The organism is Paraburkholderia ginsengiterrae (assembly GCF_001645125.1).
Taxonomy (GTDB): Bacteria; Pseudomonadota; Gammaproteobacteria; order Burkholderiales; family Burkholderiaceae; genus Paraburkholderia; species Paraburkholderia ginsengiterrae.
Map to the genome: position 1 here is coordinate 1 of NZ_LXKA01000393.1, position 56,582 is coordinate 56,582.

At 63.5% G+C, this 56,582-nt stretch carries 53 protein-coding genes, 1 tRNA gene and 1 pseudogene (1 of these 55 running past the window's edge); 33 read left to right on the forward strand and 22 right to left on the reverse strand.

Annotated elements, in window-relative coordinates; translation table 11 throughout:
- Positions 1–964: DNA translocase FtsK (locus tag A6V37_RS37600; protein ID WP_279616181.1), on the forward strand; the 964-nt coding region annotated here is incomplete at its 5' end.
- Between the two features lie 117 nt (positions 965–1,081).
- On the opposite strand, the gene A6V37_RS37605 is transcribed toward A6V37_RS37600, so the two are convergent.
- Positions 1,082–2,293, reverse strand: coding sequence for a lactonase family protein (locus A6V37_RS37605; protein ID WP_064272209.1), 1,212 nt, complete (start codon positions 2,291–2,293; stop codon positions 1,082–1,084).
- A gap of 273 nt (positions 2,294–2,566) precedes the next feature.
- Here A6V37_RS37605 and A6V37_RS39800 point away from each other — a divergent pair, with 273 nt between their 5' ends.
- Positions 2,567–2,719 (forward strand): DUF3096 domain-containing protein, encoded by a 153-nt coding sequence (locus A6V37_RS39800; RefSeq protein WP_075643627.1) that lies wholly within the window; start codon positions 2,567–2,569, stop codon positions 2,717–2,719.
- A 101-nt stretch (positions 2,720–2,820) separates the two neighbouring features.
- Here the strand turns inward: A6V37_RS39800 and A6V37_RS37610 are convergent, their stop codons facing one another.
- Positions 2,821–3,066 carry a hypothetical protein gene (locus A6V37_RS37610; RefSeq protein WP_064272211.1) on the reverse strand — a complete coding sequence of 82 codons (246 nt, stop codon included), beginning with the start codon at positions 3,064–3,066 and terminating at the stop codon, positions 2,821–2,823.
- Between the two features lie 231 nt (positions 3,067–3,297).
- Here A6V37_RS37610 and A6V37_RS37615 point away from each other — a divergent pair, with 231 nt between their 5' ends.
- Both A6V37_RS37615 and A6V37_RS37620 read left to right on the forward strand, forming a co-directional pair.
- Entirely contained in the window at positions 3,298–5,124 is a 1,827-nt protein-coding gene (locus tag A6V37_RS37615; RefSeq protein ID WP_064286910.1) for a glycoside hydrolase family 15 protein, read from the forward strand.
- A gap of 235 nt (positions 5,125–5,359) precedes the next feature.
- Complete coding sequence (locus tag A6V37_RS37620; protein ID WP_064272214.1) at positions 5,360–6,637, forward strand: polyhydroxyalkanoate depolymerase; 1,278 nt, start codon at positions 5,360–5,362, stop codon at positions 6,635–6,637.
- Between the two features lie 67 nt (positions 6,638–6,704).
- On the opposite strand, the gene A6V37_RS37625 is transcribed toward A6V37_RS37620, so the two are convergent.
- Entirely contained in the window at positions 6,705–7,337 is a 633-nt protein-coding gene (locus tag A6V37_RS37625; RefSeq protein ID WP_064272359.1) for a TetR/AcrR family transcriptional regulator, read from the reverse strand.
- A gap of 235 nt (positions 7,338–7,572) precedes the next feature.
- Here A6V37_RS37625 and rsxB point away from each other — a divergent pair.
- The 3 genes and pseudogenes from rsxB (at position 7,573) to A6V37_RS37640 (ending at position 9,659) form a co-directional block, all read left to right on the forward strand.
- Positions 7,573–8,406, forward strand: a pseudogene (rsxB, locus tag A6V37_RS37630) (electron transport complex subunit RsxB).
- A gap of 19 nt (positions 8,407–8,425) precedes the next feature.
- Positions 8,426–9,070, forward strand: a complete 645-nt coding sequence (gene nth, locus A6V37_RS37635) for an endonuclease III (protein WP_064272215.1) — start codon at positions 8,426–8,428, stop codon at positions 9,068–9,070.
- Between the two features lie 154 nt (positions 9,071–9,224).
- A complete protein-coding gene (locus A6V37_RS37640; protein WP_035551992.1) occupies positions 9,225–9,659 on the forward strand; it encodes a DUF1841 family protein in 435 nt (144 codons plus the stop codon).
- A gap of 133 nt (positions 9,660–9,792) precedes the next feature.
- Here the strand turns inward: A6V37_RS37640 and A6V37_RS37645 are convergent, their stop codons facing one another.
- Both A6V37_RS37645 and A6V37_RS37650 read right to left on the reverse strand, forming a co-directional pair.
- Positions 9,793–10,176 (reverse strand): c-type cytochrome, encoded by a 384-nt coding sequence (locus A6V37_RS37645; protein ID WP_064286911.1) that lies wholly within the window; start codon positions 10,174–10,176, stop codon positions 9,793–9,795.
- Between the two features lie 58 nt (positions 10,177–10,234).
- Positions 10,235–10,603, reverse strand: a complete 369-nt coding sequence (locus A6V37_RS37650; RefSeq protein ID WP_064272217.1) for a c-type cytochrome — start codon at positions 10,601–10,603, stop codon at positions 10,235–10,237.
- Between the two features lie 358 nt (positions 10,604–10,961).
- Between A6V37_RS37650 and A6V37_RS37655 the strand changes: the two genes are divergently transcribed.
- The 5 genes from A6V37_RS37655 (at position 10,962) to A6V37_RS37675 (ending at position 16,301) form a co-directional block, all read left to right on the forward strand.
- Positions 10,962–11,804 carry an AAA family ATPase gene (locus A6V37_RS37655; protein WP_064272218.1) on the forward strand — a complete coding sequence of 281 codons (843 nt, stop codon included), beginning with the start codon at positions 10,962–10,964 and terminating at the stop codon, positions 11,802–11,804.
- A 48-nt stretch (positions 11,805–11,852) separates the two neighbouring features.
- A complete protein-coding gene (locus A6V37_RS37660; protein ID WP_064272219.1) occupies positions 11,853–13,028 on the forward strand; it encodes a vWA domain-containing protein in 1,176 nt (391 codons plus the stop codon).
- A 40-nt stretch (positions 13,029–13,068) separates the two neighbouring features.
- Positions 13,069–14,298, forward strand: coding sequence for a benzoate/H(+) symporter BenE family transporter (locus A6V37_RS37665; RefSeq protein WP_064286912.1), 1,230 nt, complete (start codon positions 13,069–13,071; stop codon positions 14,296–14,298).
- Positions 14,299–14,575: 277 nt separating this feature from the next.
- Positions 14,576–15,529: a transaldolase gene (gene tal / locus A6V37_RS37670; RefSeq protein ID WP_064272221.1), complete on the forward strand. Its 954-nt coding sequence runs from the start codon at positions 14,576–14,578 to the stop codon at positions 15,527–15,529.
- A gap of 355 nt (positions 15,530–15,884) precedes the next feature.
- Complete coding sequence (locus tag A6V37_RS37675; RefSeq protein ID WP_064272222.1) at positions 15,885–16,301, forward strand: VOC family protein; 417 nt, start codon at positions 15,885–15,887, stop codon at positions 16,299–16,301.
- A 27-nt stretch (positions 16,302–16,328) separates the two neighbouring features.
- Here the strand turns inward: A6V37_RS37675 and A6V37_RS37680 are convergent, their stop codons facing one another.
- From A6V37_RS37680 to A6V37_RS37705, 6 genes are all read right to left on the reverse strand, one after another.
- Positions 16,329–17,453: an FUSC family protein gene (locus A6V37_RS37680; protein WP_207547702.1), complete on the reverse strand. Its 1,125-nt coding sequence runs from the start codon at positions 17,451–17,453 to the stop codon at positions 16,329–16,331.
- 145 nt (positions 17,454–17,598) lie between these two features.
- Positions 17,599–19,149 carry a monocarboxylate uptake permease MctP gene (gene mctP, locus A6V37_RS37685; RefSeq protein ID WP_064286913.1) on the reverse strand — a complete coding sequence of 517 codons (1,551 nt, stop codon included), beginning with the start codon at positions 19,147–19,149 and terminating at the stop codon, positions 17,599–17,601.
- Positions 19,149–19,388, reverse strand: a complete 240-nt coding sequence (locus A6V37_RS37690; RefSeq protein ID WP_064272225.1) for a DUF3311 domain-containing protein — start codon at positions 19,386–19,388, stop codon at positions 19,149–19,151. Before A6V37_RS37690 ends, mctP begins: the two co-directional genes overlap by 1 nt.
- 267 nt (positions 19,389–19,655) lie before the next feature.
- Complete coding sequence (locus A6V37_RS37695; protein WP_064272227.1) at positions 19,656–20,579, reverse strand: class I SAM-dependent methyltransferase; 924 nt, start codon at positions 20,577–20,579, stop codon at positions 19,656–19,658.
- Entirely contained in the window at positions 20,576–21,052 is a 477-nt protein-coding gene (locus tag A6V37_RS37700; RefSeq protein ID WP_064272229.1) for a DNA-deoxyinosine glycosylase, read from the reverse strand. Before A6V37_RS37700 ends, A6V37_RS37695 begins: the two co-directional genes overlap by 4 nt.
- Complete coding sequence (locus A6V37_RS37705) at positions 21,052–21,735, reverse strand: chorismate--pyruvate lyase family protein (protein WP_064286914.1); 684 nt, start codon at positions 21,733–21,735, stop codon at positions 21,052–21,054. The genes A6V37_RS37700 and A6V37_RS37705 overlap by 1 nt, the downstream gene beginning before the upstream one ends.
- A 238-nt stretch (positions 21,736–21,973) precedes the next feature.
- Between A6V37_RS37705 and A6V37_RS37710 the strand changes: the two genes are divergently transcribed.
- Complete coding sequence (locus A6V37_RS37710) at positions 21,974–22,480, forward strand: OmpA family protein (RefSeq protein ID WP_064272231.1); 507 nt, start codon at positions 21,974–21,976, stop codon at positions 22,478–22,480.
- A gap of 45 nt (positions 22,481–22,525) precedes the next feature.
- On the opposite strand, the gene A6V37_RS37715 is transcribed toward A6V37_RS37710, so the two are convergent.
- From A6V37_RS37715 to A6V37_RS37725, 3 genes are all read right to left on the reverse strand, one after another.
- Positions 22,526–24,331: a tetratricopeptide repeat protein gene (locus A6V37_RS37715; RefSeq protein WP_064272232.1), complete on the reverse strand. Its 1,806-nt coding sequence runs from the start codon at positions 24,329–24,331 to the stop codon at positions 22,526–22,528.
- A 276-nt stretch (positions 24,332–24,607) separates the two neighbouring features.
- Positions 24,608–26,506, reverse strand: a complete 1,899-nt coding sequence (gene htpG, locus A6V37_RS37720; RefSeq protein WP_064286915.1) for a molecular chaperone HtpG — start codon at positions 26,504–26,506, stop codon at positions 24,608–24,610.
- Between the two features lie 151 nt (positions 26,507–26,657).
- Positions 26,658–28,112: an aminotransferase-like domain-containing protein gene (locus A6V37_RS37725; protein ID WP_064286916.1), complete on the reverse strand. Its 1,455-nt coding sequence runs from the start codon at positions 28,110–28,112 to the stop codon at positions 26,658–26,660.
- A gap of 262 nt (positions 28,113–28,374) precedes the next feature.
- Here A6V37_RS37725 and A6V37_RS37730 point away from each other — a divergent pair, with 262 nt between their 5' ends.
- The 7 genes from A6V37_RS37730 to A6V37_RS37755 all read left to right on the forward strand — a co-directional run bounded on the left by A6V37_RS37730 (position 28,375) and on the right by A6V37_RS37755 (position 36,209).
- Positions 28,375–29,073, forward strand: coding sequence for a VOC family protein (locus A6V37_RS37730; protein ID WP_064272237.1), 699 nt, complete (start codon positions 28,375–28,377; stop codon positions 29,071–29,073).
- Between the two features lie 72 nt (positions 29,074–29,145).
- The gene (locus tag A6V37_RS37735) at positions 29,146–30,342 is read left to right on the forward strand and encodes an aminotransferase-like domain-containing protein (RefSeq protein ID WP_064272238.1); all 1,197 of its coding nucleotides are present in this window, start codon (positions 29,146–29,148) and stop codon (positions 30,340–30,342) included.
- A 67-nt stretch (positions 30,343–30,409) separates the two neighbouring features.
- Positions 30,410–30,874, forward strand: a complete 465-nt coding sequence (locus A6V37_RS37740; RefSeq protein ID WP_064272240.1) for a RidA family protein — start codon at positions 30,410–30,412, stop codon at positions 30,872–30,874.
- A gap of 218 nt (positions 30,875–31,092) precedes the next feature.
- Positions 31,093–31,998: a PhzF family phenazine biosynthesis protein gene (locus A6V37_RS37745; protein WP_064272242.1), complete on the forward strand. Its 906-nt coding sequence runs from the start codon at positions 31,093–31,095 to the stop codon at positions 31,996–31,998.
- 114 nt (positions 31,999–32,112) lie between these two features.
- Complete coding sequence (locus A6V37_RS41160; RefSeq protein ID WP_131799953.1) at positions 32,113–32,481, forward strand: hypothetical protein; 369 nt, start codon at positions 32,113–32,115, stop codon at positions 32,479–32,481.
- Complete coding sequence (locus tag A6V37_RS37750; RefSeq protein WP_064286917.1) at positions 32,478–34,832, forward strand: bifunctional diguanylate cyclase/phosphodiesterase; 2,355 nt, start codon at positions 32,478–32,480, stop codon at positions 34,830–34,832. Before A6V37_RS41160 ends, A6V37_RS37750 begins: the two co-directional genes overlap by 4 nt.
- Before the next feature lie 168 nt (positions 34,833–35,000).
- Positions 35,001–36,209, forward strand: a complete 1,209-nt coding sequence (locus A6V37_RS37755; protein WP_064272245.1) for a chromate transporter — start codon at positions 35,001–35,003, stop codon at positions 36,207–36,209.
- 94 nt (positions 36,210–36,303) lie between these two features.
- On the opposite strand, the gene A6V37_RS37760 is transcribed toward A6V37_RS37755, so the two are convergent.
- The 5 genes from A6V37_RS37760 to A6V37_RS37780 all read right to left on the reverse strand — a co-directional run bounded on the left by A6V37_RS37760 (position 36,304) and on the right by A6V37_RS37780 (position 44,360).
- Complete coding sequence (locus A6V37_RS37760) at positions 36,304–36,762, reverse strand: CopD family protein (protein WP_064272247.1); 459 nt, start codon at positions 36,760–36,762, stop codon at positions 36,304–36,306.
- Between the two features lie 245 nt (positions 36,763–37,007).
- Entirely contained in the window at positions 37,008–39,332 is a 2,325-nt protein-coding gene (gene parC / locus A6V37_RS37765) for a DNA topoisomerase IV subunit A (protein ID WP_064286918.1), read from the reverse strand.
- A 92-nt stretch (positions 39,333–39,424) separates the two neighbouring features.
- A complete protein-coding gene (locus A6V37_RS37770) occupies positions 39,425–41,410 on the reverse strand; it encodes a DNA topoisomerase IV subunit B (protein WP_064272250.1) in 1,986 nt (661 codons plus the stop codon).
- 416 nt (positions 41,411–41,826) lie between these two features.
- On the reverse strand, positions 41,827–43,764 hold the full coding sequence (locus A6V37_RS37775; protein ID WP_064272251.1) for an ATP-binding cassette domain-containing protein: 1,938 nt from the start codon (positions 43,762–43,764) through the stop codon (positions 41,827–41,829).
- Positions 43,765–43,958: 194 nt separating this feature from the next.
- The gene (locus A6V37_RS37780; RefSeq protein ID WP_064272253.1) at positions 43,959–44,360 is read right to left on the reverse strand and encodes a DUF4399 domain-containing protein; all 402 of its coding nucleotides are present in this window, start codon (positions 44,358–44,360) and stop codon (positions 43,959–43,961) included.
- A 331-nt stretch (positions 44,361–44,691) separates the two neighbouring features.
- Between A6V37_RS37780 and A6V37_RS37785 the strand changes: the two genes are divergently transcribed.
- The 8 genes from A6V37_RS37785 (at position 44,692) to A6V37_RS37815 (ending at position 50,545) form a co-directional block, all read left to right on the forward strand.
- Positions 44,692–44,883, forward strand: a complete 192-nt coding sequence (locus A6V37_RS37785; protein ID WP_064272361.1) for a rubredoxin — start codon at positions 44,692–44,694, stop codon at positions 44,881–44,883.
- A 107-nt stretch (positions 44,884–44,990) separates the two neighbouring features.
- Positions 44,991–45,065, forward strand: a tRNA-Arg gene (locus A6V37_RS37790).
- Positions 45,066–45,269: 204 nt separating this feature from the next.
- Entirely contained in the window at positions 45,270–45,533 is a 264-nt protein-coding gene (locus A6V37_RS37795) for a hypothetical protein (protein WP_064272255.1), read from the forward strand.
- Positions 45,534–45,881: 348 nt separating this feature from the next.
- Positions 45,882–46,295 (forward strand): hypothetical protein, encoded by a 414-nt coding sequence (locus A6V37_RS41165; protein ID WP_157447939.1) that lies wholly within the window; start codon positions 45,882–45,884, stop codon positions 46,293–46,295.
- 375 nt (positions 46,296–46,670) lie between these two features.
- Positions 46,671–47,771: a porin gene (locus A6V37_RS37800; RefSeq protein ID WP_064272256.1), complete on the forward strand. Its 1,101-nt coding sequence runs from the start codon at positions 46,671–46,673 to the stop codon at positions 47,769–47,771.
- Between the two features lie 160 nt (positions 47,772–47,931).
- Entirely contained in the window at positions 47,932–48,774 is an 843-nt protein-coding gene (locus A6V37_RS37805; RefSeq protein WP_064272258.1) for a hypothetical protein, read from the forward strand.
- Positions 48,775–48,898: 124 nt separating this feature from the next.
- On the forward strand, positions 48,899–49,507 hold the full coding sequence (locus tag A6V37_RS37810) for a cysteine hydrolase family protein (protein WP_064272259.1): 609 nt from the start codon (positions 48,899–48,901) through the stop codon (positions 49,505–49,507).
- 144 nt (positions 49,508–49,651) lie between these two features.
- Complete coding sequence (locus A6V37_RS37815; protein WP_064272261.1) at positions 49,652–50,545, forward strand: LysR family transcriptional regulator; 894 nt, start codon at positions 49,652–49,654, stop codon at positions 50,543–50,545.
- Positions 50,546–50,606: 61 nt separating this feature from the next.
- Here the strand turns inward: A6V37_RS37815 and A6V37_RS37820 are convergent, their stop codons facing one another.
- From A6V37_RS37820 to A6V37_RS37830, 3 genes are all read right to left on the reverse strand, one after another.
- Positions 50,607–51,311: a glutathione S-transferase N-terminal domain-containing protein gene (locus A6V37_RS37820; RefSeq protein WP_064272263.1), complete on the reverse strand. Its 705-nt coding sequence runs from the start codon at positions 51,309–51,311 to the stop codon at positions 50,607–50,609.
- Between the two features lie 153 nt (positions 51,312–51,464).
- Positions 51,465–51,686: a hypothetical protein gene (locus A6V37_RS37825; protein WP_064272264.1), complete on the reverse strand. Its 222-nt coding sequence runs from the start codon at positions 51,684–51,686 to the stop codon at positions 51,465–51,467.
- 226 nt (positions 51,687–51,912) lie between these two features.
- Entirely contained in the window at positions 51,913–52,116 is a 204-nt protein-coding gene (locus A6V37_RS37830) for a CsbD family protein (protein ID WP_064272266.1), read from the reverse strand.
- Between the two features lie 172 nt (positions 52,117–52,288).
- Here A6V37_RS37830 and A6V37_RS37835 point away from each other — a divergent pair, with 172 nt between their 5' ends.
- The 5 genes from A6V37_RS37835 to A6V37_RS37855 form a co-directional block, all read left to right on the forward strand.
- Entirely contained in the window at positions 52,289–52,615 is a 327-nt protein-coding gene (locus A6V37_RS37835) for a hypothetical protein (protein ID WP_064272267.1), read from the forward strand.
- A gap of 277 nt (positions 52,616–52,892) precedes the next feature.
- Positions 52,893–54,173: a DNA (cytosine-5-)-methyltransferase gene (dcm, locus tag A6V37_RS37840; RefSeq protein ID WP_064272270.1), complete on the forward strand. Its 1,281-nt coding sequence runs from the start codon at positions 52,893–52,895 to the stop codon at positions 54,171–54,173.
- 55 nt (positions 54,174–54,228) lie between these two features.
- Positions 54,229–54,675, forward strand: coding sequence for a very short patch repair endonuclease (locus tag A6V37_RS37845; protein WP_064272271.1), 447 nt, complete (start codon positions 54,229–54,231; stop codon positions 54,673–54,675).
- A 172-nt stretch (positions 54,676–54,847) separates the two neighbouring features.
- Positions 54,848–55,351 (forward strand): YbhB/YbcL family Raf kinase inhibitor-like protein, encoded by a 504-nt coding sequence (locus A6V37_RS37850; RefSeq protein WP_064272273.1) that lies wholly within the window; start codon positions 54,848–54,850, stop codon positions 55,349–55,351.
- Between the two features lie 138 nt (positions 55,352–55,489).
- Positions 55,490–56,582, forward strand: the 5' portion of a protein-coding gene (locus A6V37_RS37855) for an MFS transporter (RefSeq protein ID WP_075643628.1). Its footprint extends 356 nt past the window's final position; the window shows 1,093 of its 1,449 coding nt (coding positions 1–1,093); its start codon is at positions 55,490–55,492; the stop codon falls past the right edge of the window.

A 56,582-nucleotide genomic window follows, 5' to 3' on the forward strand; every position in this document is an offset into this window, starting at 1 on the left:
CTACAAGGCGACCCCCGAAGAAGTGCGCCCCATCATGATCGACCCGAAGATGCTGGAACTGTCGGTCTACGAAGGCATTCCGCATCTGCTCGCGCCGGTCGTAACCGCCATGAAGCTGGCCGCCAACGCGCTGAACTGGGGCGTCGGCGAAATGGAAAAGCGCTACCGCCTGATGTCCGCGGTCGGGGTGCGCAATCTGGCCGGCTTCAACCAGAAGATCCGCGACACCGAAGCCAAGGGCAAGAAGCTCGGCAACCCGTTCTCGCTGACGCCGGAAGCGCCCGAGCCGCTCGCGCCGCTGCCGCTGATCGTGGTGGTGATCGACGAGCTGGCCGACCTGATGATGGTGGCCGGCAAGAAGATCGAAGAGCTGATCGCGCGGCTCGCACAGAAAGCGCGCGCCGCCGGCATCCATCTGATTCTGGCGACGCAGCGCCCCTCCGTGGACGTGATCACCGGCCTCATCAAGGCGAACATTCCGACGCGCGTGGCCTTCCAGGTGTCGTCGAAAATCGATTCGCGCACGATTCTCGATCAGATGGGCGCCGAGTCGCTGCTCGGCCAGGGCGACATGCTGTTCCTGCCGCCCGGCACGGGCTACCCGCAGCGCGTGCATGGCGCCTTCGTCGCCGACGAGGAAGTGCACCGGATCGTCGAGTATCTGAAACAGTTCGGCGAACCGCAATACGAGGAAGGCATTCTCGACGGCCCGGCCACCGATGGCGGCGCGGCGCAGGACCTGTTCGGCGAAGCGCCGGATGCGGAAGCCGATCCGCTTTACGACGAAGCCGTGGCCTTCGTGGTGCGCACGCGGCGCGCGTCGATCTCGTCGGTGCAACGGCAGTTGCGCATCGGCTATAACCGCGCGGCGCGTCTCGTCGAACAGATGGAAACCGCGGGCCTGGTGTCTCCCATGGGCATTAACGGCAGCCGTGAAGTGCTCGCGCCAGGGCCGGCTGAGTAAGCGGGCGCGGTGGCCGCGATCAAGGTCGATTCAACCGCAAAACAAAACGGGCCGCTCGATAAAGAGCGGCCCGTTTTCCATTGAGCGCGCGCCCGATGAGCCTATGGCGCTATGGCCTTATGGCGACGGTGAAACCAGCTTGAAGTCCACTGGCGAGCCGAGCTCGAAATGCTTCGGATTCGCTTCGAGCAGGCCGCTCTCCTGATCGCGCTTGAACACATAGACGGTATCGCTGTTCTGATTGCCGACGATCAGCCAGTTGCCGGTCGGATCGATCGCGAACTCACGCGGCGACTTGCCCAGGCTCGATTGATGCCCGATCTTCTTCAGATGCCCGTTGGCGGGATCGACCGAAAAAATCACAATGTCGTTCGCATCGCCGCGATTGGTGGCGTACAGGAAGCGCCCATCCGGCGACAGATGGAGGGCCGCCGCGCCCACCGAGCCCTTGAAGCCCGGCTCGGTCAGCGAGAGGGTCTGCACCTGCGTGAGCCTGCCGTCGTCATAGTTGAAGGTGCTGACCGTGGCGGCCAGTTCGCTCGTCAGGTAGGCGTGCTTGCCATCGGCGCCGAACACCAGATGGCGCGGCCCGCTGCCCGCCTTTTCCTGGGTATAGCGCCAGTCGGTCGGGCCGAACAGGCCGCGGCTGCCGTCCGGCGTGTAGCGGTACGCGTATAGCTTGTCGGCGCCGAGATCCTGCGCGAACAGATAGTGGCCGTCCGGCGAGAACACGGTGGAGTGAACGTGCGAGTTGTCCTGCCGTCCTTTCACCGGACCGCCGCCTTCATGATGCACCGTGAGCACCGACGTGCCCACCTGGCCGTCGGCCTGCAGCGGGAACACCGCGAAACTGCCACCCGGGTCGGCCGCCACCGAATAGTTCGCGGTCAGCAGATACTTGCCGTCCGGCGAAATTTTCAGGTAGCACGGATCGTTGCCGTCCGCGGAAACCTTGTTGAGGAAAGTCAGCTGGCCGCTCGCGGCGTCGAAGCGAAACGCGCTGATGCCGCCGCGCTGCGTGGCCGGGCCGTTGTCGCCGGGCAGTTCGTTGACCGCGTAGACGAAGCGGCGGTCGCGGCTGACCACGAGGTAGGACGGATTGACCGTCTGCGCAACCGATACGCGCGTCGCCTCACCGGTCTTCGTGTCGAAGCGGTAGACATACAGGCCTTCGCTTCTGGCGCCCGTATAAGTGCCAATCAGCATGTCATAAACTCCGTCGGCGGGGACCGGGCCGGAATCTTGCGCAAACGCATGCGAAGCAACAATCGAGACCATGAGCACGAAACCTTTTATGATCGAGCGGGCAGCGCGGTGACGACAAGGCATACGACCTCCTGGACACAGATTATCTGACTGAACTGGTTGTCACGGTGTCTCTGGTCTGCCGCGCATTGAGTCAAGCGTTTTTTCTTATCGGGGCAAGTATAAGAGCGTTGTGCCGGCGTTGTGTTGGCCTTGCGCCGGTGTTGTGCCGGTGTCGTGCCGATTGACGCAGCCAGTGCGGCTGGCGGCGGTTGGCTTGTGCAGCGCTGAATGGTTGGCCATTGTCCCGCTTCGCGGGACGTTTTTTTCAATCGCGTCCCCCTCTACGGAGTCTTCATGAACATCACACTCAGCCTGGGCCCGCTGGTTTCGCTGATCGCCGGCATTCTGATTCTTATCATGCCGCGCCTGTTGAGCTACATCGTCGCGCTCTATCTGATCATCATCGGGATCATCGGGATTATGGGCGTGGGGTCGTCACACTTCTGAAGCGTCTGGGCAGCAACCGGCCTGCGCGGTCCCGCCTGAAGCGGACCACGCACCGACCACACGTGAAGCAGGAATGAAGCGGGCGAAGCGCGCGCCGGCGCTCAGCCGTTCGAAAGCTGCTCGAGACGCCAGCGCCCCTGCAGCGACAACGCGCCGACCGCATAATGGCCGTCATCTTCCCGGTGATGCCGGAAGCAGGCCCGTTCGATCAGAAAGGTCGCGGCGGCCAGCATGCCGTTGCGGCTCAGGCCCAGCCGGCCATAATCTAGCGGCAACATCGAATCGTCGGCGAGCTCACTGGCTGCCGAGAGTATTGTGATGCAATCGGTTTTCGACGGGTTCAGCATAGCTTGAGTCCTCGGAAACGGCGTTTGCACACGCCATGGGCGCGGCTGGTTGACAATCCTGAAGGTGCCGCACAGCGGCAGGAAATCCGATTGTAGGCAGTGATTTAACCATTTACCAACCCGAAATTAACCACAATGCGGGATGAACCACATCGCATTGGGCGAGTCAGCTAAGAACAACGACCCCGCGCGTGGCGGCCGCCGCTGCGCGCCATACGGATCCAATCCTCCATGCCCGCACTCATCGAAGACTATGCGCTCATCGGCGACGGCCACACGGCCGCGCTCATCTCCCGCGAAGGTTCCGTCGACTGGCTCTGCTGGCCGCGCTTCGATTCCGGCGCCTGCTTCGCAGCCCTGCTCGGCACGCCCGCGAACGGCCGCTGGCTGATCTCGCCGGTCTCGGACACCGCGCCGGTCATCACCCGCCGTTACCGCGGCGAAACGCTGATCCTCGAAACCGATTTCGAGACCGCCGAGGGCGCCGTCACGCTGATCGACTTCATGCCGCCGGGCAACGGCTGGTCGGAGATGGTGCGGCTCGTGGTCGGCAAACGCGGCACGGTGCGCATGAAAATGGAGCTGGTGCTGCGCTTCGACTACGGTTTTTCGATTCCGTGGGTCGACCGCCTGGAACACGACAGCGGCATCAAGGCGATCGTCGGCCCGGACACCGCGGTGCTGCGCACCCCCGTCGAGTTGCGCGGCGAAGACATGAAGACGGTGGCCGACTTCACCGTCCGCGAGGGCGAGCGGGTGCCGTTTTCACTGGCCTATGCGGCCTCGCATCTGCGCATTCCGCCGGCACGCGATCCGCACACGTCGCTCGCGCGCACTGAGAACCACTGGCTGGAATGGTCGGCGCGCAGCACCGTGCAGGGACGCTGGGCCGAGCCGATCCGCCGCTCCCTGATCACGCTGAAGGCGCTCGCCTACGAGCCGACAGGCGGGATCGTCGCCGCGCCCACCACCTCCTTGCCGGAGCAGCTCGGCGGCACCCGCAATTGGGACTACCGCTACTGCTGGCTGCGCGACGCCACGATCACCCTGTTCGCGATGATGCGCGGCGGCTACTACGACGAAGCACGCGCGTGGCGCACCTGGCTCGGCCGCGTCATGGCCGGCGCGCCGGATCAGTTGCAGATCATGTATGGCCTCGCGGGCGAGCGGCGCTTGCCCGAGTTCGAAGTCGACTGGCTGCCGGGCTACCAGGACGCGAGGCCGGTGCGGATCGGTAACAACGCGGTCGGCCAGCGCCAGCTCGACGTCTACGGCGAAGTGATGAATGCGCTGCATCTCGCGCGCGTCGTCGGTCTGCAGGCGGACGACACCGCGTGGAACGTGCAGCGCGCGCTGCTTCGCCACCTCGATACGATCTGGCAGGAACCCGACGAAGGCATCTGGGAAACGCGCGGCGGCCGCCAGCACTTCACCTTCTCGAAGGTCATGGCGTGGGTCGCCTTCGACCGCGCCATCAAGTCGGCGGAACAGTTCCAGCTCGACGGCCCGCTCGACGAATGGCGCGCCACCCGCGCGGCCATTCACGCGGAGGTCTGCGAGAAGGCGTGGAATCCGGCGCTCAACGCGTTCTCGCAAAGCTACGGCAGCGACCAGCTCGACGCGAGCGTGCTGCTGATGCCGCTGGTCGCGTTCCTGCCGCCGCAGGATCCGCGCGTCAAAGGCACGGTGGCCGCGATCGAGAAAGACCTGATGCACGACGGCTTCGTGATGCGCTACCGCACCACCGAATACGACGACGGCCTGCCGCCCGGCGAAGGCACGTTTCTCGCGTGCTCGTTCTGGATGGTGGACAATCTCGCGTTGCAGGGGCGCATCGAGGAAGCCATCGGCATGTACGAACGGCTGCTCGCGCTATGCAACGATGTCGGTTTGCTTTCGGAAGAATACGATCCGGTTACACAGCGTCTGGTCGGCAACTTCCCGCAGGCGTTTTCGCATGTTGCGCTGGTGCACACGGGCCTGAACCTGATGAAACATGAGCAGGCCATGGCGCAGGCAGCCGGCCAACCGCCACATAACGGCATCAGGCAATCCTGACTTGAGGCTGCGGCAACCCCCGATAGCGGCGCGGCAACATCGCCGGTAGCATGATTTAATGACAGTTTTCGTGCGAGTCGTACGTAAAATTGCTGCATTGCACAAGTACGCTTTGTTCGATATGATCGTTCAGTCCATTGGCCGAAAATCAATGTACCCACAACCAATACGGCCTGCCGCAACGCTCCTCGCGTGATTGCGAAGCGCCATGCAAACCGCTTAACCCGGAGCACCCATGCTCTATCAATTTCACGAATTCCAGCGGGCGATGTTGAGCCCGCTTACCGCCTGGGCCCAGGCCGCCTCCAAATCGTTCGCGAATCCCGCCAGCCCTTTGGCTTACGTGCCGGGCGCCACGCGTCTATCAGCCGGCTACGAACTCCTGTACCGGCTTGGCAAAGATTACGAAAAGCCTGAGTTCAACCTGCATCAGATCGTCAAAGACGGGCATAACATCCCGATCATTGAACAGACCATTATCGAAAAGCCGTTTTGCCGCCTGATGCGCTTCAAGCGCTTCGCGGACGACAGCGACGCTGTTACCCAATTGAAAGACGAGCCGATCGTGCTGGTCTGCGCACCGTTGTCAGGACACCACGCCACGCTGTTGCGCGACACCGTGCGCACGTTGCTGCAAGACCACAAGGTGTATCTGACCGACTGGATCGACGCTCGCATGGTGCCGCTCGAAGCCGGCCAGTTTCATCTCGACGACTACGTCGCCTACATCCAGGAATTCATCCGCCATATCGGCGCGAAGAACCTGCACGTGATCTCGGTGTGCCAGCCCACCGTTCCGGTGCTCGCCGCCATTTCGTTGCTGGCGAGCCGCGGCGAAGACACGCCGCGCACCATGACGATGATGGGTGGCCCGATCGACGCGCGCAAGAGCCCGACCTCGGTCAACTCGCTTGCCACGCAGCACTCGTACGAGTGGTTCGAAAACAACGTGATTTTCACGGTGCCGCCGAATTATCCGGGCGTGGGCCGTAAGGTTTACCCGGGCTTTTTGCAGCACACCGGTTTCGTGGCAATGAATCCGGAGCGTCACGCGGCGTCGCACTGGGACTACTACCAGAGCCTGCTGCGCGGCGACGAAGACGACGCGGAAGCGCACCGCCGCTTCTACGACGAGTACAACGCCGTGCTCGACATGGACGCGGACTATTACCTCGACACGATCCGCGTGGTGTTCCAGGAATTCAGCCTGGCGGAAGGCACGTGGGACGTCGCCGGCGAACGGGTGAAGCCGCAGGACATCAGGAAGACGGCGCTCTTCACGATCGAAGGCGAGCTGGACGACATTTCCGGCGACGGCCAGACCTACGCCGCGCACGACCTGTGCACGGGCATTCCGGAGAGCGACAAGCGTCATTTCACCGCGGAAAAATGCGGCCACTACGGCATTTTCTCGGGACGCCGGTGGCGCACCATCATCTACCCGCAGCTGCGCGACTTCATCCTCGAGCACAACAAGGCGCCGAAGGTCGCGAAAGAAAAAGTCGAAGCCTGAGCACCCTGAGCACGATTGAAAAAACGGCCTCCTCGGAGGCCGTTTTTTGTTCAGGGCACTTACCGCTTCACTTGCGCAACAGGTACGCGAGCAGCAACTCGGTGTTCATCTGGATCACTTCACTGCGCTCGCCCGCGCTGCTGAAGTCGCGGCCAAGCGTGGCTTCGAGCGTAAAGCGGTTCGACACGATGTAGTAACCCATGCCGGAGAGCGTGACGTAGAAGCGCAGCGGATCGACATTGGTGCGAAACAGGCCCGCGCGTTGCCCTCGTTCGAGAATGCTGCCGAGCGTGGCGACGATGGGCGAGATCATTTCGCGGATGCGCGTCGATTTCGACATATAGCGTGCTTCATGCAGATTCTCGTTGTTCACGAGACGCAGCAGCTCAGGATGGTCGCGGTAGTAATCCCAAACAAAATGCGCGAGGCGCGTAATGGCCTCGACCGGTGCAATGCCATTGAGTTCGAGCGTGCGTTCCGCCTCGTTGAGCGCGCTGAATGCATGCTCGAGAACAGCGGTGAAAAGCTGCTCCTTGCTACCGAAGTAGTAGTAGAGCATGCGTTCATTCGTTTCCGCGCGACGGGCAATCTGATCGACGCGCGCGCCGAACAGCCCTCCATTTGCAAACTCTTCGGCCGCCGCGAGCAGAATGCGGCGCCGTGTGCCTTCAGGATCTCTTTTGATTTTCGGCTGATTCATGGTGGCATCGTCTTCGTGAGCCGCGTTATCCGGATCGCGCCGCCGGCCTCTCCTCGGGCCTTGCACCGACAGCACTGAACGGGCGCGCCATGGTTGGGGGACACCCTCCTGCGGTCTTTCGAAAAAGCGCTTCGATTATGGCACATGGATTGCGGATGGCAATTGGGGAAATCGGCGATAATGTGCTATTTAGTTCAAGCTGTTCGGCCGCAAGCCAAGCCCCAACGTCGTGACCGTGACAGAGACCAACACACTCGCAGACCGCATCGAAGATCTGCTTCCCCAGACGCAATGCACCAAGTGCGGTTACCCCGCATGCCGTCCCTATGCCGAAGCCGTGGCAAGCGGCGAGGCCAACTACAATCAATGCCCGCCGGGCGGCGCCGAAGGTGTTGCGCGTCTGGCCGCCCTGCTCGGCAAGCCGGTGATTCCGCTCAATTCCGCCAACGGCGTCGAACGGCCGCGCCCCGTGGCGGTTATCGACGAACAAGTTTGCATCGGCTGCACGTTGTGCATGCAGGCCTGTCCGGTCGATGCAATAGTTGGCGCACCGAAACAGATGCACACGGTGATCGCCGAACTCTGCACTGGCTGCGATCTGTGCGTGCCGCCCTGCCCGGTCGACTGCATTGCCATGCCGCCGGTCACCGGCGAGGCAACGGGTTGGGACGCATGGAGCCAAGCCCAGGCCGACGCCGCGCGCGCCCGGCATGACCGCCACTAAGCTCTTCTCACGCGCGACCGTTCGGCCGCCGACGCCCGTGCTGCAGCGCGGCGAGCCGGCATTCGTGCCGTCGACCAGCCAGCCGATGCAACGCCGGCCGGCGCCACACCGCCCACCACCGCCCCCGTTGCCGACGACGCCGAAGCGAAGAAACGCGCGATCATCCAGGCCGCGCTCGAACGTGCTCGCAAGAAGAAGGAAGAAATGGCGGCCAAGGGCGAGGGCCCGCTGAACACCGAGCGTGTCAGCGCCGACGTGCAGGCGCAAATCGACGCCGCCGAAGCACGCCGCCGCCGCCTCGGAGTCGCCCAAGACGATCCCGCCACGCCGTCCGACAAGCGCTAACCGCACCTTCACGCCCCGCATGAACGCGAACAAACGCCGCGCCATCTACGAGACGCTTCAGAGTCTCAACCCGCATCCGACCACCGAACTGGAGTACACCACTCCGTTCGAACTGCTGATTGCCGTGCTGCTGTCGGCCCAGGCCACCGACGTCTCCGTCAACAAGGCCATGCGCAAGATGTTCCCGGTTGCGAACACTCCGCAGCAGGTGTTCGATCTCGGTGAAGAAGGCGTGGCCGGCTACATCAAGACCATTGGCCTGTATCGCAACAAGGCGAAGAACGTTATCGCGACTTGCCGCATTCTGCTCGACCAGTACGGCGGCGAGGTGCCGGAAGACCGGGAAGCGCTCGAGAGCCTGCCGGGTGTCGGCCGGAAAACGGCGAACGTGATTCTGAACACCGCGTTCGGTCATCCGACCATCGCGGTGGATACGCACATCTTTCGGGTTGCGAATCGAACCGGTCTCGCCCCCGGCAAGGATGTTCGCGCGGTCGAATCGGCGCTGGAGAAATTCACGCCCGCCGAGTTCAAACAGGACGCGCACCACTGGCTGATCCTGCACGGGCGTTATGTGTGCAAGGCGCGCCGACCCGAATGCTGGCACTGCGTGATCGAGCCGCTGTGCGAGTTCCGTCCGAAAACGCCGCCGCCGGATTTATGAGCGTGGCGGGTCTGGACGGCGATGGCGGGCGTGCCGCCAGCGGCCCGCTCCGCCCCAGCGTAAAATGATGCCCTCTGTCCCGCCGCTTCCCGCGGCCGGCGGCGCACCCCAAGGCGCGCCAGCACACGCCCTACTCAACGCAACCGGTCTCACGATGTTCAATCCCAGCCGCGACGAAGTCCGCCTCTTTTTCACCGACACCTGGCGCAAGCAGCGTCAAGGCGAGATCCTGACGCCCCTTGAGGCAATCGCCGCCGACTGGATCGTCGAGCACCCCGAATACCACGCCGACCTGACCGACGGCGACGCCGCCCAGGCCCAGGACTATTCGCCCGAACGCGGCCAGACCAACCCGTTCCTGCATCTGTCGATGCATCTGGCGATCACCGAACAGCTGTCGATCGACCAGCCGCCCGGCATTCGCGCCGCACACGAGCGGCTCGCCGCCCGCCTCGGCTCGACTCACGAGGCTCAGCACGCCATCATGGACTGTCTCGGCGAAACCATCTGGGAAGCGCAGCGCACCGGAACGCCGCCGGATACGGACGCGTATCTGCAGCGCATCGAGCGGCGCGCCACGCGCGACTGACGGCAAGGCGGCCGGGACACACGCCCCCGAACGCCCCAAAAGCACAACACCCCGCCGAAGCGGGGTGTTATTCAATCTGAAAGCGCAATCTGCAAGCGCAATCTGAAAGCGGCGTGCAAAGCACGCGATTCGCTTACTTCTTCTGCACCAGATCGCCGTTCAGCGATTCGACGTAGGCTGCGATGTCTTTCATGTCGCTTTGCGACAGGCTTTGCACCTGCGCCTGCATGATCGCGTTGTTGCGGCCGAGGTGCGGGTTACCGTTGCCCATCTGATACTGGCGCAGCGCCCAGTACACGTAATCGGAGTGCTGACCGGCGAGCTTCGGATATTCCGGGCTGACCGGCTTGTTCAGATTGACGCCGTGGCAAGCCGCGCAGTTGTGGCTATCCGCCAGCACCTTGCCGTTGCCGGCGTCGGCGGCGTGCGCGACGATCGCTGCGACCAGACCGATCACTGCCGCCGACGCGCATGCAGCCTTGAACACCGTGTGGAGTGCCTGTTGGGGCTTATTCATGAATTCTCCTATCCCGCGAATTTAATTGCCGAGTGACTGGATGGATGATCGCAGCCGATCACTTGTCGGGATTGTTCTTCGAAGAGGAATTTTGCGCTGCGTAGTAGGCAGCGATGTCGGCGATATCCTGATCCGACAGCGACGCGGTGATGGCGCGCATCGTTTCGAAATGGCGGTCGCCCTTCTTGTAGCCGTGCAGGGCGTTTTCGAGGTACGCCTGATTCTGGCCGCCGAGCATCGGGACGCGGTAGACCTCAGGGTAAGCCGTGCGGTATTCAGGGATGCCGTGGCAGCCGATACACATCGCGACCTTGCCCTGGCCCGCCTTCGCGTTGCCAACGACATCCGCTGCCTGCGCACTGGCCGTATAGCCCGCGAGCACCGACAGCGCTGCGATCACGACATGTTTGCCAACGAATTTATTCATAGCATGTAACCTGGCTTGAGGGGAAACGGGCGACCAGAAAGGCAACGGCCCGCGCCGTTATTCTTATACGGTAGCCACGCAGGCAAAAAAATCGGGCTAATTGTACCGCGACGCCGCGCCGAACGTCCACAGCGCAAGGCAGGCGGCGCATCCGGCCGCCGCCGGGCCGCCGCATGTGGCCCAACCCGCCCGGAGCGCCCGCCCACCGGGCTCGCCGGGCAGGCGGGGCCGCCCGCCGGCGCCGCCTGGGGACTCGTTGCACCCGGCGACACCGCGGGTGACACCTTACGCGAGGCGGTTTCAGGCCAACAGGCCTTCTGACTTATACTGGGTTTTTTCCCAAAAAGAGCAGCTCGCCATGCGTTTCGAAGGCTCATCGCAGTACGTCGCCACCGACGACCTCAAGCTCGCGGTCAACGCCGCGATGACGCTCAAGCGCCCATTGCTGATCAAGGGTGAACCCGGCACGGGCAAGACCATGCTGGCCGAAGAAGTCGCCGCCGCGCTCGGCATGCCGCTCTTGCAGTGGCACATCAAGTCCACCACCAAGGCCCAGCAGGGCCTGTACGAGTACGACGCGGTGTCGCGCCTGCGCGATTCACAGCTCGGCGACGAGCGCGTCAAGGACATCCGCAATTACATCGTCAAGGGCGTGCTGTGGCAGGCATTCGAATCGGACCAGCAAACGGTGCTGCTGATCGACGAGATCGACAAGGCCGACATTGAATTCCCCAACGACCTGCTGCGCGAACTCGACCGCATGGAGTTCTATGTGTACGAGACGCACGAGCTGATCCGCGCGAAACACCGCCCGCTCGTCATCATCACGTCGAACAACGAGAAGGAGCTGCCCGACGCGTTCCTGCGCCGCTGCTTCTTCCACTACATCAAGTTTCCCGATCCGGTCACGATGCAGCAGATCGTCGAGGTGCACTACCCCGGCATCAAGAAGGACCTGCTCGCGGCCGCCATGCAGAGCTTTTTCGAGTTGCGCAACGTCGCCGGACTGAAGAAGAAGCCGTCCACCTCGGAACTGCTCGACTGGCTCAAGCTGCTGCTCGCCGAGGATATTCCGGCCGAAGCACTGCGCTCGTCCGATCAGAAGCAGATCATTCCGCCGCTGCACGGCGCACTGCTGAAAAACGAGCAGGACGTGAACCTGTTCGAGCGGCTGATTTTCATGAACCGCAACAACCGTTGATTAATCGTTGACTGAGCGCACCGGCCACCCGCCGCCCGAGGATCCAGCATGCTGATCGACTTCTTCTACTCGCTGCGCGCCGCCAAACTGCCGGTTTCGGTGAAGGAATACCTGACGCTGCTCGAAGCGCTCAAGGCGAACGTGATCGCGCCGTCGCTCGACGAGTTCTACTACCTCGCGCGCATCACGCTGATCAAGGACGAGCAGTACTTCGACAAGTTCGACCAGGCGTTCGGCGCGTATTTCAAAGGCGCCGCGCAAGCCTCGGAGCTGGCCTTCGACATTCCGCTCGACTGGCTGAAGAAAAAACTGCAGCGCGATCTGTCGCCGGAAGAAAAAGCGCAGATCGAAGCGATGGGCGGCCTCGACAAGCTCATGGAACGCCTGAAGGAACTGTTCGACGAACAGAAAGAGCGCCATGAAGGCGGCAACAAGTGGATCGGCACCGGCGGCACTTCGCCGTTCGGCAATGGCGGCTTTAACCCGGAAGGCGTGCGCATCGGCGGCGACTCGGCGGGCAACCGCACTGGTGTGAAGGTCTGGGAAGCCCGCGCCTATCGCGATTACGACGATCAGGTCGAAATCGGCACGCGCAACATCAAGATTGCGCTGCGCCGCCTGCGCCGTTTCGCCCGCGAAGGCGCCGCCGAAGAGCTCGACCTGCCCGACACGATCCGCAGCACGGCCGCGAACGCAGGCTGGCTCGACCTGAAGATGGTGCCGGAGCGCCACAACAAGGTGAAAGTGCTGATGCTGCTCGACGTGGGCGGCTCGATGGACGATCACATCAAGCGCACCGAGGAGCTCTTTTCCGCCGCCAAGGCCGAGTTCAAGCACCTCGAGTTCTACTACTTCCACAACTGCGTGTACGACTTCCTGTGGAAGAACAATCGCCGCCGTCACACCGAACGCATCCCGACGTGGGACGTGCTGCACAAATTCACGCCCGACTACAAGCTCATCTTCGTCGGCGACGCGACGATGAGCCCGTACGAAGTGCTGCAGCCGGGCGGCTCGGTGGAGTACAACAACGCCGAGGCCGGCGCCGTCTGGCTGCGCCGCCTCGCCGACCAGTTCCCCCACCACGCGTGGCTCAATCCGGAGCCGGAGGGCCTGTGGACGTACCGGCAGTCGGTCAGCGCGATCCGCGACGTGCTCGGCCACCGCATGTATCCGCTCACGCTCGCCGGCCTCGAAACCGCCATGCGCGCTTTGAGCAAATAGTCCGCACGCGCTTTACCTTCAACGACCAGCCAGTATCTGCATGAGCCCGTCCTCCTCGCCCGATTTGTCCCCCGCCGCTAAACCACCTGAACCGGCTGCACGCCTCAATCCGTTCGCCGACACCTCGCTGTCCGCCATCGTCGCCGGTTTCGTCGCGATGATGACGGGCTACACCAGTTCGCTCGTGTTGATGTTCCAGGCGGGCCAGGCGGCCCATCTGACCGATGCGCAGATTTCGTCCTGGATCTGGGCCCTGTCGATCGGCATGGCCGTCTGTACGATCGGCCTCTCGCTGCGGTTTCGCGCCCCGATCGTGATTGCGTGGTCGACGCCCGGCGCGGCGCTGCTGGTGTCGTCGCTGCCGCACGTGGCTTATAGCGAGGCAATCGGCGCGTTTATCGTCTGCGCGCTGCTGCTCACCCTCGTCGGCCTGACGGGCTGGTTCGATACGCTGATGAAGAGGATTCCGGCCGGGATCGCCTCGGCCTTGCTGGCGGGCATTCTGTTCGAGATCGGCATCGAGATTTTCCGCGCGGCGCAGTACCAGACCGCGCTCGTGCTGACCATGTTCTTCACCTATCTGATCGTCAAGCGGTTCGCACCCCGCTACGCGATTCTCACGACGCTGATCGTCGGCACTGCCGCCGCCGGCGGGCTCGGACTGCTCGATTTCAGCCGCTTTCACGTCGCGCTGGCGCATCCGGTGTTCACCATGCCGGCGTTCTCGGTGGCGGCCAGCATCAGCGTCGGCATTCCGCTCTTTGTCGTCGCCATGGCGTCGCAAAACGTGCCAGGCATCGCCGTGCTTCGCGCCTGCGGCTACACCACCCCGTCCGCGCCGCTGATTTCGACCACCGGCATCGCCTCGCTGCTGCTCGCGCCGTTCGGCTCGCACGGCATCAATCTTGCGGCGATCACCGCGGCGATCTGCACTGGCCATGAAGCCCACGAAAACCGCAACAAGCGTTACACCGCCGCGATGTGGTGCGGCATCTTCTATCTGATCGCCGGGACGTTCGGCGCGACCATCGCCGCGCTGTTCGCGGCCTTGCCGAAGGCGCTGGTGGTCTCCGTCGCGGCACTGGCGCTGTTCGGCTCGATCATGAGCGGCCTCACCAACGCCATGCAGGACTGGAAGCAGCGCGAGGCCGCACTGGTCACCTTCATGGTGACGGCGTCCGGCCTGACTCTGCTCTCCATCGGCTCGGCATTCTGGGGCCTGGTGGCGGGCCTGCTGACGCAACTGATGCTCACCGCCCGGCGAGGCTGAGCGTCCGCCGGGATGGCACCACGGCACAGCGCTTGCTGCGTATCCCTGAAACGGAAAATCGCGGCCCGAAATCCGCGTGAACGAATCGCCGGCGGCAAGTGTCATGACTGCATCAGGCAATCGGCCATAGAATAGAAGCATCCGGCAGCGCTTCCCGGCAACACGGCGGGCGGCGCTGCGGCGTGACCCGCGGCCGCCGGAGCTGGTTTGTCTGTCAGACCGGCGGCAATCTCATTTCTCCTGAACCACGGCGCACGCGCGCCCTGAAGGCCCGAACATGACAACCGCACTCGATCAACTCAAGCAATACACCACCGTCGTCGCCGACACCGGCGACTTCCAGCAGCTGGCCCAGTACAAGCCGCGGGACGCGACCACCAATCCGTCGCTGATCCTGAAGGCGGTGCAGAAAGACGACTACCGGCCACTGCTCGAAAAGACCGTGAAAGCGCATGCGTCGAAACCGGTTGGCGCAATCATCGACCAGTTGCTGATCGCATTCGGCACCGAAATCCTCAAGATCATTCCGGGCCGCGTGTCGACCGAAGTCGACGCACGCCTGTCGTTCAACGTCGAAGCCTCGATCGCCAAGGGGCGCGAACTGATCGCGCTGTATAAGGAGCACGGGATCGAGCGCGAACGCGTGCTGATCAAGCTGGCGTCCACGTGGGAAGGCATCCGCGCGGCGGAAGTGCTGCAGAAGGAAGGCATTCGCTGCAACATGACCCTGCTGTTCTCGCTCGCCCAGGCCGCTGCCTGTGCCGAAGCGGGCGCGCAACTGATTTCGCCGTTCGTCGGCCGCATTTACGACTGGTACAAGAAGAACGCCGGCAGCGCATGGGACGAAGCGAAAGACGGCGGCGCCAACGACCCAGGCGTCCAGTCGGTGCGCCGCATCTATGCTTACTACAAGAAGTTCGGCTACAAGACTGAGGTGATGGGCGCGAGCTTCCGCACGCCGGGCCAGATTCTGGAACTGGCGGGCTGCGATCTGCTGACCATCAGCCCGGATCTGCTGCAAAAATTGCAGGACAGCACCGACACGGTGGAGCGCAAGCTGTCGCCGGAAGGCTCCAAAGATGCGGCTATCGAACGCGTGCCGGTCGACGAAGCCTCGTTCCGCTTCCTCGTCAACGACGAAGCCATGGCGACCGAGAAGCTCGCGGAAGGTATCCGCGCATTCGCCGCCGACGCCGTCAAGCTGGAAAAGATGATCGAAGCGCTGCGTTAAGCGCCGCTCGGAAGGCGCAGGCCCTCGGTCGCTTTAGCTTGCGATTGCGTTGGCCGGCGCCCTGCCGCTTAGCAACCGAACGCGCGGCCCCGGACCTCACGGTTCTGGGCCGCGCGCCGTTTACCGGGTGTGTTGAGCGGATGCGCTTATCGGGTGCATTTACCGGCTGCGTTAAGCGGGTGCGCTGAGCACTGGTTGCCGGCGGTTGCATCTGCCGTGTGACAACCGCCGCTTCTCCCTACGACATATAGTCACAATTCCCTCGTACCGGACGCCTACAATCATTTGCACGCCAGCTCTCGTCGGCATTTCCGAGAGTTTTCGGCGCCGCTTACCCATATTCCGGGAGACGATCATGTACCTTCAGCCTTATGTCTTTTTCAATGGCCGTTGCGAAGAAGCGCTCGACTACTACACTGCCAAGCTCGGCGCCGAAGTGACCATGAAGATGCGCTTCAAGGACGCGCCGCCGGATCCGAATAACGCGCCGCGCCCCGGTCTCGAAGAGAAGATCATGCACGCCAGCGTGCGCATCGGCACCTCCGACTGGATGTGCTCGGACGGTCAGTGCGATCCCAAAGCGGGTTCGATGAACGGCTTCAGCCTGTCGCTCACCGCCGACGACGCTGCCGGCGCCGAGAAATACTTCAACGCGCTCGCCGACGGCGGCCAGATCATGATGCCGTTTCAGCCCACCTTCTGGAGCAAGGGCTTCGGCATGGTCGTGGACCGCTTCGGCCTCGCGTGGATGGTGACGGTACCGGAGGGCTAAAGGCGTTGAGGCGGCGCGACCCGCCGCCTAAACCTTCAGCACGGTCCGCGAATGCCGTTCGATGTTCCAGTTTGGTTCAATTTCCAGCAAGCGCTCGCGTAGCCGGTCCACCTGCTCGGCGAGCCGCTGTCCGAGCCAATACGGCCCCTGATATTCGGGCGGCAGTCTAAGCGCCGCGTCAACGTTCGCCTTGGCAAGCGGCGACGCGGCCGGAATGCCGAAATGCGTCGCACGGCCAAAGCGCAGTCCGCGCGCAATCGCTAGCAGAAGCGCGCGCACCGCGCGCACGTCGGGACCGCAATGCTCGGCATACGCGGCGCGGGCCGCGGCATCGGCCTGCATCAGCGGGCCAGTGGCGAGCAGTTCAAGCGCGCTGAGCACTGAGCGATGCAGTCGCTGAATCTCCTCGAGCTTCGACTGCGGCACATCGATTTCCTTCGCCACCGATGGCATCAGCGAGCGCAATTGCACCAGCCGCTTGTTGATCGCCAGGAAGTATTTCACCTGCTCTTCTTCGCTGATCGACTTGCCTTCCAGCAAGCGCGTGTAGATGCGCGCGCACTCGCGCAGATTGGCCGCAATCCCGTAGCGCCACGAATAGGTGGCGTGCAGCGGCAGCGCGAACGAAAACGCCAGCGCGATCACAATGCCGATCAGCACATTCAGCGTGCGCCACAGGCCGACGTCGATCTGGTTGTCGCCGTGACCCGCGACGATGCACATGGTAATGGCCGTCAACAGCCCGATGTAGCCGGATGAGCCGATCGCGAACCATGCGCAGATGCCCGCGATGATCGACATCAGCACATAGGTGAGCGGCAGCGACCCGGTCAGGCTTTGCAGCAGGATCAGCCCGAGCCCGAGCGACGCGCCGAGCAGCGTGCCCGCCGCCCGGTCGGCCGATTTCTTGCGGATGTTGCCGTGGTGCTGCAAGCCGCCGATCACCACCAGCAGCGTCACCGAAGACCAGATGCCGTGCGGAAGGTTGATGCCGGTGGTCGCCAGAATGGAAACCAGCATGGCCAGCCCGACACGCAGGCTGTGCAGCACTTTTGCGTGGCGATAGCGGTAATAAGGCGAGGTCACCGCGCGCACCATCCGGCTGAGCGCCGAGCGGCGTGGAATCAAGGTGCGGGAATGGGCGGAAGCCATGGCGGCGCGCTCGACGCGGTGAAGGACGATTCCGCTATCCTGCCCTGGAGTGCCTGCCAAGACAAACGCCCGCAAACTTTCGTCTGCGGGCGTCGTGTGTGACAACGTGCCGAAGCCGGTGAAACGGCCACCGGCAACGCGCTGCTTAGCTCTCGACCACGTCCAGATAGTCTTCCGGACGCGTGCGGTCTTCCGCGCGCTGCATGCCGGCTGCGCGCACCAGCAGGCTCACCACGATCGAAACCACCAGGTTCACGATCAGCGACCACACCGCCGCATAACCCGGAATCGCCATGCCGAACAGGTGGATCGTGAAGATCGAGCCGGCCAGCTTCAGCGAAATCGCCATCCACGTGCCGGTGGCAATGCCCGCTGCCCAGCCGGCCAGCAGGCCGCGGTAGTCGAGCACGCGCGTGTACAGACCCAGCACGATGGCCGGCAGCGTCTGGATGATCCAGATACCGCCCAGCAGCTGCAACTGGATCGCATACGTGAGCGGCAGGCCGAGAATGAACGCCACCGCGCCAACCTTGACGATCAGCGAGACCAGCTTCGCGACATTGGTCTCCTGCTCATGCGACATGTTGCGGTTGACGAACTCCTTGTGGATGTTGCGGGTGTACAGGTTCGCGGCCGCAATCGACATGATCGCCGCCGGCACCAGCGCGCCGATCCCGATTGCCGCGAACGCCACGCCGACGAACCACGACGGGAAGAAGTGCAGGAACAGTGCCGGCACCGCGAAGTTCGGGCCGAACGCCTTGAAGTACGGCGCGAATTCCGGCATGTCCTTCACGCCCGAGGCGAGCGCCATGAAGCCGAGCAGCGCGAGCAGGCCGAGCACCAGCGAATAGGCCGGCAGCATCGCCATATTGCGGCGGATCGTATTGCCCGAATTGGACGACAGCACCGCCGTGATCGAGTGTGGATACAGGAACAGCGCGAGCGCCGAACCCACCGCCAGTGTCGCGTAGGCACTGTAGCCGTTCAGGCTCGACACGTCCGGCGCCTTCAGCAGCAGCTTGGCCGGTGGCACCGCGCTGAAGATGTGGCCGAAGCCGCCCAGTTGCGGCGGAATGACGATGATCGCTGCAAAGATCGTCACGTAGATGAGGATGTCCTTGACCACCGCGATCATGGCCGGTGCGCGCAGACCCGACGTGTACGTGTAGGCCGCGAGGATCGCGAATGCGATGATCAGCGGCAGATCGCCGACGAAACCCTTCGTGTCGAAGCCGAGCGCGCCGAGCACCACTTCGATACCGACCAGCTGCAGCGCGATGTACGGCATGGTCGCGACGATGCCGGTCACGGCCACTGCCAGCGCGAGCACCCGGCTGCCATAGCGCGCCGAGACGAAGTCAGCCGAGGTCACGTAGCCCTGGCGTTTGGCGATGCTCCACAGCTTCGGAAACACCACGAACGCGAACGGATAGATCAGGATCGTGTAAGGCAGCGCGAAGAAACCCGTTGCGCCCGCACCGAACACCAGAGCCGGCACGGCGATGAAGGTGTACGCGGTGTACAGATCCCCGCCGAGCAGAAACCACGTGACGATGGTGCCAAACCGGCGGCCGCCGAGGCCCCACTCTTCCAGATGGGCGAGATCGCCGCGCCGCCAGTGGGCCGCGACAAAGCCGAGAATCGTGACGCCGATGAAAAATAGCACGAAGACAAAGGTTGCGATGGCATTCATTAGCGTGCGCCCCCTTGTGAACGGCCGTTGGAACGGGTCTTGGTCTTGAAGTACACGAGCGCCGTGATAACCGCGCTGATCAGCACCCACAGGAGCTGGTACCAGTAGAAGAACGGAAAGTCGAACAGCACCGGTTCGACCTTGTTGTATGACGGCACCCAGATCATTGCGATCCAGGGCAACAGCAGCAACCAGAGCCAGCGTTTGCTGGCCTTGTTCGCGTCGGCGTCGTGAGCCATGACGTCTCCTCTTCCCTATTATTGAAATGTTGGTCCGTGTTCGACGGGTGGTGAACCCCGCAGCGGTTGGCCGCCCCGCGGTTGGCCGCTCCGCAGATGGCCACGGGCGCCCCGAAAGCTTCGAAAGAGTATAGGAGCCGCGAACATGCGGTCAAGCAGGGACGACCCCAGCACGATCGTGCTTTGCGGGCCGGCATGGGCGTTGGGCCCATGCAGAGATGGCGATCGGACCGACTTGGCGCGGCCCGACCGCTCAGCTGGTGAGGCTTAAACCGAAAACGACACGCCGTTCTGGCCGGTCGATTCCTGCAGTCCTTTGATCCACTTGCGCGCCGGCAAGCCGAGCTGCGCTTCGATCAGCTTCGCGCGTGCCTGCAGCGCCGTGAACGGCACGTCGAGCGCCGGCCCCGAAAATGCAATCGCGATACGGTTGCCGTCGTGCACTTCCGGCAACGCGACCACGCGGCCGTCGAAGGCTTCGTTCAGACGCTTCATGTTGCGCACGAAGCTCGGGTGATCGCCGAACAGGTTCACCGTCACCACGCCCGCGTCGGTCAGGCAGGCGCGCGCCGCACGGTAGAAGGCGACGCTGTCGAGCACTGGGCCACGCGCTGTGGCGTCATAGACGTCGATCTGCAAGGCGCCGATCGTGCCGTGATTGGCGCGGTCGTTGACGAAGTCCCATGCGTCTGTCTCGTGCACGGTCAGACGGGCGTCGTCGTGCGGCAGTTCGAACATCGTGCGCGCTGCCACCACGACCGCCGGATTCACTTCCACCGCCTCGACCCTGGCGCGCTTCAGGAAGCGGTGCGCGAACTTGGTCAAGGCCGCCGCGCCCAGGCCGAGCTGGACGATGCGCTTGGGCGTTTCGAGGAACAGCAGCCAGGCCATCATCTGCTGCGCATATTCGAGTTCGATGTGATCCGGCTTGCGCAGACGCATGGCGCCTTGCACCCACTCCGTGCCGAAATGCAGAAAGCGCACGCCGCCCTCTTCGGAGAACGTCACCGGTGCGAAACGCGGCTTGCGCGGCGCTTCGATTTGCGGTGCGTCGTGCAGATCGTCTTCACGCGAGGCGCGCTTCGGGGTGCGCTTGGCTTGACGCGTTTTCTGTTTGCCGCCGGCGGTGTCGGCGTCACGATTGCGGAAGGCACGCGCTTCAGCGGATGCGCGTTTGATCAATTGAGTCATGTGAGGATGTCGCGCCAGAGACGCAATTTTTGGTCGAACGAGAGCATAGCATTCGCGGGACTCGACGAAGGCAGCACAAGGGTGGCGTAGCCCGCCGCGCCGATCACCTCGGCGAACCGCCCCGCCGTTTTCCCGTTGAAGCACACTTTCTTCAGCAGCGGCGCATGCTCGCGCAACGATGCAAAGTCATTCGGCGTCGCGTTGCGGATCGCCGAATCGAGACTGCCCTCGCGATGACACGCGGCGAGCACGTCCCACACGCCGATGCCATGCGTCAGCACACGTTCGAGCCGAAGCTCATAGGCGAGCTCATGCAGTTGAGGTTCATCGAGCACCGTCCCCAGCAGCTTCCAGAACTGGTTGCGCGGATGCGCGTAGTACTGCGTCGCGGCGAGCGACGCTTCCCCAGGAAAGCTGCCCAGAATCAGTGTATGCGTATGCGCGGCGGTAACGGGCGGAAAGCCGCGCAGCATCAGCGGCTCCACTCGCCGGGAGTACGCGCCGCGGGATGCGAGCGCGACGCAGTGTGCTCGAGCGGACGGCCGTGTTCGCGCACGCGCGGATGCGCGGACGGCGCGCCCGCTCCGCGCGCGCCGGACAGCAGCGCCAGATGCGCCCACAGCGCCGGCAGCATGCACTCCGTCACCATCAGCGGCGCGCCGCGACGCTCGAACACCGTGCGGCGCGCGACCAGCGCGTGCGGCGGCCGCGCGGCGATTTCACGCGCGGCCAGGTGATAAAGCGGGTGCCGCGCGGTCAACCTGCGGCTCACCAGCGCCGAACGCGCCACACTGCTGTCGCTATACAGCAGTTCGGCCAGCGGCCGCGTGCGCAAGCGCCGCATGGCCTGCCACACGCCCACGCTCGCCGCCAGCGGCGCGACACTATGAGCCGCCACGAACGGCACGCCGCCGACCGACAACACCACTTCCCGAACCCACACCGGCGCTCGCGGCGCGAGACCCAGCGCGGCGGACTCGTCGGCCCACGGCAAATCGACGCCTTCGCGCGTGACACGCACGGCGACCGCGCCCAACGCGCGCAGATGCGCGGTCAGCGAACCGCCACGGGTCAGCCAGTCTTTCTGGTCGGCGCTGAAGCCGGGTAAGGGAGTGACGCGCCAGTGGGCGTCGGCGGCATCGAAACGGATAGACATGGTGTCGGATTATAACGGCGCGGCCGTCGGAGGATTCCCCACCCTGCCAGCACTTTTTCCTAGCGGACTCCGTCAATTTCCTCGCGGGCGCGAAGCAGGCCCCTGGTCCCGTGATTTCAGAGTGCTCCGATTCTCCGCTGCTCACATCGCGCGATAAAACCTTCGTGCTTCGCCAAGCCGGCCGCTCGCGACCGAAGAGCGGGCCAAGTGAATCGACAACAAAGGAGAACACACGAAGATGAACACATTCCTGAGCACAACCGCCTGCGCACTGTCGCTCCTGCTGATGGCAGGCTGCGCGGCGCCGCTGAATCGCGACACCGAGACTTCGTTGAACAAGGCCGTGGGCATCGAAGTCGCGCCCGTTGCCAACGGGGTCGCGGTCAAGCTGCCCGAAACCGCCCTGTTCGACTTCAACAAGTCCGACGTGCGCGGCGATGCAACCGCGGTCATCGATCGTTCGGCTGTGCTGCTCAACCGCAGCAAGAAGCCGATCGTCGTCGAGGGCTATACCGACAACGTCGGCACGCTCGAATACAACCAGCAACTCTCCGAATCTCGCGCAACCGCGGTAGGTTACGCGCTCGTCGCGCGCAGCGTGGCAATGGACCGCATTCGCACGAAGGGCAACGCCTATAACAACCCGGTGGCGAGCAACGACACGCCCGAAGGGCGCGCGTTGAATCGCCGCACGGAAATCGTCGTGCGAGGCGAGACGATGGATACGCTGATGGGCAAGCAATAAACGCCGGCCATCTCAAACCGCGTTTTCAGGCAAACCCGGGCGCGTTTATCGTGTGCCGGGTGCCAGCATCCTCCCCAGCCGCGCCGCAACCCGCTCGACAACCGGCGCCCACGCCCCCGGCCGCGGCTGCCGGAACAACTCGACAGTGTCGTACCAGGGCTGCGCCTCCGCATTGCCCCAGGACCAGTGCGATACGTGATCAAGCATAGCCAGTACACGGTGCCCTAGCGCGCCGCCGAGATGCAAAGGCGCACTGTCGATCGTCACCAGCGCATCCAGTGCCGTCAGATGAGCCGCTACGTCGTCGAAACCGGCCTCGTAGCCGCCGCTCAGGTCGCACACGCGATAGCCCTGCGCCGTGAGCGCCGCCACATCGGCACGGCGGCCAGGCGTGAGTGGATGGAATACCACGTCCGGCAACGCGAGCAGCGGCGCCAGCGCCGCCAGCGGAATCGACCGCCTGGCATCGCGCCGGTGTGTCGGACTGCCGGACCACACGAGGCCGACGTGCCGCTGCGCCTTCGGCGCACACGCGCCGACCCGTTCGCGCCATGCCGCCACCTTCATCGCGTCGGCCCGAAGATACGCCGCGCCACGCACGTGCTCCGGCTGGAGACCGAGCACGAGCGGCAGGCTCATCATCGGCAATCCATAGTCGGGCGCGCCGAGCGGGCCATCTTCAATCGACACGCAATCCGCGTAGATGCGCTCGAACAGCGCCCGCAACGGACGACGCACGGCGAGCACCAGCCTGCCGCCTTCGTCGCGCACGCGGACGGCCAGTTGCGCCACGAAGCGAACCATCTGGATGTCGTCGCCGCTACCCTGCTCGCTATGCACGACCAGGGTCTTGCCGGCGAGCGCTTCACCACGCCAGCGCGGACACAAACGCGACATCACGCTGACGACGTTGTTCTGTTCGCGGTCCTCGCGCGCAAGGCGTGCCTCGAAGCGCGGCCAGGCGCTCGTCCAGGCGCCGCGCCGTAACTCCAGGTCTGCCAGATCGACCGCGGCCTGCACCGCGGACGAATCGATGTCGAGTGACGCACGCAACACCGCTTCGCTCTCCTCGTAGCGCGCCTGCTCGCCGAGATACAGGCCAATGGCCGCCAGCAGGTCGGCACGGCCGGGCGTGATGGCGTCCACCGCACGCATGGTCGTCTCCGCCGCCGCGGCGGCGTCGCGCTGCCATTGCGCGTGACTGAGCTGCCACGCCATTTCGGCGTCCGCCGGATGGTGCGCGAGCCATTCGCGGCACACGCGCTCCACCGTGAACCAATCGCCAATCTCACGAAATGCCAGCGCGAGTTGCAACGGCAAGGCGGAATCGATCGCGGGGTTCAGCGCATAGGCCCGCAGCAGGGCCGCGCGACGTTCGGCGCGCGCCTTCTCATCGGGTAGCGCCACCAGCGCAATCGACAACCACCACGGCGCCCTTGCGTCTTGCGGCGCCTGCCGCTCGTAAGCGCGCAACAGGTGCGCGGCGGCCGAATGCGCGCCGCATCGATCGATCAGCCAGACGGCCCACTTCGCCGTTGCCTCGAGCGGTTGCGCAGCCACCGCCAGCTCGCTTTCGTGGCGCGCGGTATCTGTGTCGCCGAGCGCGTCGGCAAAGAGCGCAAGCCGTGCATGGCGTGCTCCGTTTGTGCAGGCACTCGCCTGCGATGCGCTGTGATACGCCGCCTCGAAACGTTTCGCGCTCGCGCATAGGTCGGCGTGCAATTGCGGCGTGACACCCGCTTCAGCCAATTCGAGCGCGCGCCGCACGGCGGCATCAAGACCTTGATCGCGCAGGATCGACCACAGCATGTGAACTGCATCGGCGGGCACTGCCAGATTGGATTCGGACATGGGAAGCCTTTACGCCTCCAGATTTGAAACGCGCGAGCATAAGATATCGTCGCGCCGTTGCATCTCATAAACCGATCATGATTGGCGCCTGCAGATTTAATTTGGTTAGCGATCCAAACTGACTTGAATCTAAGATACCTCACGCATCTTCAACCGGAACGCCTGAACTGGCACCTCGGCATCACCACGAATAGCAAAAAAAATGCGCTGCCGAAGCAGCGCATTTTCCATCCTCACGCGTCAGTACGACGCCTGCGGATCAAGCTCGCATCACGTTCAACCTACACGCGAGAGCAACAGCGCGTTGGTGCGCTTCACGAAGTCTGCGGGATCTTCCAGCGCGCCGCCTTCGGCGAGCAACGCCTGATCGAACAGCAAATGGCACCAGTCGTCGAAGTTCGCACTGTCGGCGTGCAAGCCTTTCACCAGAGCGTGTTCCGGATTCACCTCGAGAATCGGATGGAACGACGGTGCCTGCTGCCCCGCCGCCTTCAGCATGCGCTGCAGGTAGCCGCTCATTTCGCCGTCGTCGGCAACGAGACAGGAAGGCGAGTCCGTCAGACGGAACGTCAGGCGCACGTCCTTGGCCTTGTCCTTGAGCGCTTCCTTCATCTTCTCGACAAGCGGCTTGAACTCTTCGCCCACCTTCTCCTGCGCCTGCTTCTCTTCGTCGTTCAACGCGCCCAGATCGAGATCGCCGCGCGCCACGCTTTGCAGCGGCTTGCCGTCGAATTCGTTCAGGAACGACAGGATCCACTCGTCCACGCGATCGGTCAGCAGCAGCACTTCCACGCCCTTCTTGCGGAACACTTCGAGGTGCGGGCTGTGGGTCGCGGCGCGCCAGGTGTCGGCGGTCACGTAGTAGATCTTGGTCTGCTCGGGCTTCATGCGCGCGACGTAGTCGGCGAGCGACACCGTCTGCTCGGGCGAGTCCACATGCGTCGACGCAAAGCGCACAAGCTTGGCGATCCGCTCGCGATTGGCGAAGTCTTCGCCGATGCCTTCCTTCAGCACCTGGCCGAATTCCTTCCAGAAACCGGCGTACTTTTCCTTATCCGCCTCGTTATCCGAGTTGGCCAGTTCTTCGAGCATCGACAGCGAGCGTTTGGTCACGCCCTCGCGGATCGCCTTCACGTCGCGGCTTTCCTGGAGGATTTCGCGCGACACGTTCAGCGGCAGATCGGCCGAATCGACCACACCCTTCACGAACCGCAGATAGGCCGGCAGCAGTTGTTCCGCGTCGTCCATGATGAACACGCGCTTCACGTACAGCTTCAGACCGCCGCGATGATCCCGGCTGAACATGTCGAACGGCGCGTGGGCCGGCACATACAGCAGTTGCGTGTATTCGCTGCGGCCTTCAACTCGGTTATGCGTCCACGTGAGCGGGTCCTGATGATCGTGCGCGAGGTGCTGATAGAACTGCTGGTACTGCTCGTCGGTGATGTCGTTCTTCGCGCGGGTCCACAATGCGCTGGCCTGATTGACGGTCTCGTCTTCGTCTTTCGTGACCATCGCGCTCTTTTCCGCGTCCCACTCTTCCTTCTGCATCAGGATCGGCAGCGCGACGTGGTCGGAGTACTTCTGAATGATCGACTTCAGACGATGCGACGACAGCAGTTCGTCTTCATCGGCACGCAGGTGCAGCGTGATGGTGGTACCGCGCGCCGCGCGCTCGATCTGCTCGCCCGCGAAATCGCCCTCGCCCGCGCTGACCCAGCGCACGCCTTCCGAAGCCGGCAAGCCGGCACGGCGCGTTTCGACCGTGATCTTGTCCGCGACGATGAAGCCCGAATAGAAGCCCACGCCGAACTGGCCGATCAGCGCCGCGTCTTTCTGCTGGTCGCCGGAGAGCTTGCCGAAGAATTCCTTGGTGCCCGAGCGCGCGATCGTGCCGAGGTTGGAGATCACTTCGTCACGGCTCATGCCGATGCCGTTGTCGTCGAGCGTGACGGTGCGCGCTTCCTTGTCGTACGACACGCGAATCCGCAGGTTCGGATCGTTCTCGTACAGTGCGCTGTTTTCGATCGCCTCGAAGCGCAGCTTGTCGGCCGCGTCGGAGGCGTTCGACACCAGCTCGCGCAGGAAGATTTCCTTGTTGCTGTACAGCGAATGGATCATCAGGTGCAGAAGTTGTTTGACTTCTGCCTGAAAGCTCATGGTTTCTTGTGCCATGGTCGGACTTCCTCTCTGTTGCGAATGGGGTTCAGGTCAGGCGCGGCCTGGCCGCCGGCGGGCCAGGGCGGCGCGAAGCGCCAAGCTGGGGTTGCTCCGCAGCGCCCGACCGCCGGATCGTCCGGCTAATTGGGGACGCTCACGCGCGGTTTCAAGAGGCGCGGCGCGCCACGCCGTCGAGATACCGGCACAGAAACGTCGCCAGTTCCGGATCGCCGCAATTGGCGATATTGAAGCGCATCCAGGTGGTCGGCGACTGCTGCGGTGAAAACAGGCTGCCAGGCGTCAGCAAAAACCCGGCTTCGTGGCCGGCGGCGGCCAGCGCATCGGCGTCGACACCCGTGTCGGTCCAGAGAAACATACCGGCCGTGGGTGTCAGGAACATTTTCAGCCCGGTCTTTTCCAGCATCCGCACGGACTTTTCGCGCACGCTGTCGAGCCTCATGCGCAAGCGCTCGACATGCCGCCGGTAGTGGCCTTCGGTCAGAATCTTGTACAGCACACGCTCGTTCAGCTCCGGGCTGGTCATGCCGACCAGCATCTTCTGGTCGCTGACCGCCGTGGCCACCTCCGGCGCACAGGCCAGAAAACCGACCCGCAGATTCGGCGCGAGCGTCTTCGAAAAGCTGCCGAGATAGATCACGCGCTTGAGCTGGTCGAGGCTCGCGAGGCGCGTGCCCGGATAGCTCGGCGGACACAGATCGCCGTAAATATCGTCTTCGACGACGATGAAGTCGTACGCTTCGGCCAGACGCAGAATGCGGAACGCCTGAGCGGCCGTCAGCGACGTGCCGGTCGGGTTTTGCAACACCGAATTGATCACCAGCATTTTCGGCCGCCACAGCTGCACGAGCGACTCGAGCGCGTCGAGGTCCGGGCCGTCCGGTGTATAAGGCATGCCGACCAGCCGCGCGCCCTGCGACGCGAAGCGCCCGAACATCTGAAACCACGCCGGATCGCCGACGATCACGGCATCGCCCGGTTTCACGTAGATGCGCGAGATCAGGTCGATGGCCTGCGTGATGCCGGACACCATCACGATCTGATCCGGCGCGGCGCCGATCTCCAGTTCCTCCAGGCGCGTCTGCAACTGCTGGCGCAGCGGCAGAAAACCGAGCGGCGTGCCGATGCCGAGCATCTGCGCGCCGCTTTGCCGGCCCAGCGTGCGCAACGCGTTGGTGATCAGATCGCCGTCGAGCCAGCGAGCCGGCAGATAGCCGAGACCCGGGCTGCGCTCGGGGCGCGCGCCGGTATGCAGCATGTTGCGCAGCAGCCAGACCACGTCGATGGTGGCCGGCGCGGGCGTCGCCTCGGCTAGCGGATGGATCACCGCGCTCGCCGCGCTGGCGAGCCGCTCGCGCACATAGAACCCGGAACCGCGCCGCGATTCCAGAAAACCCTGCGCCACCAGCCGTTCGTAGGCCTCGACCACGGTGAAGCGCGACACGCCCTTGTCGAGCGCGAGCTTGCGGATCGACGGCATGCGCATGCCGGGGCGGAACACGCGCTCCTCGATACGGCGGCGCGCCCACTGGACGAGCTGCTCGACCAGCGTCAGCGAGGCGGTGTCGTGCGGGGCGGGAATCTGCGCAAGCGGGACGGACATAAGGGGCTCCAACTGTACCGAACAGTATCGAAACGATTGTACCGTTACTGTGCAGGTCCGCGCCGCTACATTTGAGACAGGTAAAGGATGGGGATGGCGTCCGTCAGATGTCCCGCCACCCCGGGCGATCCGGCAAACGCTGCCGACACCCCATCCGCATGGCCCGCCGATCCGGCAAACGGTTATGCTTACGGCCCCGGCCGCGTTGCCACAGAAGCGGCGCGCCCCGGTTTACCGCAGAACTCCGTTGCCCCGATCCGTCATGACCGCTCATCCGCTACGCCTCGATCACCTCGTGATTTCCGCCCGCACCCTCGACGAGGGCACACAGTACGTCGCCGACACCCTCGGCGTGGCGCCGTCCGGCGGCGGCGCGCATCCGCTGATGCGCACGCACAACCGCCTCCTGAACCTGTGGGGCGGCGTCTATCTGGAAGTGATCGCGATCGATCCGCAGGCGGCGACTGCCACCGCATCGGCCGACGGCGGCACGCCGCGCGCCCGCCTCTTTGCCCTCGACGATCCGGCAACCCAGGCGCGGCTCGAAAACGGACCGTATCTGTCGCACTGGGTCGCACGGGTCGACCGGCCGAAGCGCCTGCCGGCGTGGCAAGCGCAGTATCCCGAGCGCATCGCGCCGGTCGTGGCAATGACCCGCGGCGATTTCAGCTGGGGCCTGACCGTGCCCGACGACGGCGCGTTCCCGGCCTGGCAAGGCATGGGCGACGGCGTGCTGCCCTCGCTGATTCAATGGGACACGGCGCGGCATCCGTCGGCGGTGCTGCCGGACACGGGCATCGCACTGAAAGCCTTGAAAGGTGCGCACCCGCATGCCGACACGCTGGCCGCGCAACTGCAGTGGCTGGGCGCCGCGCACCTGATCGAATTGCAGCCCACGGACGGCGCGCCGGCGCTCGTCGCCGAGTTTGAAACACCCGAGGGTCTACGGACCCTTAAATAAGCAGTGTCCGCGGGTCGCCGACTCGCGCGATAATCGAAGTTTTGACCGGTTCCAGTACCAGCAGAGGAGACCATGGACCAAAGCGACTTGAAAGCCCCCATGTGGCAATTGTCCGAACGCGCACGCAAGCTCACGAGCTCGGCGATTCGCGAGATTCTGAAGGTCACGGAACGGCCCGAAGTCATTTCGTTCGCGGGCGGCCTGCCCTCGCCTGCTACGTTCCCCGCCGAGCGCATGCGCGCCGCGGCCGACCGCATCCTGCGCGACGAGCCCGCCGCGGCGCTGCAATACAGCGCTACCGAAGGTTTCCTGCCGCTGCGTGAATGGATCGCAAAACGCTATTCAGTCAACGGCGCGCAGATCCGCCCGACCCAGGTGCTGATCACCACCGGCTCGCAGCAGGCGCTCGATCTGATCGGCAAAGTGCTGGTCTGCCCGGACAGCGCGGTGCTGGTCGAAACGCCGACCTACCTTGGCGCGCTGCAATCCTTCTCGATGTACGAACCGCGCTACGTGCAAGTGCCGACCGACGAGCACGGCCTGATTCCTGAAGCGCTCACGCCGGAACTGACGGCCGGCGCGCGCCTGTTGTATGCGCAACCGAACTTCCAGAATCCGACGGGCCGCCGCCTGCCAGTCGAGCGCCGCCGCGCGCTCGCCGAGTTCGCGAAAAGCGCGCCGTTCCCGGTGATCGAAGACGACCCTTACGGCGCGCTCGACTACGCGGGCGAACCGCTGCCCACCATGCTGTCGATGGCGCCGGACCACATCGTCCATCTTGGCTCGTTTTCGAAGGTGCTGGCGCCGGGCCTGCGGGTCGGCTACATCATCGCGCCCGAAGAGCTGATCTTCAAACTCGTGCAGGCCAAGCAGGCCACCGATCTGCACACGCCCAGCTTCACGCAGCGCATCGTGTACGAAGTGATCAAGGACGGCTTCCTCGACACGCACGTGCCGACCATCCGCGAGCTGTATCGCGATCAATGCGCCGCCATGCTGGCCGCGCTCGAGCGCTACATGCCCGAAGGCGTGAGCTGGAATCGTCCGGAAGGCGGCATGTTCGTGTGGGTGAATCTGCCCGCGCAGATCGACAGCATGAAGCTGCTCGAAGAAGCCGTCGCACAGAACGTCGCGTTCGTGCCGGGTGGTCCGTTCTTCGCGAACGAAGCGCAGCACAACACGTTGCGCCTTTCGTTCGTCACGGTGCCGCCGGCAAAGATCGACGAAGGCGTGTCGCGTCTCGGCGCGCTGATCCGCGCGAAAATTTAAACGCTTTTTGCGCGATCCCCGCCCGGCCCGCGCCGACCCATTTTCACTACTGTTCAAGGACTGCAACATGGCTCAAACGAACGTTTACGACAAGCTCAAGGAACTGGGCATCGAGTTGCCGACCGCCGGTGCGCCGGCGGCCGCGTATGTGATGAGCGCGCAAAGCGGCAATACGGTGTACCTGTCCGGCCACATCGCCAAGAAGGACGGCAAGGTCTGGGCCGGCAAGCTCGGCGCCACCCTCACCACCGAGGAAGGCAAGGCCGCCGCGCGTTCGATCGCGATCGACCTGCTCGCCACGCTGCACACGCATGTGGGCGATTTGAACCGCGTCACGCGCATCGTCAAGCTGATGAGTCTCGTCAACTCGACGCTCGAGTTCACCGAACAGCATCTGGTCACCAACGGTGCGTCCGAACTGATCGCCGATTTGTTCGGCGAGCGCGGCAAGCATGCACGCTCGGCATTCGGCGTGGCGCAGATTCCGCTCGGCGCGTGCGTCGAGATCGAGATGATCGCCGAAGTCGAATAACGCATTTGAAACATCCGTCCGCGCCGCCCGCGCGGCCGGCAGCGCGATCGAAAACGCGTCGTGAGGAGTCCGCCTCCTCGCGACGCGTTTTGCATTTTTTGATTTGTATTTTTTTATTGCCTTTGTGTTCTACGCTTGTAGCGAGGTGGATCGATCCAGCGTCGCCAGATAGAATCCGCGAACCCTTGCAACCTGTTTGATTCGCCGGACCGCGCCCAATGCCTGCTCACACTGTTCGTTTCAAACAAGTCGACGTGTTCACGTCGGTGCCGTTCAAAGGCAATCCGCTTGCCGTCGTGTTCGACGCCGATACGCTCGATACGACGCAGATGCAGGCCATCGCGCGCTGGACCAATCTGTCCGAAACCACGTTCCTGCTGAAACCGACCGATCCCGCCGCCGACTATCGGGTGCGCATTTTCACCACGCGCGGCGAATTGCCGTTTGCGGGTCATCCGACACTCGGCACCGCGCATGCGTTGCTCGAAAGCGGCTATCAGCCTCGGCAGGCGGGCAAGCTCGTACAGCAATGCGGCGTGGGCTTCGTCGAGCTAAAGGCGCTGCCAGAATCGGACGGTGCGTGGGCCTTTGCCGCGCCGCCTGCGCGAATCACGCCGCTTGCCGAAGATCGCTACGCGGCACTCGCTACGGCTTTACGTAGCGACGCGATCGACTTCCGCGCGACGCCCTGCGCGGTCGACAATGGTGCGCCCTGGCTCGTGGTACGCGTCGATTCGGCGCGCGAGTGCCTCGCACTCGAGCCGGATGCCGCCGCGCTCGCTGACATCGTGCATTCGGTGGATACCCATGGCGTTGCCGTATACGGCCCGCACGACGCCGACGGCCCGGCGACCTTCGAAGTGCGTTGCCTGATGGCCGGCGGCAGTTTCGGCATTGGGGAAGACCCTGTGACCGGCAGTGCCAACGCGGCGCTCGCCGTCCTCCTGACTGACCAGCAGAGACGCCCCGGCGCGCACTATTCAGCACGTCAAGGCACTGTGCTGGGCCGGGCCGGCCAGGTCAGCGTGCACTACGACGACGCACGCGCCGAAGGAAGTTCCGGCAAGACGTGGATCGGCGGCACCACGGTGACGATCGTCGACGGCACATTCCGGCTGCCCTGACCGGCGCGTCCCTTGCTTAGGCTCTGGCGCGGGATTAAATGCATCTCGCATAGTAATGGGCCTATTAAAGGCCTGGCACACCTGAATGCTGGAAATCCGGACCATCGTTTCCCGATGAAATACCTGCATATGACCGCGAGATCGCAACGTGATGGCCTGCTGTATCGGCTGCCAAAACAGATGCAAACACGACTGCAAAAGCGGTCAAAAAACGTGCCGCCAAATCCGCCGCGAAACCGGCTGGACCGGACCATTGGCCGCGCCCGCGTATACCCGATGCCGGGACGCTTCCTTAATCCAGTGGCATTAAGTAATATCGAAACGTACCCGATGGCCTGCGGATGGTCAGGCGCGGCGCCACGTTTCCTACTTCTGCGCAGCAGTTCCGGCACGTTGGTCACCATGCAGGCACCCATGAAAATAGCGCAGTCAATGCTCGCGCGTTTGAAACCGGCTGGCACCAGGGCACGGACCAGCCAATGAGCCAAGCCCGCTTCTCCGACGCGCGCAATGCAAAACGCCGGCGCGACCCCGCGGTATCGCGGCGCCGCGCCCTGCTCGCCATTCCAGCGCTCGGCGTATTGGTCCTGATCCTGCTTTGGGCCGTTATCTTTGCGCGTTTGTCGGTCGAGAAAGAAGCCACTTATCGTGAAGCCATGGCTTCTGCCGCCATTCTTTCCGCGGCGTTGGAACAGCATACGGTCAAGGCGATTCACCAGGTCGATCAGATCACCCGTTTCGTCAAATTCGAGTTTGAAAAGTCACCCAATCATTTTGATCTCGCCAGCACGGTGGAAAAAGGTGTCGTGCAAAGCGAGACCCTGGTGCAGGTCTCGCTGATCGACGAGCACGGCACATTGATCGCCAACACGGCCGAACTCAATCCCAAGCACATCGATCTGTCCGACCGCGAGCACTTCAAGGTCCACGAACACGAGAACGACGACCAGCTGTACATCAGCAAGCCGGTGCTCGGCCGCGTGTCGGGCCATTGGACCTTGCAGATGACGCGCCGCCTGAATCACCCGGACGGCTCGTTCGCGGGCGTCGTGGTGGTGTCCGAAGACCCGAGCTATTTCACCAGCGACTTCTACAACAACGCGGCCATCGGCCGCGAAGGCGTGATCGCCGTGATCTCGGACAACGGCACCGTGCTCGCGCGGCGCACCGGCAGCGCCGACAAGGCCAACGGCACGTTCTCGGCAAGCGGCTCGTATCCGACCTCGGAACACGTGTCGGGCACCTATGTCGATTCGATCGACAACGTCACGCGCATCGTGTCGTACCGGCACATCGACGGTTATCCGCTCGGCGTGCTGGTGGGTCTGTCGCAGGCCGAGGAATTCGCCGACTACAACCACACGCGCAACGTCTATCTGTTGATGGCGAGCTTCATCTCGCTCGCCATGCTGAGCTTCTTCGCCGTGGCGACCGGCCTGATCGGCAAGCTGCTCGGCCGCGAGCGCGAGATGACGCATCTGGTCGAATACGATCTGCTCACCGGCCTGCGCAATCGCTACGCCACGCTGCAAAGCCTGCGCTACGACATGGCGCAGCCGATCAACCTCGGCCACCTCGCGATTCTGTTTATCGACCTAGACAACTTCAAGACCGTCAACGACACGCTCGGCCACAACGCCGGCGACATCGTGCTGCAAATGACGGCCTCGCGCCTCGCCATTGCGGTCGGCGAAGGCGGTACGTTAAGCCGTATCGGCGGCGACGAGTTCGTCGTCGTGATCAAGGGCGACGACGTCGAGAAGCGCGCGGTCGCGCTTGCCGAAGCCGCGGCCGAAGTGTTCGCCGCCCCGTTCGACGTACGCGGCAGTTCGTTCGTGCTGCATGCGAGCATCGGCATTGCGCTTTACTCGGTGGCCAACGAAAACGAAATCGACCTGCTGAAAAAGGCCGATCTCGCCATGTACAGCGCGAAAGACGCCGGCAAGAACTGCTATCAGTTCTACTCGCCGCACCTGTCGCACCGCGCGGATCATCTGATGAAGTGGGAGCAGCAGTTGCGCGTGGCGCTCGCCGAAGGCCAGCTGTTTCTCGCCTACCAGCCGAAGATCGACCTGACGCGCCGCTGCATCACCGGCTTCGAGGCGCTGGTGCGCTGGAATCATCCGCAGCATGGTTTGATTCCCGCGAACGAATTCATTCCGGTGGCGGAATCGACCGGCCTGATCGTGCCGATCGGCGACTTCGTGATCGAGACCGCCTGCCGTCAACTGGCGCTGTGGCAGCAACAGGGCTACGACACGCTCTCGCTCGCGGTGAACATCTCGGCGGTGCAGTTCTGGCGCGGCGACCTGTACGAGACCATCTCGCACGCCATCGAGGAGAGCGGCATCTCGGCGCGCCGTCTCGAGCTCGAAATCACCGAGACCGCGATGATGGAATACCCCGAGCTCGTCTCGGAAAAGATCTTCGCGCTCAAGCGTCTGGGCGTGCGCATCGCGCTCGACGATTTCGGCACCGGCTATTCGTCGCTGTCGTACCTGAACCGCTTCTCGGTGGACACGCTGAAGGTAGACCGTTCGTTCATCCAGGCAATTCCCGGCGACCGCAGCGTCTGCGTGATGGTCACCGCGATCGTCAATCTGGCGCGCTCACTTGGCCTCACGGTGGTCGTGGAAGGTACCGAGACCGAAGAGCAGATCGCCTGGCTCGCCGCGCTCGGCCATATCGAGGCGCAGGGCTTCCTGTTCTCGCGTCCGGTTCCGGTGGATGCGATTCCTGCCCTGCTCGAACGCTTCGGCGTCTGCGGCAGGACCGGACGGCGCGCGACTCACGAAACCGACAGCGCCAACAGCGTGTCCAGCACCAACCCCTGAGCTCGCCGGTCGTGCCGGTTTTCGCAGGCCGCCGCCACCCGCTGCGCGAAAAAAACAGCTACATTCACGCTGTATGCATTACGGCACGATGCCGCCTGCCGGCCGCGTCAGACACCACGAAAATTTCCAAGGATGGGGGCTCGCCTGGCGGGCGCCCATGGGCGCCACATGCAGACAATCACGAGCCAGGATGCTGCCAGACGAGGGAAGCGAGAGCCGCTGTGGACGTTATTCCGGGTCGTGTTCGGCCTATCGGCATTGTCATGGGGCGGCCTTGCGCTCATGGCGCAACTTGAAAACCATTACGTCGAACGCGAAGGGCGCCTTTCTCGCGTCGCCTTCTCCGATCTGATCGCGCTCGCCTGGATGGTGCCAGGCCCGGTGGGCTGCAACGTCGCCGTGCAGCTGGGTCATACGCTGCGTGGACGCGCCGGCGCCTGGGTCGCGGGCGTGGCGAGCGTACTGCCCTTTTTCACGCTGATGACGCTGTTCGCGATCTTCTACCGCACGCCGCTCGTGCGTGCCGCCGCTTCGCAGACCCTGCTCAACCACTTCAGCGTCGTGCTCGCCACGCTGATCGCGATCACCTGGTACAAACAGACGCGCGCGCTGGTGCAAGGCAAGCTCGAATGGGTCGCGGCGGTGCTGGGCAGCATCGCGCTCTTCTATGCGCACAGCCCGATCGCCTATGTCGTGATGCTCGGTGCCGCCTTCGGCACCGGCTGGCTGACGAGCCCGGAGCGCGACTCGCGCATTGTCGTGTCGTTTGCGCGCGGCGACTGGCAGGTGCTGACCGTGTTGTGCGCGTTCCTGGTGTTGTTCGTCCTGCCGCTGCCCCATCGCTATGAGCTGGCCTTGCTGTGGCCGCGGCTCGCCGGTGCCGGCATGACGCTGTTCGGAGGCGGCTTCTCGGCATTGCCGGTACTCAAGACACTGTTCGTCACGCCGGCGATCGGCATCTCCGACAATGACTTCACGCTGGCGTTCTCGCTGTCGCCGTTGTCGCCCGGACCGCTGTTGAATGTCGTGCCGTTCTTCGGCTATCTGGTGGACGGCTGGGTGGGCGCGCTGATCGCCACGCTCGCGCTGTTCGTGCCGTCGGGGTGCCTCGTCGTGCTGGCGCAGCGGCATCTGCATGAGTTGAAGGCCAACCCGCGCTTCGAGCATGGCATGCGTATCCTGCGCGCCGTCACCACGGCGTTCCTCGCAGTGGCGGTGCTGCGCATTGCCGGGCGTGTGCCGTTCAATCCGGTCTATCTGATCACCGCGCTGTTCTCCAGCATCTGTTTCGCGAGGCTGAAGACACCGGTGTACCTGGTGTACGGGACGGTGGCGGCGGTGTGCGGGCTATGGTTCGCGTACGGCGCGTCATTTTAGCCGGCAGCGGCGCCGCGCCCGATTGGGATGAAGCGCCTCGGACGCACCGCGCTGCGCGAGCGCGGCGCGTCGGTCAAAGCTCGAACACGGAATGTCAGAAGCCGCGCGACAGCACGGCGACGCCGACCGTCACCACGCCGAGCACGATATTGATCAGCACGAGGCGTCGGACCGTGCCGACTGCTTGCGCGCCGTCCGGCCATTTTTGCGCCTGCACCGCGCGGCGGATACGCGGGAATACCGCAAAGCGGATATGCCCGAAAATCAGCATCATGACAACGCCCAGGCCGGCCATGGCATGCAGCTGCCACGTGGCGTGACCGCCGCCGAATTGCATCAGCAGGAAACCGCCACTCAGGAGTATCACCAGCACGGCGGCGGCGACCCAATTGAAGAAGCGGCCAAACACCGATTCCCACAGCGGCAGACGCAACTGCGGCGATAGATCGGCAAGTGCCGGGCGCAGACAGAAATGCGCGAATACCATCCCACCTACCCACACCGCAACCGCAAGCAGATGCAGAAAGAGCGCGAGCTCGATAGCCTTGTTCATGTTGTTTTCCTCTCCCGACAACGCCACACCGCCGACGGCCCATCAGCTTCACAGCGGCTATTGAGCGCATTCGACCGTGTGCGGTGCACGCAGTTCCAGGCGCCCGAGGCTTTTCCGTCGTTCTTGTACTTGTAGTTACTATTGCAGCGCGCCCAATGCAGCGACACCGCCCCCGAATGTCAACAACGCACGACAAGCGCCTCGCATGCTAGCAGACGCTCGCCGTGTTCCTACGTCAAGTTTTGTTAAACGTCCAGCACCGGACGCATGCCGTCGAGCTTCATCTTGCTCTCCGGCGCTCGCCCCTTGCGCGCCCGCTTGCCGACATGCGGCGCGAGCGCTGCGCCGCTCACCTTTTCCTCATCGACGCGGCCGCCACGGCGCGTGCCGATCAACACGACACCCTTGTTATTGACGGCCAGCGCCTGCACGAGCGTTTCGTTGTCGTCCAGCGCCATGAGCGTAACGCCACGGCCACCGCCCGACAGGGTCTTCATCTCGTCGAGGCCGAACACCAGCAGACGGCCGCCCGACGAAAGACAGGCGATCTGCGTCGCATCCGGCAGCATCGGCATGGGCGCGAGCGGCGCGGCGCCGGCGTCGATGGTCATGAACGCCTTGCCGGCCTTCACGCGGCTCACCATATCGCCAACCTTGGCGATGAAGCCAAAGCCGTTGCTCGACGCGAGCAGCAGCGCCTGATCCGCCGACGCCGCGTAGTAATGCATCAGATGGCTGCCCGACTCCAGTTCGATCAGCGAGGTGACCGGCACACCGTCGCCCCGGCCGCCCGGCAGCAAGGCCACCGCCACTGAATAGACGCGGCCGTTGCTGCCCCACGCGACCAGCGTGTCCGGCGTGCGGCACTGGAACGCTGCGTACAGGCCGTCGCCGGCCTTGAACGTGAAGCCCGCCGCGTCGAGCCCGTGGCCCTTCAGCGCGCGCACCCAGCCCTTCTGCGACACCACCACCGTGACCGGTTCGTCGACCACGCGCGCTTCGAATGTCGCGCGCTTTTCCTGCTGGATCAGCGTGCGGCGCTCGTCGCCGTACTGCTTCGCGTCGCCTTCGACTTCCTTGATGAGGAGGCGCTTCATGGCCGATTCGCTGCCCAGCAGCTCTTCCAGCTTGGCCTTCTCGTCGCGCAGCTCGGCGAGTTCCTTCTCGATCTTGATCTTCTCGAGGCGCGCCAACTGACGCAGCCGGATTTCGAGAATGTCTTCGGCCTGGCGATCGGACAGGCCGAACGCGGCGATCAACGCGGCCTTCGGTTCGTCCGACTCGCGAATGATGCGGATGACTTCGTCGATATTCAAAAAGACGATCATCCGGCCTTCGAGGATGTGAATTCGGTCGTCGACCTTCGACAGACGATGACGTGTGCGGCGCGTAACCGTGGCGAAGCGGAACGCGATCCACTCGTGCAGGATTTCGCTCAGGCCCTTCTGACGCGGCCGGCCGTCGCCACCCACCATCACCAGATTCAGCGAGGCGTTGGATTCGAGGCTCGTATGTGCGAGCAGCGAGTTGACGAACTCCGTCTGATCGATGCGGCTCGACTTCGGCTCGAACACGAGGCGCACCGGCGCGTCCTTGCCCGATTCGTCGCGCACCGCGTCGAGCAGCGACAGCATGGTCTGCTTGGTCTGCAGCTGTTCGGGGGTGAGTGCCTTCTTGCCGAGCTTGATCTTCGGATTGGTCTGCTCTTCGATTTCCTCGAGCACCTTCTGCGCGGCCGTGTTCGGCGGCAGTTCCGTAATGACCAGTTGCCACTGGCCGCGCGCGAGGTCTTCGATCTTCCAGCGGGCACGCACCTTCAGGCTGCCGCGGCCGGATTCGTACGCGGCGGAGATTTCCGCTTCGCTCGAAATGATCTGGCCGCCACCCGGGAAGTCCGGACCCGGTATGTGCTGCATCAGCTCCGCGTGCTCGATCTTCGGATTGCGGATCATCGCCACGGTGGCGGCCGCGACTTCGCGCAGGTTGTGCGACGGGATTTCCGTGGCCAGACCCACCGCGATGCCGGACGCGCCGTTCAGCAGCACGAACGGCAGGCGTGCGGGCAGCAGCTTCGGCTCGTCGAACTCGCCGTCGTAGTTCTTCATGAAATCGACCGTGCCCTGGTCGATTTCGTCGAGCAGCAGTTTCGCGATCGGCGTGAGGCGCCCTTCCGTGTAGCGCATCGCCGCCGCGCCGTCGCCGTCGCGCGAACCGAAATTGCCCTGGCCGTCGATCAGCGGATAGCGCATCGAAAAGTCTTGCGCGAGACGCACCAGCGCGTCGTACGCCGACTGGTCGCCGTGCGGGTGATACTTACCGAGCACGTCGCCGACCACGCGCGCCGACTTGACCGGCTTGGCGTTGTCAGAGAGGCCCATGTCGTTCATCGCGAACAGGATGCGGCGCTGCACCGGTTTCTGGCCGTCGCACACATCCGGCAACGCGCGGCCCTTGACCACGCTCACCGCGTAGTCGAGGTACGCGCGTTCCGCGTAGTTGCCGAGCGTGAGAAAGTCGCCCTCCGGAGGCGGCGGCTCGGTGAAAAGGTCCAGAGTGTTATCGTCGTCCATCTAGATTCCGTATCCGTGTTTGGCGTGAAGTTGCTGTGAATTCTGAAACGCGCCGAGATGCGCCGAGACGCGCTGATGCGCAATGTGCGCGCTCAGATATCCGCTTCCACTTCGTTGCCCTTTTCTTCCAGCCAGCTGCGGCGCGACGCCGCTTCGCCCTTGCCCATCAGCATCGTCATGCGCGCGACCGTGGCGTCGTAGTCGAGTTCGCCGAGCGCCACCGGCGAGAGGCGCCGCGTGTCCGGGTTCATCGTCGTATCCCACAGCTGCTCCGCGCTCATTTCGCCGAGGCCCTTGAAGCGGCTGATGGACCACTGCGTTTCGCGCACGCCGTCCTTGCGCAGTTTGTCGAGAATCGCTTCGAGTTCGCCTTCGTCGAGCGCGTAGAGCTTCTGCGCCGGCTTCTTGCCGCGCGCCGGCGCGTCGACGCGGAACAGCGGCGGACGCGCCACGCACACGTGGCCGCGCTCGATCAGCTGCGGGAAATGCTTGAAGAACAGCGTGAGCAGCAGCACCTGAATGTGCGAACCGTCGACGTCCGCGTCCGACAGAATGCAGATCTTGCCGTAGCGCAGGTTCGACAGATCGACCTTGTCGTCCGGGCTATGCGGGTCGACGCCGATCGCCACCGAAATGTCGTGCACCTCGTTATTGGCGAACAGGCGGTCACGCTCGGTTTCCCACGTGTTCAGCACCTTGCCGCGCAGCGGCAGGATGGCCTGGTATTCCTTGTCGCGGCCCATCTTCGCGGAGCCGCCCGCCGAGTCGCCCTCGACCAGGAACAGCTCGTTGCGGGCAATTTCCGTCGATTCGCAATCGGTCAGCTTGCCCGGCAACACAGCCACGCCCGAGCTCTTGCGTTTCTCGACCTTCTGCCCCGCGCGCGTGCGCGCCTGGGCCTGCTTGATGACGAGGTCCGCGAGCTTCTTGCCGAGCTCGACGTGCTGATTCAGCCACAATTCGAGCGCCGGACGCGCGAACGACGAGACCAGCTTCACCGCGTCGCGGCTATTCAGGCGCTCCTTGATCTGCCCTTGGAATTGCGGATCGAGCACCTTCGCCGACAGCACGAACGAAACGCGCGCGAACACGTCTTCCGCGAGCAGCTTGACGCCCTTCGGCTGCAGATTGTGCAATTCGACGAAACTCTTCACCGCCTGGTAAAGACCGTCGCGCAACCCGGATTCGTGCGTGCCGCCCGCGGGCGTGGGAATCAGGTTCACGTACGACTCGCGCATGAGCGTACCCTCTTCGCTCCATGCGACCACCCATGCCGCGCCCTCGCCTTCCGCGAACGTTTCCTCGTTCGAGCGCGAGTTCTCGGCATAGCGCTCGCCTTCGAACAGCGGAATCAGCAGGTCGCTGCCGTTCATGCCTTCGAGCAGATAGCCGCGCAGGCCGTCTTCGTATTTCCAGCTTTGCTGTTCGCCGGTTTTCTCGTTGATCAGCGTGACTTCCACGCCCGGTAGCAGCACCGCTTTCGAACGCAGCAGACGTTGCAGTTCGCCGAGCGGCAGGTTCGGCGAGTCGAAGTATTTCGGATTCGCCCACGCGGTGACGCGCGTGCCGGATTTCTTGTCGGTTTTCGCAGAGGGACGCACGGCGAGTTCTCGCGCGACGTCGCCATTGGCAAAACTCAGTTCGGCGACTTTGCCGTCGCGCCACACAGTGACGTCAAGGCGCGTGGACAGCGCGTTGGTGACCGACACGCCGACGCCGTGCAGGCCGCCCGAGAACGTGTACGCGCCGCCGGCGGCTTTGTCGAACTTGCCGCCCGCGTGCAGGCGCGTGAAAACGATCTCGACGACCGGCACGCCTTCGTCCGGATGCAGACCGAACGGAATGCCGCGGCCGTCGTCTTCGACCGAGACCGAATGGTCCGCGTGCAGCGTGACCGTGATTTGCCGGCCGTAGCCGCCAAGGGCTTCGTCCGACGCGTTGTCGATGACTTCCTGAATGATGTGCAGCGGATTCTCGGTGCGGGTGTACATCCCGGGCCGTTGCTTGACCGGCTCCAGACCCTTCAACACCTTGATCGACGCTTCGCTATACGCGGCGTTTGGCTTTTTCGTAGACATGGTTGACTCGGATGCGTCGGTTCATCGTTGTCCACAGGTCCTGTGGACAGGTCCGTGGACAATGCGTTGAGTTTTCAAAAAAAGCGAAACGAAACAACGGGGTTAGATGGGGTGCCCGCGGTGCGGGCAAGCTGTTTTGTCGCATGGCTTCCGGTTGGCGCGCCCGCTGCGGCTTTGCCCTGGAACCCGGCCCGCCAGCCAGGCGGGGCAAGCTCGACGCCCGTGCGAACGCGCGAGGAAACCTATTCGCGGGGTATTTTACTGATTTCGACCCGGGCGGCAATTGACGAGGCGCGGGATTGGCCGTCTGGATAAGGGACGGCGGCGCCATTAGCCCAGTGAGCGGCCCGCCGTGCGGCGATTGCCGCCAGGGTGGCGAAGGTGGCGCGCCGCCCTCGCGCCTCACTTGCGAATGCTCACTTGCGTTTGTTTTCCAGTTCATCCCAGCGCTCGAGCGCGACCAGCAACTCTTCGTCGATCGCGGCGTAGCGTTCGGTCAGGCGGGTGCCTTCCTGCGCGTCTTTCGCGAACACGGAACCGTCTTCGAGTTGCGCGCCAATCGCTTTCTGCTCGGCCTCGAGCGCGGCGATTTTCTCCGGCAGCGCCTCCAGCTCGCGCTGTTCTTTGAACGACAGCTTGGCGGCGCGCTGCGCGTTGCGGCCGGCCGAGTTGTCCTTCACGGGCGCGGCGTCTTTCGCTGCTTCCTTACCGGCTTCTTTCTGCGCCTCCAGCGCCATCTGCTGCGAACGGTCGCGCTGAATCTGCCAGTCGGTAAAGCCGCCGACATATTCGCGCCACTTGCCCTCGCCTTCCGACGCGATCACCGAGGTCGCGACGTTGTCCAGAAACGCGCGGTCGTGGCTGACCAGCAGCACCGTGCCGTCGTATTCCGTGAGCAATTCTTCGAGGAGCTCGAGCGTGGGAATGTCGAGGTCGTTGGTCGGCTCGTCCAGCACCAGCACGTTGGCCGGCCGCGCGAACAGACGCGCCAGCAGCAGACGGTTGCGCTCACCGCCCGAGAGCGACTTGACCGGCGAACGCGCGCGTTCCGGCGCGAACAGGAAGTCGCCCAGGTAGCTCATGACGTGCTTCTTCTGGCCGTTGATTTCGACCCACTCGCTGCCCGGACTGATGGTGTCGGCGAGGCTCTTTTCCAGATCGAGCTGCGCGCGCATCTGGTCGAAATACGCGACCTGCAGATTGGTGCCGACGCGCACCGTGCCCTCGTCCGGCGCCAGTTCGCCGAGAATCAGTTTGAGCATCGTAGTCTTGCCCGCGCCGTTCGGACCGACAAAGCCGATCTTGTCGCCGCGCATGACCGTGGCCGTAAATTTCTCGATCACCGTGCGCGAACCGTAGCGCTTGGTCACGTCGGTCAGTTCGGCGACGATCTTGCCCGACTTCTCGCCCTGGCCGACGTCGAGCTTGACGTTGCCCTGCACATTGCGGCGCTCGGCGCGCTCGTTGCGCATTTCCACGAGCCGCGCGATCCGGCCGACGCTGCGCGTGCGGCGCGCCTCGACGCCCTTGCGAATCCACACTTCTTCCTGCGCGAGCAGCTTGTCGGCCTTGTCGTTCTCGACCCGTTCGATTTCCAGCTGCTGGGCCTTGCGCGTCTGGTAGGCCGAGAAATTGCCCGGATACGACAGCAGCCGCCCGCGATCCAGGTCGACGATGCGGGTGGCGACGCGATCCAGAAACGCGCGGTCGTGGGTAATGAACAGCAGGCCCGCGCGCAGCGAGACCAGCAATTCTTCCAGCCAGCGGATGCCGTCGAAGTCGAGGTGGTTGGTCGGCTCGTCGAGCAGCAGCACATCCGGCTGCACGACCAGCGCGCGCGCCAGCGCAACGCGCTTTTGCATGCCGCCAGAGAGCGAGCCCACGCGCGCCTCGCCGTTCAGGCCGATCTGCTGCAGCGTGGTGGCGACGCGGGTGCTCCAGTTCCATGCGTCCGCCGCGTCCAGCGACGATTGCAGCGTATTCATGCGCGCCATCAGCGCGTCGTGCTGCTCGCCTTCCGGCTCGTCGGCGAGTTGATTGGCGACCGCGTCGTATTCGTCCAGCAGCGCGCGAGCGTGCGTGAGGCCGGCGGCAAGCGCGTCGAACACCGTGTCGTCCGTGTCGAACTCCGGCTCCTGCGGCACATAGACCGTGGTCAGATTCTGCTGGCGCGTGACGAGGCCGTCGTCAGGCTTGGTCAGATCGGCGACGATCTTCAGCAGCGACGACTTGCCCGCGCCATTGCGGCCGATCAGCCCGACGCGCTCGCCCGCTTCGAGAGAGAAGTCCGCGTGATCGAGCAACGCGACGTGACCGAACGCTAGTTGCGCCCCGGTAATGGTGTAAAGCGACATGGAGAATTGGAGAAGACAGCGGTGAATCGGAACTGCTCATTGTACCGGGCGCGCGGGCGGGTGCCTGCATGCCGGAAGAGATAGGCCGAACGGCCGGGTTGCGGAACGCGGGAGGGCCGCTGTGTTTCGGTCTGCGGCCGGAGGGCGCGGACGGCCGGCGCGGGCCCGCCCCGGCCTTCCCGCGCCGGGTGGGGTTACTTCACATGCACCGTGATGGTCTTGCTCATCTCAGGACCGTACGAACGATGCGCGCCGTCGCCGAATTGCAGCGTCAGCGTGTGGTCGCCCGGCGGCAGCGTCAGATCGGCTTCGGTCTGCCCCTTGCCGAAGTGCAGCGACTTGTCGTTGGCGGGAATGACCTCGCCCTTGGGCAGCGGCTTGCCGTCCACCAGCAGATGATGATGCCCCGTGCCTTCCGTCATCGTGCCGGCCGGCGCGACCGACATGCCGTCGACGCCGAACACCACGTGCACCGGATTGCTGACGGTCGCGCCGTCCGCCGGTTGCACGAAGGACACGCCGGCGGCCTGGGCCACGCCCGAGGCGGCGAGCAATCCGGCCAATGCGACACCAGCCAACCATTTGCTTTTGAACATCGTTTTTCTCCTTGTTGGGAAACGAAAGTCTTGCGCGGGCCATGTCGGCGATAGCGGCACCCCCGGTCGACCGCGACCTGAGGCGGATCGTCGCAACGCGTGCCGGGCGCCTGCCGCGCCGGTCCAAGGGATCAGTTGCGAATCAAAGCATACACGCTGTGTGTGACGCTGACTGCCGAGTGCTGCGGGGATGTCCCAGGCGCTTCGCAGCGCCGCCGCATCGGCAATTTTCGGCCGGATTGACAAATTCCGGTAATATTGCGGATCACCGCCGCGCCCCAAAAAGGGGCAGACCCGGTGGATCATTGCATTGAACAGAGAAGAGTACGTCGTGAGCGAAGTAATTGAATTGACTGAATTTAAGAGTTGGGTCTGCCTGATTTGCGGCTGGATCTACAACGAAGAAGAAGGCCTGCCCGAAGAAGGCATTGCGCCGGGTACGCGCTTCGCCGCCATTCCTGACGACTGGCGCTGCCCTCTGTGCGACGTGGGCAAGGCGGAGTTCGCGGTGGTGGAGTTCTGAGCGGGCGCGTTTGATATACTCTGCCCTCGCTGGCGGATTTGCACTCGCCCGATCCTCACGGGCCTTGTCCGGCAGCAGGATTGCAGCGATCATTCCAGTTTGGTCCTCTCCCTGTAGTTCAATGGATAGAACAAGTGCCTCCTAAGCGCTAGATACAGGTTCGATTCCTGTCAGGGGGACCAATCATATTCCCAGTTTCTCCCTAGTTTTACCAGAAAGCCCCGTACTGCCTTGCGCTGCGGGGCTTTTTGCTGTCATCGTTGCCCATGCTTGCCCAATACAAACCAAGTTTGTTTGGGGGCATCGGTGGGACCATCCCCGAATTCTGATCTGCCCGCCACAAGGAACTGTCGATGCGATAATGCGGCAGGGACGAGGGGAGAAGCATGAAGCGGGTCTACCAGTACAAGGGTTTCCAGATCGACGTCGAACTCGAGCCCGTCTTTACGCCAGGCACCGGAGTGAAACTGAAAGCCCCCAAAGGGTTCCTGGTGGTGGTGCAAGTCAAAACGGCGACCACGGGTGTTCCGCTGTTCGCACCGCTCCGCCTTACGGGTGACCGGATGAATCCGTTTCCCACCGAAGCTGAAGCGTTGATGGCGGGATTCACCGCCGGCCAACGCATGATCGACGACACGGCCACAGTCTGAAGCAGCGTCGCTTAAATGACCTTTGGGTGGACCATCAATGCTTTCGGTGCATCAAGTCCCGAAGGTGATGCTCCTGGAACCAGTGGGACAGTCGCGCCTCGTTCTCCGTTGTGACCCAGAGTGCCGTGCCAAACACAATCAAGATAATTCCTATCAAAGTCGCCAACAATGAGTCGCTCATGGCAGCCTCCAAACGTCACAGCCACGCTTAAATTCTAGGCGCAAGCGTGCATCGCTGCCTGTCTTGGGCGGTGACGGTGGTGAAAGCATCCGTTAGCGGGGGAATTCGCGCGCGGCATCTACGTTGCGATGGGCGACGATCCGGCTGATCTGGACGATTCTGACTGAATGCCAGATATGAAAAGCGCCGCACGCCTTGCGCTGCGGGGCTTTTTGCTGCCATCACTGGCCGATACAAACCAACTTCCATATTTGCCACTAGCCCGCCGCGAGCGCGGCTTTCGCACATTCAGCTTTCGAATTGGAGGTGCGAAACGGCAGGTACAGCGCGGCACCGGGCGGAAGAGAAACCGGTCCTCGGCATCACTTCCGCAGAGACACAATCTCCCGAAAAAACAAAGTGGCACCGACGTGAAAAGCAGCGCACGCGCAACCAAACACTTCAATGACCTTTCGCCAATCGGAGATCGCATGAAAATCGCTGCCATTTGCGTCGCGTTGTGTGTAGCCGGCTGTGCCAGTTGGAGCAAGCAGCCGACTATCGGCGGATACTCGGTCGGCATCTGCTGCATCAGCAACTGATAAGCGGGGGATGGCGGGTGCCGTCAGGCAACCAGCAGCGCAACGAGACATGCAACGGCCAAAGCCATGCAAAAACCACCTGAGATCAAGTCGTATGGATATGTCATGGGATTCCCCGATTTTTATCCTGCAAGCATAAGACGATCACGGGTGACGCAGTGTTAAGGATGGTCACGCGGTAAATATAAAAATACCCATGCGGGGCGTGGCTATCGGCTATCACGGGGTTTGACTGATTCCCTGCGCTGCGGGGCCATTTTGTTGTATTCAACCATCACCCCATATACAGGCAAAGCTGCCTGAAAGCCGCCAACTGTAGACTCCGCCCCAACAATCAAACCGGCAAACATCAGCCGATAACAACCCGGGGTCACAATGAAAATAAAAAGCTCGCTAATCCTTCCGGCCGCACTTGGCATCGTTGCGGGTGTCGCTCACGCACAAAGCAGTGTGACGCTGTACGGATCGATCGACGAAGGTTTCGAATACATCAGCAATCTCGGCGGTCATGCCGATTACGCGCTAGTGAGCGGCACGCAGCAATTAGGAAATCGCTGGGGCCTGAAAGGCAGCGAAGATCTCGGCGGCGGTCTCAGCGCGGTCTTCCAGCTCGAAAATGGTTTTAGTATCAACAACGGCAGCGCGTTGCCGAACGGGCAAATATTCGGCCGTCAGGCGTACGTCGGCATCGCTTCCGCCGACCTGGGCACGCTGACGTTCGGTCGGCAATACGACTCGGTGGTGGACTATGTCGCACCGCTGACGGCGACTGCCGGCTGGGGCGGCACGCTCTTCGCGCACCCCTTCGACAACGACAACATCAACGAAACGTTCCGCGTCGACAACTCGGTGAAGTACACGAGCGCCAACTACGCGGGATTCCAGATCGGCGGCCTATACGGTTTCAGCAACCAGGCCGGCGCGTTTGCCGACAATCGCGCGTGGAGCATCGGCGCGAAGTATCAGAACGGCCCGCTGTCCGCTGCCGCGGCTTTCATGAATATCGACAACGCGAGCTTCAATACCACTGGCGCTGTCGCGGGATCGCCGTACGCTTCGGCTCAACAGCGCGTTGCCGGAGCGGGCGTGAACTATGCCATCGGTGCAGCAACCCTTGGCCTCGTCTACACGCACACGGACATCGTCGATCGGCCGACCTTCCCCGTCGTCAGCACGCTGAAATTCGACAACGTCGAAGTCAACGCCAAATACAACTTCACGGCCGCGTGCTATGTCGGCGCAATGTACACCTATACGAAGGTGTCGGTCGCCTGGGCGACCGGGCGCAACGATCCGCATGACAACCAAGTCGGTCTGATGGCTGATTACCGGCTGTCGAAACGTACCGATGTGTATGCGCAGACGGTCTACCAAAAGGCGTCGGGCAAGAATCTTCCCGCTGACATCGGCAACCTGTCGCCTTCGTCGTCGCAGAATCAGACCGTGGCACGCGTCGGTATCCGCACCTCGTTCTAAGCGGCCTGCACGGTTCGGCCCGTCGCGCTGTCTCTACAGATTTTGCGCGACGGCCGGCCGCCAACACCCGGTACGCACCGCTTTTCCTCTTGTGGGCACGCGGGGACGCAACTATAACGGCAAGAGCGTTCTTATAGCCCCGCGACTCAAAGGAAAGAACATGCCCACAGTCACGCTCTTTGCATGGTCAGCGCCGGCGTTTTTCCAGGACTCCGTTGTCGATCACACGTGGATCACCACCTTCGACAACCGAATTACCCCCTATGCAACGCTTGTAGATGTTCTGCGAGCAAACGAGCATTATTGGTATTGCTGGGGCGATTTCCATGCTAAAGGCGGAATACCGCACAACCCCACGGGCTTTCTCGCTTCGGCGGCGGCGGACTTAAGTCATGCGACGTGCCTATGTCAGCCTGATGCGGATTCGCGGACGACTCCCACGGCGTGCGGGACTATTCTCAGGTATGGAATAGATGGCGTATGCCATCAACTGTGCAACCAGATATTGTGGGCCACCGATCCGGGCGGCGTTTCGCCGGAAACCGTGCAGAAGGCCCGCGGCTACTGGATCAGTCATGGACTTTTTGGTCCCTATGGCACCCAGCATGCGGCATGGAAAGCCAGGCTGACACACTGCCATCCGGGTAGAGGGGCGACAATGGACACGACTTCAGCATCATCGGCTGATGATGGTTTCGAGCAACACCTCCGGGAAGTCCTGCGAGGCCGCGATTCCGCGGACGAAAAAATCCGCCAGTTGCTCGAGCGGCGCCGTGCGTTCATGGCGCAGATGGAAGCCCTGCGGAACAGCCCGGCGTTCGCATCCAGCAACCCTCCTGTCGATGATCTGAATAAACTCTATTCTTCGTTCCTTCGCGAAGCCGCCAGAATATTGGGAGACATGGATTTCGAGCTGGTGTTCGACGCATCACCGGCCGAAGAGATGAACGTCGTCGATCCGCATATCTACAACGCGACGACGTCGCGCTCACCGAACCGATAACTCCGCACGCGGCCTCCGATCTGTGCCAATCCCGCACAGATTTTGTCTCTCCCGCGGCGTTGTAGCAGCGCCCCGCCAACCCTAGACTCGGTTTCTTTCCAACCCCTTCCAGAAAGAAACCGCCATGTCCGAACGCACACTTCGCAGCATCCTCGGTGCCACCGCGCCCGTTTCGCTGACCGCTCGCAACACGGCATTGCTCGTGATCGATTTCCAGAACGAGTATTTCACCGGCTCGCTGCCCATTCCCGATGGCGCGGCGGCGTTGCGCAACGCGCGCACGCTCGTCGACTATGCCGATCGCCATGGCTGGCGCGTGGTGCACGTGCAGCACGTCGCACCGGTTGATTCACCGCTCTTCGCCGCGGACAGCCGGAATGCCCAGCTTCACGCCGACCTGCAACCGCGGCCCGCGCATCGCGTGATCAGCAAAAGCTCCGTGAGTGTGTTTGCCAGCACGGACCTCGCGACGACGCTGAAGAACGACGGCATCACGCATCTGGTCATTTGCGGTCTCATGACGCACGCCTGCGTGGCGGGCGCTGCGCGCGATGCCGTGCCGGCGGGCTTCGAAGTCATCGTCGCTGCCGATGCCTGCGCGACTCGCGACATCGTGGTCGACAGCAAGCTGAGCGTCGGACACGACACATTGCACCGGTCGGCGCTGGCCGAAATAGCGGACACCTTCGGCTCGGTGATGAACACCGGCGACGTGCTATCGCTGCTTGCATGATCAACGCCTCAAGACTGGTCACGACACGCTGCTTATAACGGCATCCTAAGCATCGCCTCCAGATGAACTGACGTGCGTTGCCGGGCCGTCCGGCTATCACACCGTGTTAGCATCGGGCGCCCCGGCAACACCTCAATCTCGCTTATGGACCAGTTGCTTGCAATGCGCGCTTTCCGCGTCGTCGTCGAAGCGCAGGGATTCTCAGCCGCGGCCGAGCGGCTCGACACCACGCATTCGAGCGTGTCGCGTCAATTGAAACAGCTCGAGGTCTCGCTAGGCGTTCAGCTGCTCAACCGCACCACGCGCCGCTTTACGCTAACCGCTGCGGGCGCGCGCTACTACCAAGCCAGCGTCGATATTCTTGACCGGGTGGACGCGGCGGCCCAGGCCATGGCAAGCGAAAACCAGCAGGCGACCGGCCTGCTGCGCGTCAGCGCGCCGCTTGCCATCGGCACATTGGAACTTGCGAACTGGCTTCCGTCGTTCCAGAGCCGTTACCCCGACATCCAGCTTGACCTGTCATGCAGCGATCAATTCGTCGACCTCATTGCCGACGGCTTCGACGTCGCGCTGCGCATTAGCGGTCAACTGGCGGACACCACATTGGTTGCAAGGAGCCTGACCGAATCGGATATCGTGCTGGTCGCGTCGCCGGCCTATCTGGCCCGACGCGGACTCCCCCAGTCCGCCGGGCAACTCGCCGAGCACGAGCTACTGGCTTTTGCCGGTGCGTCCGAACCAGCGGAATGGGTGTTGACGCCCGAGCAGGGCGCGCCCATCCGGGTCGCATCACGCAGCCGGCTGAAGACGGATGCCATCACCGCGCTCTACGCCGCGGCGCTGGCAGGCGCGGGTATAGCAGCCTTCACGCGGCACACTGTGCAGACCGACCTCAAACACGGCCACCTGATTCAGGTCCTGCCGGGCTACACCTTGGGAAGCCGCCACTACTACGCACTCTACCCGCAGACACGGTATGTGGCGCCTAAGGTCAGGGCTTTCGTCGATCACATGGCGGAGCATTATCGCGGACAGTAGCGTGTCCCGGCGCGTAAGACCTCACGCGGCCTCCTGCGGCCACGCCCGCGTTTAAGGCCGATCAGGGACGCTTCGGAATCTCCAGCCCCTTCGCCACGGCCGGACGAGCCACGAACGCGGCCAGTGCGCGCGTCACGTTCGGAAAGTCCTGAATGCCGACGAGATCACCGGCTTCATAGAACCCGATGAGATTGCGCACCCACGGAAAGGTGGCGATATCGGCGATCGAATACGTGTCGCCGAGAATCCAGTCGCGCCCTTCGAGCTGCTGGTTCAGCACGCCGAGCAAGCGCTTCGATTCGGCGATGTAGCGATCGCGCGGACGCTTGTCCTCATACTCCTTGCCGGCGAATTTGTGAAAGAAGCCCACCTGGCCGAACATCGGCCCGATGCCGCCCATCTGGAACATCACCCACTGGATCGCTTCATAACGGCGCGCGGCGTCCTGCGGAATGAACCGGCCGGTCTTGTCGGCCAGATAGATCAGAATCGCGCCGGATTCGAACAGCGGCAGCGGATTGCCGTCCGGGCCGTTCGGATCAATGATCGCGGGAATCTTGTTGTTCGGATTGAGCGACAGAAACTCCGGCGTCATCTGATCGTTCGTATCGAAGCGCACGAGATGCGGCTCGTACGGCAGCCCCGTCTCTTCGAGCATGATCGACACCTTCACGCCATTGGGCGTGGGCAGCGAATAAAGCTGAATCCGGTCCGGATGCGCGGCAAGCCATTTCTTCGTGATCGGAAAAGCAGAGAGGTCGCTCATGTGACGGTGTAACCCTTGTGCGAGAGTAGCAACTGGAAAACGGACCCGGGTTTCGGCCGCCGCCATGAAGGCCGGCTTCGAAAACCCGAACGCTGGACCGTCCAATATAAACCGACTCGGCACAACGCGTGCGGAACCGCCCCAGCCCTGCCCTCACCACAGGTCTTTCGTCGACGTGCCCGCGCGCAAGATATATCCGTCTCTCCACAAGGTGGCGCCGACCGTCAGCAACAGCGTCCTCTGCTCGGGGTCGAGCAGCTCCCAGGCGCTCGCCACCCATTCGGCGAAGCCCGTACAGGTCTGCTCCGGGTCGACGGGCGTTTTGCCCTCCAGATATTGCCGTTCGAACATCGAAAGCACTTTTGCGGGTGTCATAGGCGCCGTCTCCGTTTGCGCTCCCCAAGGGGTTTTCCTTCGGGGCATGCGCCAAGTCTAAAGGCGGCACAGCGCGCGCGGAATGCTCTCGACGCAGATCCCGGGTTACTCCCAGGCGAAATCCGCCAGCCATCGAAAAACCCGGCTCGCAACCCGGAATGACCGCAAATGCCCACAAAAAAAGGCGCCGGAGCGCCTTTCCCGTCAATCAGCGTCACCGGCCGGATTACGGCTCGTCGCGCCTCGCCTTGTCCTTCGCGGCTTCTTTGGCCTCTTCCTTGGCGTCGCCGTACGCCTTACGCACCTTGCCCGCGCCTTGCTGCAGATCGCCCTTCAGTTCCTTGCCCGGGTTGTTCGTAGCCTTGCCGACTGCTTCGTTGACTTTGCCCTTGACCTGCTCGGCCACACCCTTCACCTGGTCCTTGTTCATATTCAACTCCACTATCTGGAATGCCGGCGCGACATTACGCCAGTGCTCCAGTTCAGCAACAGGTGTACCCGCGTTTGCAGGACCCCGTTTCATGCGCGAAGGCCACGCAAAAAAACTTAAAAAAAGCCTAAAGTCCCGCCGCGGCCTGCCGTAAAGCTGACATGGAGGAGCCATGGACCGCACACTCATAACAGTATCGGGGTCATCCCAAGCCGCATTGATCGATCAGGACATCGCGCATATTGCGCGCGTCATGCGTCCGGCTTTACGCGGCGACCTGGGCGGGCCGATCCTGCCAGCCGCCTACTGGCGCAAACGCCTGTACTCGCTGCTCGATACCGGCAACCTGTCGCATGCGCAGCTGTGCACGGTCGACAGTCTCCTGCTCCAGATCGGCCAATACGAAGCCGAACCCCAACTGGCGTGGGACACCCTGGCCCCCGCTACCGCCGCCCTGTTTCCGCCGCCCTACCCCGCCAGCGTCAGCCAATCGGCCTGACACACTGCGACTTTGCACTGCCGGCCCATGCGCGCCGGCGCCCCTGCCATTGCATGCGTTAAAAAAACGGCCGCGCACCAGTGTGCCGCGGCCGTAACACGTCGCGACGCAGGGAATTAGCGTCACGCGACAAGACTACACGTCCAACTGTGACAACCGCATTTAGCCGCGGTCCGCTTCGTCGAAGTGAAAAAGTTTCACCGTACTGGCCTGCAAATAGAGAAAATGGGACGACCTTAGGTCATAATGTCCGCAAAAATTCCCAGCAAGGACATCCGTGACCCTCGCCGCTCCGCTCGCACTGCTCAGGCAAGCGCGCGCCCGCTTCACCCAACGCGAAATCGCCGCGCATGTCGGCAAAGACATCAAGACGGTACGACGCTGGGAAAAAGGCGAAACGCCGTGCCCGGCCATGCTGGAACCGGCGCTGCGCGATCTGCTGCAGACCGGCGCGCGGGCCAAAGGCAGCGCCGGCGGCGACGCCCAGTTCCGTTTCGTCGATCTGTTTGCCGGCATCGGCGGAATTCGCATGGGCTTCGAGGCGCACGGGGGCGAGTGTGTCTTCACGAGCGAATGGAACGACTTTTCCACCAGGACCTATCGCGAGAACTACCCGGGCGGCGCGGAGCACGCGCTGATCGGCGACATCGTCTCGTTTCCGGCTGAAGACGTGCCGAGCCACGATGTGCTGCTCGGCGGCTTCCCGTGCCAGCCGTTTTCGATTGCCGGCGTGAGCAAAAAGAACGCGCTCGGGCGGCCGCACGGCTTCGAGTGCACCACGCAAGGCACGCTCTTTTTCGACGTCGCGCGGATCATCGCGGCGAAGCGCCCCGCCGCGTTCCTGCTGGAGAACGTGAAGAACCTGCTCTCGCACGACAAAGGCCGCACTTTCGATGTGATTCTGCAAACCCTGCGCGACGAGCTCGGCTACGAAGTGCATTACCGCGTGATCGACGGGCAGCATTTCACGCCGCAGCATCGGGAGCGCATCATCATTGTCGGCTTTCGCGGCAAGACGTCGTTCTCGTGGGACGACCTGCGGCTGCCCGAACAGGGTCCGCGTCTCGGCTCTATCCTGCACCGCACGGACGGCAGCGAGCCGGTTCTGCCCTGGGACCACGACCGTTTCTTCGATCACACCAGCCGCCGCGTGCAGCCGAAGTACACGCTCACGTCGAACCTCTGGACCTATCTGCAAAACTACGCGGCGAAACACCGCGAGGCGGGCAACGGTTTCGGCTTCGGCATGGCGTATCCGCAGAGCGTCACGCGTACGCTGTCGGCCCGCTATCACAAGGACGGCTCCGAGATCCTCGTGTATCAGGGCGAGGCGCTGCGTCCGCGGCGCCTCACGCCACGCGAATGCGCGCGGCTGATGGGTTTCCCCGATACCTTCAGGATTCCGGTGAGCGACACGCAGGCCTACCGGCAATTCGGCAACAGCGTCGTCATGCCGGTGATGCGCGAAGTGGCGCGCATCATGCTGCCGCATGTGCAAACCCTGCTCGCCGAGGAGGCGCCCCATGGCTCGAGACAAGCCCTTTCGCTCTACGCCTGAGCGATTCGCCGGGTTGAGCGCCGAACGCTTCGACGCCCTGGGCCGGCGCTAAAAAATGGTCGATATCGTCGACAGCGCGACGCGCAGCCGCATGATGTCCGGCATTCGCGGCCGCAACACCAAGCCGGAAATCCTGATCCGCAGCCTGTTGCACCGGCAAGGCTTTCGCTTCCGCCTGGACGCGCGCGACCTGCCGGGGCGTCCGGACATCGTGCTGCCGCGCTATCGCGCGGTCGTGCTGGTGCATGGCTGCTTCTGGCACGGCCACGACTGTCATCTTTTCAAGTGGCCGCAAACGCGGCCCGAGTTCTGGCGCGAGAAGATCGGCCGCAATCGCAGCAACGACGACAAGGTCCGCACCGCGCTGCTCGCGAGCGGCTGGCGCGTCGCGGTGGTGTGGGAGTGCGCGCTGCGCGGCGCCAATCGCGATATCGACGGGCTGTTGCAGCGGCTCGTCGAGTGGCTGAAAAGCGAGGCGCCAAGCTTCGAGGCACGCGGCTGAAAGCCGCTTGTCGTCCGCCGTGGCCTGCCCGCGAGCCGGGAATCCCGAGGCCGCTGGTGATACACTCGACTGGCTAACCCGGGGCATTTTCACGGGCCGCGCAGCACCGCGAACCGGCCACCCTGCCAGACGCTCCGGCCACCCCAGAACCAACCAAGAAGGGAGGCACCCCATGGCTGATTTCCGTCTCTGGTCCGATGAATTCCCCACCAACGGCTTCATGCCGAAAGCCCACGAATACAACGACAAGGCCTTCGGCGTCGACGGCGAAAACATCTCGCCCGCGTTGCAGTGGGACGCGCCACCGCCCGACACGCAAAGCTTCGCCCTCACCGTGCACGATCCCGACGCGCCCACCGGCAGCGGCTTCTGGCACTGGGTCGTGGTGAACATTCCGGTCGACGCCCGCTCGCTGCCGCGCAATGCCGGCAAAGCGGACGGCTCGCTGCTGCCGCAAGGCGCGCTGCAGGTGCGCAACGACTACGGCACGGTCGGCTTCGGCGGGGCCGCGCCTCCGCGCGGCGACAGGACGCATCGCTACATCTTCCGGCTGCATGCTCTGCGGGTGCCGCATCTGCCGGTCAACGCGGACACCACCAACGCGGTGGCCCGTTTCATGACCCACCTGAATGAGATCGACTCGACCACACACACGGGCCTGTACGAACTCAAATAAACCCGACAACACGAAGCCGGTGCGCGCGAGCTGCACCGGCAGCGCCGCTGCCGCCGCGGACTCTTTCAACGCCGGCAAGCAGCGCGCCTGACGGGCCGCGCGATCGCGTGAGCCGTTCCACCACCACTCGAATCATCGATGCACGCACAACCATCGCGCAAGGACGCTGCCGTACCCGCCGAAGCGTCCGACTCACCCGCCTCGGACACTTCGCCCCTGAACAGCCCGGAGCAAGGCCTGCCGATTCCGCAACGCTACTGGGCGATGCTGGTGATCGCGCTCGCCCTCACGCTCGCCGTGCTCGACAGCGCGATTGCCAACGTGGCGCTGCCGACCATCGCGCGCAATCTGCACGCGAGCGCGGCCAGCTCGATCTGGATCGTCAACGCCTACCAGCTTGCCATCACCATTTCGCTGCTGCCGCTCGCCTCGCTCGGCGACCGGATCGGCTACCGGCGTATTTATCTGGGCGGGCTGATCCTGTTCACGGTGGCGTCGTTCGGCTGCGCGTTGTCGAACTCGCTCGCAACGCTCGCGCTCGCGCGCGTGGTGCAGGGCTTTGGCGCGGCGGGCGTGATGAGCGTGAATACCGCACTCGTGCGCATGATCTATCCGCCCGCGCAACTCGGGCGCGGTGTCGCGCTCAACGCGATGGTGGTCGCCATCTCCTCGGCGGTGGGGCCGACCATCGCATCCGGCGTGCTGGCGGTCGCCTCGTGGCCATGGCTGTTCGCGATCAACGTGCCGATCGGCATCGCCGCGATCGTCGGCGGCTTCAAGGCGCTGCCAATGAACCCCGGCCACGAATCGCCGTACGACTACCTGAGCGCGGTGATGAACGCATTCGTGTTCGGCCTGCTGATTTTCGCCGTCGACGGGCTCGGGCACGGCGAGCGGCTTGGCTACGTCATGTTCGAAGCCATCGCGGCGGTGGTGATCGGCTATTTCTTCGTGCGCCGTCAGTTGACGCAGCCCGCGCCGTTGCTGCCGATCGATTTACTGAGGATTCCGGTGTTCGCGCTGTCGATCGGCACGTCGGTCTGTTCGTTCTGCGCGCAGACGCTAGCCTTCGTGTCGCTGCCGTTTCTGCTGCAGGAAACCTTGGGGTTGTCGCAGGTGGAAACCGGACTGCTCATGACGCCCTGGCCGGCCGTGATCATCGTCGCGGCGCCGGTTGCCGGCGTGCTGTCGGACAAAGTTTCTTCAGGCTGGCTGGGCGGCATCGGACTCG

Excerpts from the sequence above, each read along its gene's own strand:
- A6V37_RS37795 (WP_064272255.1), top strand. The coding sequence starts at position 45,270 with ATGAAGCGGGTCTACCAGTACAAGGGTTTCCAGATCGACGTCGAACTC.
- tal (WP_064272221.1), top strand. The coding sequence starts at position 14,576 with ATGACAACCGCACTCGATCAACTCAAGCAATACACCACCGTCGTCGCC.
- A6V37_RS37755 (WP_064272245.1), top strand. The coding sequence starts at position 35,001 with ATGCAGACAATCACGAGCCAGGATGCTGCCAGACGAGGGAAGCGAGAG.
- A6V37_RS37850 (WP_064272273.1), top strand. The coding sequence starts at position 54,848 with ATGGCTGATTTCCGTCTCTGGTCCGATGAATTCCCCACCAACGGCTTC.
- A6V37_RS37625 (WP_064272359.1), bottom strand. The coding sequence starts at position 7,337 with ATGAATCAGCCGAAAATCAAAAGAGATCCTGAAGGCACACGGCGCCGC.
- A6V37_RS37650 (WP_064272217.1), bottom strand. The coding sequence starts at position 10,603 with ATGAATAAATTCGTTGGCAAACATGTCGTGATCGCAGCGCTGTCGGTG.
- A6V37_RS37690 (WP_064272225.1), bottom strand. The coding sequence starts at position 19,388 with ATGGCTCACGACGCCGACGCGAACAAGGCCAGCAAACGCTGGCTCTGG.
- A6V37_RS37770 (WP_064272250.1), bottom strand. The coding sequence starts at position 41,410 with ATGTCTACGAAAAAGCCAAACGCCGCGTATAGCGAAGCGTCGATCAAG.
- A6V37_RS37680 (WP_207547702.1), bottom strand. The coding sequence starts at position 17,453 with ATGGCTTCCGCCCATTCCCGCACCTTGATTCCACGCCGCTCGGCGCTC.
- A6V37_RS37730 (WP_064272237.1), top strand. The coding sequence starts at position 28,375 with ATGACCGCTCATCCGCTACGCCTCGATCACCTCGTGATTTCCGCCCGC.
- A6V37_RS37845 (WP_064272271.1), top strand. The coding sequence starts at position 54,229 with ATGGTCGATATCGTCGACAGCGCGACGCGCAGCCGCATGATGTCCGGC.
- A6V37_RS37665 (WP_064286912.1), top strand. The coding sequence starts at position 13,069 with ATGAGCCCGTCCTCCTCGCCCGATTTGTCCCCCGCCGCTAAACCACCT.
- A6V37_RS37750 (WP_064286917.1), top strand. The coding sequence starts at position 32,478 with ATGAGCCAAGCCCGCTTCTCCGACGCGCGCAATGCAAAACGCCGGCGC.
- A6V37_RS37805 (WP_064272258.1), top strand. The coding sequence starts at position 47,932 with ATGCCCACAGTCACGCTCTTTGCATGGTCAGCGCCGGCGTTTTTCCAG.
- A6V37_RS41165 (WP_157447939.1), top strand. The coding sequence starts at position 45,882 with ATGCCAGATATGAAAAGCGCCGCACGCCTTGCGCTGCGGGGCTTTTTG.
- mctP (WP_064286913.1), bottom strand. The coding sequence starts at position 19,149 with ATGAATGCCATCGCAACCTTTGTCTTCGTGCTATTTTTCATCGGCGTC.
- A6V37_RS37835 (WP_064272267.1), top strand. The coding sequence starts at position 52,289 with ATGGACCGCACACTCATAACAGTATCGGGGTCATCCCAAGCCGCATTG.
- A6V37_RS37775 (WP_064272251.1), bottom strand. The coding sequence starts at position 43,764 with ATGTCGCTTTACACCATTACCGGGGCGCAACTAGCGTTCGGTCACGTC.
- A6V37_RS37810 (WP_064272259.1), top strand. The coding sequence starts at position 48,899 with ATGTCCGAACGCACACTTCGCAGCATCCTCGGTGCCACCGCGCCCGTT.
- A6V37_RS37610 (WP_064272211.1), bottom strand. The coding sequence starts at position 3,066 with ATGCTGAACCCGTCGAAAACCGATTGCATCACAATACTCTCGGCAGCC.
- A6V37_RS37700 (WP_064272229.1), bottom strand. The coding sequence starts at position 21,052 with ATGCTGCGCGGCTTTCCGCCCGTTACCGCCGCGCATACGCATACACTG.
- A6V37_RS37660 (WP_064272219.1), top strand. The coding sequence starts at position 11,853 with ATGCTGATCGACTTCTTCTACTCGCTGCGCGCCGCCAAACTGCCGGTT.
- parC (WP_064286918.1), bottom strand. The coding sequence starts at position 39,332 with ATGGACGACGATAACACTCTGGACCTTTTCACCGAGCCGCCGCCTCCG.
- A6V37_RS37715 (WP_064272232.1), bottom strand. The coding sequence starts at position 24,331 with ATGTCCGAATCCAATCTGGCAGTGCCCGCCGATGCAGTTCACATGCTG.
- A6V37_RS37675 (WP_064272222.1), top strand. The coding sequence starts at position 15,885 with ATGTACCTTCAGCCTTATGTCTTTTTCAATGGCCGTTGCGAAGAAGCG.
- A6V37_RS37800 (WP_064272256.1), top strand. The coding sequence starts at position 46,671 with ATGAAAATAAAAAGCTCGCTAATCCTTCCGGCCGCACTTGGCATCGTT.
- A6V37_RS39800 (WP_075643627.1), top strand. The coding sequence starts at position 2,567 with ATGAACATCACACTCAGCCTGGGCCCGCTGGTTTCGCTGATCGCCGGC.
- nth (WP_064272215.1), top strand. The coding sequence starts at position 8,426 with ATGAACGCGAACAAACGCCGCGCCATCTACGAGACGCTTCAGAGTCTC.
- A6V37_RS37745 (WP_064272242.1), top strand. The coding sequence starts at position 31,093 with ATGCCTGCTCACACTGTTCGTTTCAAACAAGTCGACGTGTTCACGTCG.
- A6V37_RS37705 (WP_064286914.1), bottom strand. The coding sequence starts at position 21,735 with ATGTCTATCCGTTTCGATGCCGCCGACGCCCACTGGCGCGTCACTCCC.
- A6V37_RS37620 (WP_064272214.1), top strand. The coding sequence starts at position 5,360 with ATGCTCTATCAATTTCACGAATTCCAGCGGGCGATGTTGAGCCCGCTT.
- A6V37_RS37825 (WP_064272264.1), bottom strand. The coding sequence starts at position 51,686 with ATGACACCCGCAAAAGTGCTTTCGATGTTCGAACGGCAATATCTGGAG.
- A6V37_RS37735 (WP_064272238.1), top strand. The coding sequence starts at position 29,146 with ATGGACCAAAGCGACTTGAAAGCCCCCATGTGGCAATTGTCCGAACGC.
- A6V37_RS37830 (WP_064272266.1), bottom strand. The coding sequence starts at position 52,116 with ATGAACAAGGACCAGGTGAAGGGTGTGGCCGAGCAGGTCAAGGGCAAA.
- A6V37_RS37640 (WP_035551992.1), top strand. The coding sequence starts at position 9,225 with ATGTTCAATCCCAGCCGCGACGAAGTCCGCCTCTTTTTCACCGACACC.
- A6V37_RS37725 (WP_064286916.1), bottom strand. The coding sequence starts at position 28,112 with ATGTCCGTCCCGCTTGCGCAGATTCCCGCCCCGCACGACACCGCCTCG.
- A6V37_RS37815 (WP_064272261.1), top strand. The coding sequence starts at position 49,652 with ATGGACCAGTTGCTTGCAATGCGCGCTTTCCGCGTCGTCGTCGAAGCG.
- A6V37_RS37645 (WP_064286911.1), bottom strand. The coding sequence starts at position 10,176 with ATGAATAAGCCCCAACAGGCACTCCACACGGTGTTCAAGGCTGCATGC.
- A6V37_RS37655 (WP_064272218.1), top strand. The coding sequence starts at position 10,962 with ATGCGTTTCGAAGGCTCATCGCAGTACGTCGCCACCGACGACCTCAAG.
- A6V37_RS37780 (WP_064272253.1), bottom strand. The coding sequence starts at position 44,360 with ATGTTCAAAAGCAAATGGTTGGCTGGTGTCGCATTGGCCGGATTGCTC.
- A6V37_RS37820 (WP_064272263.1), bottom strand. The coding sequence starts at position 51,311 with ATGAGCGACCTCTCTGCTTTTCCGATCACGAAGAAATGGCTTGCCGCG.
- htpG (WP_064286915.1), bottom strand. The coding sequence starts at position 26,506 with ATGGCACAAGAAACCATGAGCTTTCAGGCAGAAGTCAAACAACTTCTG.
- A6V37_RS37615 (WP_064286910.1), top strand. The coding sequence starts at position 3,298 with ATGCCCGCACTCATCGAAGACTATGCGCTCATCGGCGACGGCCACACG.
- A6V37_RS37740 (WP_064272240.1), top strand. The coding sequence starts at position 30,410 with ATGGCTCAAACGAACGTTTACGACAAGCTCAAGGAACTGGGCATCGAG.
- A6V37_RS37760 (WP_064272247.1), bottom strand. The coding sequence starts at position 36,762 with ATGAACAAGGCTATCGAGCTCGCGCTCTTTCTGCATCTGCTTGCGGTT.
- A6V37_RS37605 (WP_064272209.1), bottom strand. The coding sequence starts at position 2,293 with ATGCCTTGTCGTCACCGCGCTGCCCGCTCGATCATAAAAGGTTTCGTG.
- A6V37_RS37710 (WP_064272231.1), top strand. The coding sequence starts at position 21,974 with ATGAACACATTCCTGAGCACAACCGCCTGCGCACTGTCGCTCCTGCTG.
- A6V37_RS37695 (WP_064272227.1), bottom strand. The coding sequence starts at position 20,579 with ATGACTCAATTGATCAAACGCGCATCCGCTGAAGCGCGTGCCTTCCGC.
- A6V37_RS41160 (WP_131799953.1), top strand. The coding sequence starts at position 32,113 with ATGAAATACCTGCATATGACCGCGAGATCGCAACGTGATGGCCTGCTG.